General features: G+C 62.0%; 48 protein-coding genes (1 of these 48 cut by a window edge). 34 read left to right on the top strand and 14 right to left on the bottom strand.

The features are described from left to right. Both REH59_RS05655 and pdeM read left to right on the top strand, forming a co-directional pair. Positions 1-2,385, top strand: the 3' portion of a protein-coding gene (locus tag REH59_RS05655; protein ID WP_014860066.1) for a ligase-associated DNA damage response DEXH box helicase. It extends 66 nt beyond the left edge of the window; the window shows 2,385 of its 2,451 coding nt (coding positions 67-2,451); its start codon lies beyond the left edge, outside the window; it ends in the stop codon at positions 2,383-2,385. After that, entirely contained in the window at positions 2,382-3,032 is a 651-nt protein-coding gene (gene pdeM / locus REH59_RS05650) for a ligase-associated DNA damage response endonuclease PdeM (protein ID WP_014860065.1), read from the top strand. Before REH59_RS05655 ends, pdeM begins: the two co-directional genes overlap by 4 nt. A gap of 6 nt (positions 3,033-3,038) precedes the next feature. Here the strand turns inward: pdeM and REH59_RS05645 are convergent, their stop codons facing one another. Continuing rightward, a complete protein-coding gene (locus REH59_RS05645; RefSeq protein WP_003254918.1) occupies positions 3,039-3,266 on the bottom strand; it encodes a hypothetical protein in 228 nt (75 codons plus the stop codon). Between the two features lie 94 nt (positions 3,267-3,360). After that, positions 3,361-3,927 (bottom strand): dCTP deaminase, encoded by a 567-nt coding sequence (gene dcd, locus REH59_RS05640; RefSeq protein WP_003254920.1) that lies wholly within the window; start codon positions 3,925-3,927, stop codon positions 3,361-3,363. A 327-nt stretch (positions 3,928-4,254) separates the two neighbouring features. Here dcd and REH59_RS05635 point away from each other — a divergent pair, with 327 nt between their 5' ends. Continuing rightward, entirely contained in the window at positions 4,255-4,464 is a 210-nt protein-coding gene (locus tag REH59_RS05635; RefSeq protein ID WP_003254922.1) for a cold-shock protein, read from the top strand. Between the two features lie 251 nt (positions 4,465-4,715). On the opposite strand, the gene apbC is transcribed toward REH59_RS05635, so the two are convergent. Then, entirely contained in the window at positions 4,716-5,810 is a 1,095-nt protein-coding gene (apbC, locus tag REH59_RS05630; protein WP_003254924.1) for an iron-sulfur cluster carrier protein ApbC, read from the bottom strand. 158 nt (positions 5,811-5,968) lie between these two features. On the opposite strand from apbC, the gene metG reads away from it, so the two are divergent. From metG to REH59_RS05595, 7 genes are all read left to right on the top strand, one after another. Next, positions 5,969-8,008, top strand: a complete 2,040-nt coding sequence (gene metG / locus REH59_RS05625; protein WP_014860064.1) for a methionine--tRNA ligase — start codon at positions 5,969-5,971, stop codon at positions 8,006-8,008. A 106-nt stretch (positions 8,009-8,114) separates the two neighbouring features. Next, positions 8,115-8,663: an Rnf-Nqr domain containing protein gene (locus REH59_RS05620; protein ID WP_003254927.1), complete on the top strand. Its 549-nt coding sequence runs from the start codon at positions 8,115-8,117 to the stop codon at positions 8,661-8,663. After that, the gene (locus REH59_RS05615) at positions 8,660-9,631 is read left to right on the top strand and encodes an RnfABCDGE type electron transport complex subunit D (RefSeq protein WP_128573643.1); all 972 of its coding nucleotides are present in this window, start codon (positions 8,660-8,662) and stop codon (positions 9,629-9,631) included. The genes REH59_RS05620 and REH59_RS05615 overlap by 4 nt, the downstream gene beginning before the upstream one ends. Next, complete coding sequence (locus tag REH59_RS05610) at positions 9,628-10,230, top strand: RnfABCDGE type electron transport complex subunit G (protein ID WP_004576225.1); 603 nt, start codon at positions 9,628-9,630, stop codon at positions 10,228-10,230. Before REH59_RS05615 ends, REH59_RS05610 begins: the two co-directional genes overlap by 4 nt. After that, on the top strand, positions 10,223-10,747 hold the full coding sequence (locus REH59_RS05605) for a hypothetical protein (RefSeq protein WP_014860062.1): 525 nt from the start codon (positions 10,223-10,225) through the stop codon (positions 10,745-10,747). Before REH59_RS05610 ends, REH59_RS05605 begins: the two co-directional genes overlap by 8 nt. Positions 10,748-10,751: 4 nt before the next feature. After that, positions 10,752-11,390, top strand: a complete 639-nt coding sequence (gene nth, locus REH59_RS05600; RefSeq protein ID WP_003254935.1) for an endonuclease III — start codon at positions 10,752-10,754, stop codon at positions 11,388-11,390. Between the two features lie 104 nt (positions 11,391-11,494). Next, positions 11,495-11,671: a PA3496 family putative envelope integrity protein gene (locus tag REH59_RS05595; RefSeq protein ID WP_003254937.1), complete on the top strand. Its 177-nt coding sequence runs from the start codon at positions 11,495-11,497 to the stop codon at positions 11,669-11,671. Positions 11,672-11,741: 70 nt separating this feature from the next. On the opposite strand, the gene REH59_RS05590 is transcribed toward REH59_RS05595, so the two are convergent. Continuing rightward, complete coding sequence (locus REH59_RS05590; RefSeq protein WP_003254939.1) at positions 11,742-12,365, bottom strand: response regulator transcription factor; 624 nt, start codon at positions 12,363-12,365, stop codon at positions 11,742-11,744. A 368-nt stretch (positions 12,366-12,733) separates the two neighbouring features. On the opposite strand from REH59_RS05590, the gene REH59_RS05585 reads away from it, so the two are divergent. Then, on the top strand, positions 12,734-13,216 hold the full coding sequence (locus tag REH59_RS05585) for a hypothetical protein (protein WP_014860061.1): 483 nt from the start codon (positions 12,734-12,736) through the stop codon (positions 13,214-13,216). A 67-nt stretch (positions 13,217-13,283) separates the two neighbouring features. Here the strand turns inward: REH59_RS05585 and REH59_RS05580 are convergent, their stop codons facing one another. Then, complete coding sequence (locus REH59_RS05580; protein ID WP_003254941.1) at positions 13,284-14,501, bottom strand: argininosuccinate synthase; 1,218 nt, start codon at positions 14,499-14,501, stop codon at positions 13,284-13,286. A gap of 733 nt (positions 14,502-15,234) precedes the next feature. Further along, positions 15,235-16,176, bottom strand: coding sequence for a flagellar protein MotY (locus REH59_RS05575; protein ID WP_014861509.1), 942 nt, complete (start codon positions 16,174-16,176; stop codon positions 15,235-15,237). A 130-nt stretch (positions 16,177-16,306) separates the two neighbouring features. Between REH59_RS05575 and pyrC the strand changes: the two genes are divergently transcribed. Beyond that, a complete protein-coding gene (pyrC, locus tag REH59_RS05570) occupies positions 16,307-17,353 on the top strand; it encodes a dihydroorotase (protein WP_003254943.1) in 1,047 nt (348 codons plus the stop codon). Between the two features lie 59 nt (positions 17,354-17,412). After that, the gene (gene rnt, locus REH59_RS05565; RefSeq protein WP_010952252.1) at positions 17,413-18,024 is read left to right on the top strand and encodes a ribonuclease T; all 612 of its coding nucleotides are present in this window, start codon (positions 17,413-17,415) and stop codon (positions 18,022-18,024) included. Between the two features lie 159 nt (positions 18,025-18,183). Here the strand turns inward: rnt and REH59_RS05560 are convergent, their stop codons facing one another. After that, entirely contained in the window at positions 18,184-18,786 is a 603-nt protein-coding gene (locus tag REH59_RS05560; RefSeq protein WP_003254945.1) for a peroxiredoxin, read from the bottom strand. A gap of 224 nt (positions 18,787-19,010) precedes the next feature. Here REH59_RS05560 and REH59_RS05555 point away from each other — a divergent pair, with 224 nt between their 5' ends. Further along, positions 19,011-19,229, top strand: coding sequence for a bacterioferritin-associated ferredoxin (locus tag REH59_RS05555; RefSeq protein WP_003254947.1), 219 nt, complete (start codon positions 19,011-19,013; stop codon positions 19,227-19,229). A 199-nt stretch (positions 19,230-19,428) separates the two neighbouring features. Next, positions 19,429-19,902 (top strand): bacterioferritin, encoded by a 474-nt coding sequence (bfr, locus tag REH59_RS05550; protein WP_003254948.1) that lies wholly within the window; start codon positions 19,429-19,431, stop codon positions 19,900-19,902. 57 nt (positions 19,903-19,959) lie between these two features. Here the strand turns inward: bfr and grxD are convergent, their stop codons facing one another. Then, on the bottom strand, positions 19,960-20,295 hold the full coding sequence (gene grxD / locus REH59_RS05545) for a Grx4 family monothiol glutaredoxin (RefSeq protein WP_003254949.1): 336 nt from the start codon (positions 20,293-20,295) through the stop codon (positions 19,960-19,962). Positions 20,296-20,386: 91 nt separating this feature from the next. Further along, positions 20,387-22,495: a molybdopterin-dependent oxidoreductase gene (locus REH59_RS05540; protein ID WP_014861390.1), complete on the bottom strand. Its 2,109-nt coding sequence runs from the start codon at positions 22,493-22,495 to the stop codon at positions 20,387-20,389. A gap of 374 nt (positions 22,496-22,869) precedes the next feature. Between REH59_RS05540 and argF the strand changes: the two genes are divergently transcribed. Together argF and REH59_RS05530 are read left to right on the top strand one after the other, a co-directional pair. Next, positions 22,870-23,790, top strand: coding sequence for an ornithine carbamoyltransferase (argF, locus tag REH59_RS05535; protein ID WP_012051394.1), 921 nt, complete (start codon positions 22,870-22,872; stop codon positions 23,788-23,790). After that, positions 23,787-24,896 carry an ABC transporter ATP-binding protein gene (locus REH59_RS05530; protein WP_003254955.1) on the top strand — a complete coding sequence of 370 codons (1,110 nt, stop codon included), beginning with the start codon at positions 23,787-23,789 and terminating at the stop codon, positions 24,894-24,896. The genes argF and REH59_RS05530 overlap by 4 nt, the downstream gene beginning before the upstream one ends. A 37-nt stretch (positions 24,897-24,933) precedes the next feature. On the opposite strand, the gene ybaK is transcribed toward REH59_RS05530, so the two are convergent. Beyond that, positions 24,934-25,404: a Cys-tRNA(Pro) deacylase gene (gene ybaK, locus REH59_RS05525; RefSeq protein WP_003254957.1), complete on the bottom strand. Its 471-nt coding sequence runs from the start codon at positions 25,402-25,404 to the stop codon at positions 24,934-24,936. A gap of 302 nt (positions 25,405-25,706) precedes the next feature. Between ybaK and REH59_RS05520 the strand changes: the two genes are divergently transcribed. From REH59_RS05520 to glpD, 4 genes are all read left to right on the top strand, one after another. After that, positions 25,707-26,558 carry an MIP/aquaporin family protein gene (locus tag REH59_RS05520; RefSeq protein ID WP_003254959.1) on the top strand — a complete coding sequence of 284 codons (852 nt, stop codon included), beginning with the start codon at positions 25,707-25,709 and terminating at the stop codon, positions 26,556-26,558. A 51-nt stretch (positions 26,559-26,609) separates the two neighbouring features. Then, positions 26,610-28,109, top strand: coding sequence for a glycerol kinase GlpK (glpK, locus tag REH59_RS05515; protein WP_014861389.1), 1,500 nt, complete (start codon positions 26,610-26,612; stop codon positions 28,107-28,109). 101 nt (positions 28,110-28,210) lie between these two features. Continuing rightward, positions 28,211-28,966 (top strand): DNA-binding transcriptional repressor GlpR, encoded by a 756-nt coding sequence (gene glpR / locus REH59_RS05510; RefSeq protein ID WP_003254962.1) that lies wholly within the window; start codon positions 28,211-28,213, stop codon positions 28,964-28,966. 294 nt (positions 28,967-29,260) lie between these two features. Further along, positions 29,261-30,799, top strand: a complete 1,539-nt coding sequence (gene glpD, locus REH59_RS05505) for a glycerol-3-phosphate dehydrogenase (protein WP_003254964.1) — start codon at positions 29,261-29,263, stop codon at positions 30,797-30,799. Positions 30,800-30,826: 27 nt separating this feature from the next. Here glpD and REH59_RS05500 read toward each other — a convergent pair whose 3' ends face one another. Then, positions 30,827-35,149, bottom strand: coding sequence for an NEL-type E3 ubiquitin ligase domain-containing protein (locus REH59_RS05500; RefSeq protein ID WP_320450405.1), 4,323 nt, complete (start codon positions 35,147-35,149; stop codon positions 30,827-30,829). Positions 35,150-35,481: 332 nt separating this feature from the next. Between REH59_RS05500 and REH59_RS05495 the strand changes: the two genes are divergently transcribed. The 7 genes from REH59_RS05495 (at position 35,482) to REH59_RS05465 (ending at position 42,351) form a co-directional block, all read left to right on the top strand. Further along, positions 35,482-36,399 carry a glutamate/aspartate ABC transporter substrate-binding protein gene (locus REH59_RS05495; protein ID WP_012051389.1) on the top strand — a complete coding sequence of 306 codons (918 nt, stop codon included), beginning with the start codon at positions 35,482-35,484 and terminating at the stop codon, positions 36,397-36,399. Positions 36,400-36,544: 145 nt separating this feature from the next. Further along, positions 36,545-37,291, top strand: coding sequence for an amino acid ABC transporter permease (locus REH59_RS05490; RefSeq protein WP_014861387.1), 747 nt, complete (start codon positions 36,545-36,547; stop codon positions 37,289-37,291). Continuing rightward, positions 37,292-37,963: an amino acid ABC transporter permease gene (locus tag REH59_RS05485; protein WP_012051387.1), complete on the top strand. Its 672-nt coding sequence runs from the start codon at positions 37,292-37,294 to the stop codon at positions 37,961-37,963. After that, entirely contained in the window at positions 37,960-38,694 is a 735-nt protein-coding gene (locus REH59_RS05480) for an amino acid ABC transporter ATP-binding protein (protein WP_014861386.1), read from the top strand. Before REH59_RS05485 ends, REH59_RS05480 begins: the two co-directional genes overlap by 4 nt. A 68-nt stretch (positions 38,695-38,762) precedes the next feature. Further along, positions 38,763-40,667: a sensor histidine kinase gene (locus tag REH59_RS05475; protein ID WP_014861385.1), complete on the top strand. Its 1,905-nt coding sequence runs from the start codon at positions 38,763-38,765 to the stop codon at positions 40,665-40,667. Between the two features lie 47 nt (positions 40,668-40,714). Beyond that, on the top strand, positions 40,715-41,992 hold the full coding sequence (locus REH59_RS05470; RefSeq protein ID WP_230678104.1) for a sigma-54-dependent transcriptional regulator: 1,278 nt from the start codon (positions 40,715-40,717) through the stop codon (positions 41,990-41,992). 23 nt (positions 41,993-42,015) lie between these two features. Beyond that, positions 42,016-42,351, top strand: a complete 336-nt coding sequence (locus tag REH59_RS05465) for a GlpM family protein (RefSeq protein WP_003254977.1) — start codon at positions 42,016-42,018, stop codon at positions 42,349-42,351. 21 nt (positions 42,352-42,372) lie between these two features. Here the strand turns inward: REH59_RS05465 and REH59_RS05460 are convergent, their stop codons facing one another. Then, positions 42,373-43,368: an alpha/beta fold hydrolase gene (locus REH59_RS05460; RefSeq protein ID WP_003254979.1), complete on the bottom strand. Its 996-nt coding sequence runs from the start codon at positions 43,366-43,368 to the stop codon at positions 42,373-42,375. Positions 43,369-43,563: 195 nt separating this feature from the next. Between REH59_RS05460 and metR the strand changes: the two genes are divergently transcribed. Further along, positions 43,564-44,481: a transcriptional regulator MetR gene (gene metR, locus REH59_RS05455; RefSeq protein WP_003254981.1), complete on the top strand. Its 918-nt coding sequence runs from the start codon at positions 43,564-43,566 to the stop codon at positions 44,479-44,481. On the opposite strand, the gene REH59_RS05450 is transcribed toward metR, so the two are convergent. Continuing rightward, positions 44,465-44,878, bottom strand: coding sequence for an NUDIX hydrolase (locus REH59_RS05450; RefSeq protein WP_003254983.1), 414 nt, complete (start codon positions 44,876-44,878; stop codon positions 44,465-44,467). The genes metR and REH59_RS05450 overlap by 17 nt on opposite strands. 136 nt (positions 44,879-45,014) lie before the next feature. Here REH59_RS05450 and REH59_RS05445 point away from each other — a divergent pair, with 136 nt between their 5' ends. Further along, positions 45,015-49,295 (top strand): DEAD/DEAH box helicase, encoded by a 4,281-nt coding sequence (locus tag REH59_RS05445; RefSeq protein WP_265536608.1) that lies wholly within the window; start codon positions 45,015-45,017, stop codon positions 49,293-49,295. Between the two features lie 283 nt (positions 49,296-49,578). Next, positions 49,579-51,198, top strand: a complete 1,620-nt coding sequence (locus REH59_RS05440) for an FMN-binding glutamate synthase family protein (protein ID WP_004575669.1) — start codon at positions 49,579-49,581, stop codon at positions 51,196-51,198. Positions 51,199-51,234: 36 nt separating this feature from the next. On the opposite strand, the gene REH59_RS05435 is transcribed toward REH59_RS05440, so the two are convergent. Beyond that, on the bottom strand, positions 51,235-52,653 hold the full coding sequence (locus REH59_RS05435) for an amino acid permease (RefSeq protein WP_003254987.1): 1,419 nt from the start codon (positions 52,651-52,653) through the stop codon (positions 51,235-51,237). Positions 52,654-53,041: 388 nt separating this feature from the next. Here REH59_RS05435 and REH59_RS05430 point away from each other — a divergent pair, with 388 nt between their 5' ends. The 3 genes from REH59_RS05430 to REH59_RS05420 all read left to right on the top strand — a co-directional run bounded on the left by REH59_RS05430 (position 53,042) and on the right by REH59_RS05420 (position 57,580). After that, the gene (locus tag REH59_RS05430; RefSeq protein ID WP_265536607.1) at positions 53,042-56,191 is read left to right on the top strand and encodes a transglycosylase domain-containing protein; all 3,150 of its coding nucleotides are present in this window, start codon (positions 53,042-53,044) and stop codon (positions 56,189-56,191) included. A gap of 89 nt (positions 56,192-56,280) precedes the next feature. Further along, positions 56,281-56,826, top strand: a complete 546-nt coding sequence (locus REH59_RS05425; protein WP_014859958.1) for a PadR family transcriptional regulator — start codon at positions 56,281-56,283, stop codon at positions 56,824-56,826. Then, the gene (locus REH59_RS05420) at positions 56,819-57,580 is read left to right on the top strand and encodes a siderophore-interacting protein (RefSeq protein WP_014859959.1); all 762 of its coding nucleotides are present in this window, start codon (positions 56,819-56,821) and stop codon (positions 57,578-57,580) included. Before REH59_RS05425 ends, REH59_RS05420 begins: the two co-directional genes overlap by 8 nt. Positions 57,581-57,671 lie beyond the last annotated feature (91 nt).

Raw genomic sequence — 57,671 nt, 5'->3', positions numbered from 1 at the left:
CAACGGCGCGTATGGGCTGCCGTCGAACGGGGCGAGTCCGGTTTGCTGCATGCCAGTACCGGTGCCGGCAAGACCTATGCGGTCTGGCTCGCTGCACTACGTGCGTTCAAGCCCAGGCCCCAAAGCCGCCAGTTGGCCCCCATACAGGTGGTGTGGGTGACGCCCATGCGTGCCCTGGCCGCCGACACCGCACGTGCGTTGCAAGCGCCGCTTGATGAGCTCCAGCTGCCTTGGAGCGTAGGGGTGCGCAGCGGCGACACCAACAGTGCCGAGCGCGCCCGACAGGCCCGGCGGCTACCCAGTGTGCTGATCACCACCCCCGAAAGCCTGACCCTGCTGCTGACCCGGGCACAGGCACATGAGGATTTCGCCACGCTGCAACTGGTGGTAGTGGATGAATGGCACGAGCTGCTTGGCAACAAGCGCGGGGTACAACTGCAGCTGGCCTTGGCGCGCCTGCGGCATTGGCACCCAGGCCTACCGACCTGGGGCTTGTCGGCAACGCTCGGCAATCTGCAACACGCACGGGATGTCTTGCTGCCCCAGGGCGGCCTGCTGGTGCAAGGCCGGCAAGACAAGGCGCTGCAAGTCGACACCCTGCTGCCAGCAGCGATCGAGCGCTTCCCTTGGGCTGGACACATGGGCCTGAAGATGCTCGACCAGGTCTGTCACGAGATCGATGCCAGTGCCAGTAGCCTGGTGTTCACCAACACCCGCGCCCAGGCAGAAATCTGGTATCAGGCCCTGCTTGAGGCCCGCCCGGACTGGGCCGGGCTGATCGCCCTGCACCACGCCTCGCTGGCCCGTGATACCCGCGACTGGGTCGAGCGCAGCCTCAAGCAAGGCAGCCTGAAGGCCGTGATCTGCACGTCCAGCCTGGACCTGGGCGTGGACTTTCTGCCCGTGGAGCGGGTGCTGCAAATCGGCTCGGCCAAGGGCATCGCCCGCCTGATGCAGCGGGCGGGTCGCTCAGGACACGCGCCTGGGCGGCGCTCCAAGGTCACCCTGGTGCCCACCCATAGCCTGGAACTGGTGGAAGCGGCGGCGGCCCGGCAGGCGCTGATAGCCGGCCACATCGAATCCCGCTTTTCACCGCGCCTGTGCATGGACGTGCTGGTACAGCATCTGGTCAGCATGGCCTTGGGCAGCGGCTTTCGCCCGGAGCAACTGCTCGCCGAAGTGCGCAGCACCTGGGCCTTTCGCCAGTTGCGCGACAGCCAATGGCAATGGGCGCTGGACTTCGTCTGCCACGGCGGCAGCTCACTGACCGCCTACCCGGACTACCAGCGCGTCGAGCGCCAGGCCGACGGTGTTTATCGGGTTACCAGCGAACGCTTGGCGCGGCGCCACCGCATGGGCATCGGCACTATCGTCAGCGATGCCAACCTGCAACTGAAATACTGGAGCAAGGGCGGCGGCGGGAAAACGCTGGGCAGTGTTGAAGAAGCGTTCATCGCCCGCCTGCGCCCCGGCGATACGCTGGTATTTGCCGGGCGGGTACTGGAGCTGGTGCGTGTGGAAAACATGACGGCCTATGTGCGTCGCAGCACGGCGCGAAAGGCTGCGGTAGCGCGCTGGAACGGCGGGCGCATGCCGCTCTCGAGCGAACTGGCCGAGGCGCTGGTCGAGCAACTCGATGCTGCCGCCCATGAACGCTTTGACGGGCCGGAAATGCGGGCAGTACGCCCGCTGCTTGCGCTTCAGGCGCAGTGGTCAGCCTTACCCACCACAGGCACGCTGCTGGCCGAAACCTTCAAGTCACGCCAGGGCTGGCACCTGTTCCTGTATCCCTTTGCCGGGCGCATGGCCAACCTGGGCTTGGCCAATCTGATTGCCTGGCGGGTTAGCCGCGCACAACCACTGTCGGTATCGATTGCCGTCAATGACTACGGATTCGAACTCCTCAGCCCTGCCCAGGTGGACTGGGCCAGGCACTTGCCACACGCGCTCGGCACCACGGACCTGCTGGAAGATGTGCTGGCCAGCCTGAATGCCGGGGAAATGGCACTGCGGCGTTTTCGTGAAATTGCCCAGATTGCCGGCCTGGTGTTTGGTGGTTATCCCGCCGCGCAGAAGAGCACGCGGCAAATCCAGGCCTCCAGCGGGCTGTTCTATGAGGTGTTTCGCAAGCACGACGCGGGGAATTTGCTGCTTGGCCAGGCGCGGGATGAAGTCTTGAGCGAAGAGCTGGAAATCGAACGGCTGCATCGGCAACTGCTAAAAATGAGTGAGTTGCAACTGGACCTGCGGGCGTTGGAGCGGCCAGGGCCACTGGCGTTTGCCTTGTTGGTGGAAGGCATGCGCGAGACATTGAGCACCGAGAAGCTGGCAGACCGCATTGCGCGGATGGTGGCGGAACTGGAACAAGCGGCGGACGCGGGATGAATTACCAACCCATCGAACACTGGGGGCAGGCGCTCTGGCTGCTTGCCGACAAAGCCATCTACTGGCCCGCCCGCCGCGCCTTGCTGGTGGCTGACGTGCACATCGGAAAGGCCGCCAGCTACCGCGCCCTGCATCAACCGGTGCCACGTGGAACGACTGAGGCGACACTCGCCAGGCTCGATCGCCTGCTGGCCGCACAGGACTGTGAACAACTGATCATCCTGGGCGACTTTCTGCATGCCCGCGCGGCCCGTGCACCGGCAACGCTGGCCAAAGTGGATGATTGGCGCAAGCGGCACAATGAACTGAAAATAGTGCTGATACGCGGCAATCATGACCGCAACGCCGGCGATCCACCCGCCTCGCTCGATATTCAGGTCGTGGACGAGCCTTGGGTTCTGGAGCCCTTTGCCCTGCAGCACGAGCCGCAGCCCCACCACACACACCCGGTACTGGCGGGCCACGTACACCCCGTCTTCGTCCTGCGCGGCAAGGCCCGTCAGCGCTTGCGCCTGCCTTGCTTCGTGATCGATGAGCAAGTCAGCCTGCTACCTGCATTCGGTGAGTTCACCGGAGGATGGGAAATCACCCCCGCCAGCGCCAGCCGGCTGTACCTGGTTGGCGCTGACCGCGTCTGGCCGCTTTAGCGACGCTCAGGCGACAGGGGCGGGAGGCGGCTCGTCCGGCAAGGTCGGTTCACCCGGCTCCATGGGAGGCGTCTCACCGGGTTCCGGCGGTTGCGGGGTATCGGGGTCAGGTTGATGGGGCACGCCCCCCGCTTGCATGGGCAGCGGGTGCGCCAGCAGTGACCAGGGCAACAACCCTACGTGATTGGGCTGCAGGCCTGCCAGCTTGGCACTGATTGCGGGATGGAGTTTCATTGGCTGCTCCTGACGAAAGCCGATGTACATCATGCACACCGGCGTTACTTCGTTGGAGTGCCAAAGGCGCGGGTAATTCCCCGCGCTTGTCGGCTCAGGTACGCGGCAGCGTGACGCCGCGCTGGCCCTGGTATTTGCCGCCACGGTCCTTGTACGACACTTCGCACTCTTCGTCGGACTGCAAGAACAGCATCTGCGCCACGCCTTCGTTGGCGTAGATCTTCGCCGGCAGCGTGGTGGTGTTGGAGAACTCCAACGTCACGTGGCCTTCCCACTCGGGCTCGAGCGGCGTGACGTTGACGATGATGCCACACCGGGCGTAGGTGCTCTTGCCCAGGCAAATGGTCAGCACGTCACGGGGAATGCGGAAATATTCGACAGTACGCGCCAGGGCGAAAGAGTTTGGCGGGATGATGCACACGTCGCTCTTGATATCGACGAAGCTGCCAGCATCGAAATTTTTCGGGTCGACGGTGGCCGAGTTGATGTTGGTGAACACCTTGAATTCGTCGGCGCAGCGTACGTCGTATCCGTAGCTGGAGACGCCGAAGGAGATCACGCGGTTGTCCTGCTCGCCGCGCACCTGGCGCTCGACGAACGGCTCGATCATGCCGTGTTCCTGCGCCATGCGGCGAATCCACTTGTCCGATTTGATGCTCATGGCGGGGTGTCCTGAAGAGTTGCGAGGTGAAAATCGTGACGCGCATATTACCGGTCCCGGCGCCCAGGTTAAAGTTCCATCCCACATCCCGCGCCGGGTGGGGGCTGCAGCCGCCGCCGATCCGAATTTGCCTAAAGCGTCTTCTGACCATTGGCAGGTTGCGGAAAGTGGGGTAAGGTGTTGCCACTGTGCTGCACGTGACACCGAGAATCTCTAGTTTGATGCACGATCCTGATCGGCCCATCGCTGAATTTTCTGCTCTCTTTGCGCTCAGTCCCGGGCAGGGTTTTTCCTGACCGTTATCAAATTGTCCAAGGAGACAGAAAAATGTCCAACCGTCAATCCGGTGTTGTTAAGTGGTTCAACGATGAGAAAGGCTACGGCTTCATCACCCCTCAGTCGGGCGATGACCTGTTCGTGCACTTCAAAGCCATCCAAGCTGACGGCTTCAAAACCCTGAAAGAAGGCCAGGCTGTTACTTTCGTCGCTACCCGCGGCCAGAAAGGCATGCAGGCTGAAGAAGTTCAGATCGCCTAAGTCGATCTAGCTTCCTAGCTTTCAAAAAAACCCGCCTTCTGGCGGGTTTTTTTATGCCTGTCTGAAGGCCATGCATTGCAAGTGTGTGGAGCCTTGTGTCGCGAAAGGGCCGCAAAGCGGCCCCAGCAATCTAAGCATTATGCCGAGATCCTGGGGCCGCTGCGCGGCCCTTTCGCGACGCCAGGCCGCTCCCACAGGGATCGCGCCAGCTTTTAGAAATTGAGCAAGACAGTTGCCCCACAGGGAATGCGTCAGTCTTCGCTGATGGTAATGCTGGGCATTGCCGGCGCCGCAGCTTCCTGCAGCACGATCCGCGCGCCCACCTGGCGGGCCAGTTCCTGGTAAACCATGGCAATCTGGCTTTCCGGCTCGGCGATCGCCGTCGGCTTGCCGCTGTCGGCCTGCTCACGTATCAGCATCGACAACGGCAGCGACGCCAGCAGATCGACGCCATACTGGCTGGCCAGCTTCTCGCCACCACCTTCACCGAACAGGTGTTCGGCATGGCCGCAATTCGAGCAGATATGCACGGCCATGTTCTCGACCACACCCAGCACCGGAATGTTGACCTTGCGGAACATTTCCACGCCCTTCTTGGCATCCAGCAGCGCCAGGTCCTGTGGCGTGGTGACGATCACCGAGCCGACCACCGGCACCTTTTGTGCCAGGGTCAGCTGGATGTCACCGGTACCCGGCGGCATATCGATCACCAGGTAATCCAGGTCATCCCAGGCGGTCTGGGTGACCAGTTGCAGCAGCGCGCCAGACACCATCGGGCCACGCCATACCATCGGCGTGTTGTCGTCGGTGAGGAAGGCCATGGACATGACTTCCACGCCATGGGCCTTGATCGGCACGAACCACTTCTGCTCACGAATCTGTGGACGGGTACCCTCGGCGATGCCGAACATCACCCCCTGACTGGGGCCGTAGATATCGGCATCGAGAATACCTACCCGTGCGCCTTCGCGTGCGAGGGCCAAGGCCAGGTTGGCAGCGGTGGTCGACTTGCCCACACCGCCCTTGCCCGAGGCCACGGCGATGATGTTCTTGACGTTGGCCATGGCTGGTACCTGGGCCTGGGCCTTGTGCGCAGCCACCACGCAATCGATCGAAACCTGGGCGCCAGTGACCCCCTCGAGGCTGCCAATGGCGGTCTGCAGCACCTGGGCCCAGCCGTTCTTGAACAGCCCTGCGGCATAACCCAACTGCAACTGCACGCTGACCTGCCCGCCCTGGATATCGATGGCGCGCACGCAGCCGGCGCTGACCGGGTCCTGGTTCAGGTAGGGGTCGGTGTACTGGCGAAGCACGCCTTCAACGGCGGCACGGGTGACGGCACTCATGGAGACTCCCATTGGCAAACTGAATGTAAAACAGCCGCCTATCCTAACCCGTCAATCGTCAGCAGATGCGCTTGCGGGGTGAAATATCTTCGCCAGCCCTTTATAGTGGCCGATCACCCTCATTTTTACCCCGTAGCCAGATAAGTAGCCGAGCCACCATGTCCGAGCCACGCCAGATTCTCGTCACCAGCGCCCTGCCCTATGCCAATGGATCGATCCATCTCGGCCATATGCTGGAGTACATCCAGACGGACATGTGGGTGCGCTTCCAGAAGCTGCGCGGCAACCAGTGCATCTATGTCTGCGCCGACGACGCCCACGGTTCGGCCATCATGCTGCGCGCCGAAAAGGAAGGCATCACCCCGGAACAGCTGATCGCCAACGTCCAGGCCGAGCACAGCAGCGATTTCGCCGACTTCCTGGTGGACTTCGACAACTTCCACTCCACCCACAGCGAAGAGAACCGCGAGCTGTCGAGCCTGATCTACTCGCGCCTGCGTGAAGCCGGGCACATCGCCACCCGTTCGGTGACCCAGTACTTCGACCCGGAAAAAGGCATGTTCCTTGCCGACCGCTTCATCAAGGGCACCTGCCCGAAGTGCGCGGCCGAAGACCAGTACGGCGACAACTGCGAAAAATGCGGCGCCACCTACGCACCCACCGAGCTGAAGAACCCCAAGTCAGCGATCTCCGGTGCCACCCCGGTACTGCGTGATTCCCAGCATTTCTTCTTCAAGCTGCCAGACTTCCAGGCCATGCTGCAGCAGTGGACCCGAAGCGGCACCCTGCAGGACGCGGTAGCCAACAAGCTGGCGGAATGGCTGGACTCCGGCCTGCAGGAGTGGGATATCTCCCGCGACGCGCCGTACTTCGGCTTCGAGATCCCGGGTGAGCCTGGCAAATACTTCTACGTATGGCTGGATGCACCAATCGGCTACATGGCCAGCTTCAAGAATCTCTGCGCACGCCGCCCGGAGCTGGACTTCGACGCCTTCTGGAACGAAGGCTCCAAGGCCGAGCTGTACCACTTCATCGGCAAGGACATCGTCAACTTCCACGCCCTGTTCTGGCCAGCCATGCTCGAAGGCGCCGGCTTCCGCAAGCCGACCGCGGTCAACGTGCACGGCTACCTGACGGTCAACGGCGCCAAGATGTCCAAGTCGCGCGGTACCTTCATCAAGGCCCGCACCTACCTGGATCACCTGCAGCCGGAGTACCTGCGTTACTACTATGCGGCCAAGCTGGGCCGTGGCGTCGACGACCTGGACCTGAACCTGGAAGACTTCGTGCAGAAGGTCAACTCCGACCTGGTCGGTAAGGTCGTCAACATTGCCAGCCGCTGCGCCGGCTTCATCCACAAGGGCAACGAAGGCGTGATGGTAAGCGGTGATGCCGCGCCTGAGCTGACCGAAGCCTTCCTGGCTGCCGCACCTTCCATCGCCGAAGCCTATGAGGCCCGTGATTTTGGCCGCGCCATGCGCGAAATCATGGCACTGGCCGACCGCGCCAACGCCTGGATCGCCGACAAGGCACCGTGGTCACTGGCCAAGCAGGAAGGCAAACAGGATGAAGTCCAGGCCATTTGCGCCCAAGGCATCAACCTGTTCCGCCAGCTGGTGATCTTCCTCAAACCGGTACTGCCGGTGCTGGCCGCTGACGCCGAGGCTTTCCTCAACGTGGCCCCGCTGACCTGGAACGACCACCTGACACGCCTGGAAAACCACACACTTAACCCGTTCAAGGCCCTGATGAGCCGTATCGAGCCGGCCAAGGTCGAAGCCATGGTCGCTGCCAGCAAGGAAGACCTGCTGGCAGCCGAAGCCAAGGCCCCGGCGGGCAATGGCGAGCTGGCCAAGGACCCGCTGTCGGCAGAGATCGAGTTCGATACCTTCGCTGCCGTCGACCTGCGTGTGGCGCTGATCGTCAAGGCTGAAGCCGTGGCGGGTGCCGACAAGTTGCTGCAGCTGACCCTGGACATTGGTGACGAGCGCCGCAACGTGTTCTCCGGCATCAAGTCGGCCTACCCAGACCCGTCCAAGCTGGAAGGCCGCCTGACCATGATGGTAGCCAACCTCAAACCCCGGAAGATGCGCTTTGGCGTGTCCGAAGGCATGGTCATGGCTGCCGGCCCTGGCGGTGAAGAAATCTACCTGCTGAGCCCGGACAGCGGCGCCAAGCCAGGCCAGCGCATCAAGTAACCGCCCTGCGGGCCATTGTGGGAGCGGCCTGCCCGCCCCCACAATTACGCAGGCCCCTTCATGCCAAACCCGGACAATCGGCCCGATTCCCGGCTATCGTCATCTCATGAATGACTACATCCTGGTCCTGATCAGCGCCGCACTGATCAATCACCTGTGCCTGCTCCGACAGCCACTCTCCGGGCTGCAACTGCAGGTGCACGGCCTGGCCTGCGCCCTGTGCATCGCCCTGGGCGTAATCGGCGCGCAGTTGCTGGTGCACGCGGTACTTGCCCCGTTACACATCCACGATCTTGCCCTGTTTCTGCTATTGCCCTGGCTGGCTTTGCTCGCCTGGGGCCTGCCCTGGCTATTGGCCAAGTGGCGCCCGGCCTGGCCTGTAGTGGGGTTGCCAGCGTTGCTGTTGAGCAATGCAGCAGTGCTTGGGCTGGCCCTGCAACAGACAAGCGACGACGGCACCTGGCCAACCATGCTGCTCCAAGGCTTGCTGACCGGGGGCGGCTTCTGGCTGGCGCTGATGGTGTTCGCCGACCTGCGCCAGCGCAGCGCCCACGCCGATATCCCCAACGCGCTGCGCGGCCTGCCCATCGAATTGATCGGCGCCGGGGTAATGGCCATGGCGTTTTCCGGTTTCAACGGAATGTTTGGCCAATGAGCAGTCCCGATCCGCGCCTACGCACCAGCATGCGCCTGGTCTTGCTCGCCTGCACGCCTGGACTGCTGGCGCTGTTTTGGCTGCATGGCTGGGGCATGATGCTGAACCTGTTGCTGTGCGCCAGCGCCGCGCTGCTGTGCGAGGCATTGCTGCTGGCACTGCGCAGCCAATCACTGAGCCAGACGCTAAACGACGGCAGCGCACTGGTGACCGCCGTGCTGCTGGCGGCCGCCCTGCCTACCTTGGCGCCATGGTGGCTGCCGGTCATCGCGGCAAGTGTCGCGATCGGTATCGGCAAGCAGGCCTACGGTGGGGTCGGGCGAAATCTGTTCAATCCGGCCATGGTGGGTTATGCCTTCGTGCTGCTCAGCTTCCCGTTGCAGATGAACCATTGGCCTGGGCAGGCCCCAGGCCTGCTCGACAGCGTGCAGCAGGTGTTCGCTGGGGGCGAACAGATCGATGCCTGGGCCCGTCCGACATTGCTCGACGGCTTGCGCCACAACCGCAGCCTGACCATCGACGAGCTGTTCGCCAGCCATCCAGGCTTTGGCAACATTGGCGGGGCAGGCAGCGAATGGGTCAACCTGGCATTCCTGCTTGGCGGCCTGTTCTTGATGCAACGCAAGGTGATCAGTTGGCATGCGCCGGCAGGTTTGCTGGCAGGGCTAGTGGTATTCAGCCTGTTGGGCTGGAACGGTTCGGGGTCGGACTCCAATGGCTCGCCTTTGCTGCACCTGTTTTCCGGCTCGACCATGCTGGCAGCCTTCTTCATTGCGACCGAGCCAGTGTCGGGCCCCAGAGACGACTGGGCCAAGCTGTGCTTCGGCGTGGGGACAGGGGTGCTCATCTACCTGATTCGTACATGGGGCAGCTACCCGGATGGCACCGCGTTCGCCGTCCTGCTGATGAACCTTTTGGCACCGGCGCTCGATCGTATGGCTGTGCAGCGTCAGCAGGCAGCCCGATGAAGCGCGGGGTTCGGGATGTGGGCCTGCTGCTGCTGACTGGAGTATTGGCAGTGTCTGCCACCCTGGCCTGGCGGCAGTGGACCGGTCCGGCCATCGCCGGCGCTGAAAAGCAGCTGCAAAGCCGCCAGCGGCTGGCCGTGCTGCCCGACGGTAGCTATGACAACCAGCCGCTGGAAAGCCCGCTGCCAAGGCCCGCCGCACAGCGGCCCAACAGCCGTATCCTGGCGGCTTACCGTGCCACTTTGGCAGGTAAGCCAAGCGCCATTATCCTGATCACACAGACCCAGGGGTATGCCGGGCCGATCGTACTGAGCGTCGCCATCACCACGGACGGCCGGCTGATCGGCAGCCAGGTTGTCGAACAACAGGAAAGCCCCGGGCTGGGCGACCGCCTGGGAGATCCGCGATTGCACTGGCTGAGTCAGTTCAACAACCGCGATCAGGGCGATCACTGGGCACTGAAGCGGGACCAGGGTGACTTTGACCAATTGGCCGGCGCAACCGTGACCTCGCGAGCGGTGATCGCCGCATTGCAGGACACGCTGAGCTATTTCGACGAGCAGCGTAGTGTATTGCTGGAGGGCGCCGCGCATGAATAGGTTCTGCCTGCTGGCCATGAGCCTGGCGCCACTGCTGGGTGCCACCCGAACGCTGGCTGAAGGCGCGGCCATCGGCCTGTGCGCAGTAGTGATGGGGTGCCTGCACCAACTGTTGCTGGCGCCACTGCGTAAACACAAGGCCAGCTGGGCATATGTACTGGCTAGCCTGCTGCTGCTGGCAGCCTTGGCCAGTTGCCTGCAGTTGGCCATGCGGGCCTGGCTGCTACCGCTGGCCATTGCCCTGGGCCACTATCCCGCATTGTTGTGCCTGCAATGCCTGGCCAGTGACCACCTGCTGCCTGACCAACACCGCTGGCGCCTGCTCGCAACGCACCTCGGCGCTGTCTTTGCCAGTTGCCTGCTGCTGGGCGCCAGCCGCCAATGGCTGGCTGACCATGCCGAGCTGCACCTGGCCAGCCTAGCCCCCGGTGCGCTACTGCTGCTGGGACTGCTGTTGGCCTTGTACAATCGCCTGCTTCCGGGCCCTGCCCACCCACATCGTCAAGGAAAGCCCTGATTTCATGAATGCCGCCAAACGCCTGGAGATTTTTCGCAGGCTGCACGAAGACAACCCCGACCCCAAGACCGAACTGGCCTACACGACCCCGTTTGAACTGCTGGTCGCCGTGACACTGTCCGCGCAATCCACCGACGTCGGCGTCAACAAGGCCACTGCCCGCCTGTTCCCCGTCGCCAACACCCCCGAGGCCATCTATGCCCTGGGCGTTGAAGGCCTCAGCGAATACATCAAGACCATCGGGCTTTACAACAGCAAGGCCAAGAATGTCATAGAAGCGTGCCGGCTGCTGATCGAGCGCCACGACAGCCAGGTACCGCAAACCCGCGAAGCGTTGGAGGCGCTACCCGGCGTCGGCCGCAAAACCGCCAATGTGGTGCTTAACACGGCGTTTCGCCAACCGGCCATGGCCGTGGATACTCATATTTTCCGGGTGAGTAACCGCACGGGCATCGCGCCAGGCAAAACGGTGCTGGAAGTGGAAAAGAAACTGGTCAAGTTTGTACCCAAGGACTACCTGCTCGACGCCCACCACTGGCTGATCCTGCACGGGCGCTACGTATGCCAGGCGCGCAAGCCAAGGTGCGGCAGCTGCAGGATCGAAGATTTGTGCGAGTACAAGCACAAAACCTCCGACGATTGAGCCGATAGCCAAAAACCACTCACGTCGATTGAAAAAATCTTTTTTACCAGCGTCTGCTTTCTGGTTATAAGGACGGCCAATGGCCCCTTGGCTTGGAGCGACTCATGAGTACCGATAAAGACGACCTGTCGATCGATGATGATTTTGTTGCCGCAGACGATGACGCGGAGCCACAGGTTGAAACAGCAAAAACCAACCTGAGCAAACGCCGCACCATCGACAACATGCTGGAAGAACGGCGCCTGCAAAAGCAGTTGGCCGATTTCGATTACGACCTGTAGTGCGGGTCCCGTAGTCAAGGACCGATAGCCTTGGCAAAGCCTCCTGGCTGGAGGCTTCAAGGCTTGGCGATCAGTTCAGACCTTGCCGTTGCGCCAGCTCGATCAGGTCAACCAATGACCGTGCATTGAGCTTGAGCAGCAGCCGTGACTTGTAGGTACTGACCGTCTTGTTACTGAGGTACATGCTGTCGGCAATCTCCTTGTTCGAACGCCCTCGCGCCAGTTGTTGCAGCACCGTCATTTCTCGCGCAGACAGGCGATTCACCATATCCGTCTCGCTGCCCGCCCCCCTGCCACGTGACGCATGCAAGGCCTGGTTGGGGAAGTAGCTGTAACCCGACAACACAGCCTTGATAGCGCTGAGCAGTTCGGTAAGCTCCTGCTGCTTGCACACGTAACCCGCCGCCCCTGCCTGCATGCAGCGCATCGAAAAGTTGCCGGGGGCCTGCGACGTCAGCACCAGTACCTTGCTACCCGGGCTGAATGTCGCCATGCGGGCGATCACCTCCAGGCCATCCAGCTTCGGGATACCGATATCCAGCACCACAATATCCGGCAGGTGTTGCCGCGTCAGCTGCAGCGCAGCTACCCCATTGTCAGTCTCCGCCACAACGTCATACCCATGCCGCTCCATCAGCATGCGTACGGCCAGGCGTATGACCGGATGATCATCCACGATAAGCACTTTATTCATGCGATATCCATACATTGTTGTTGCTTTGGCACGCCACGATAACCGACAGGACGCTTGCTGGCGCGGCGATTTACCAGCGAAAGCGATGGACAGAAAAAGCCTACAGAACTTACAGAAACTTCCTACACATAATGACTAGGGTTGTAACAAACAAATTACTTATTACCGAAAGAAACGGTACCACCCACAGACATAAACGTACCAGTTGAATACTGATCTTGAGCAGAGGAAAACTTCCGATTCAAACACGTTGAAAAAGCCATACAACGAGGTTCTCTGACGATCATTCCTCCCCCGGGAAACAATCCAGCCTTTAGTTGAGTACAGCAGTAAGGTAAAGATGGACAAAACCGCTGGAGACGGCCCATATGACCCAAGCACAACCTGTCGCCCCGCTGACGATCATTGCCATCTTCGCGGGGATCATCGAAGCCTCCGCCCTTGCCACACTGCCATTTCTCGGCGAGTCCAGCCAAAAGCTCTACACCTGGTTCCTGGTAGGCTTTCCATTCTTTCTGACGGCACTGTTCTTTCTGACGCTCAACTTCAATTACAAGTCGTTCTACAACCCGCTACCCGACAGCACAGCACAGCCCAACACGCCAGCACTGAACAGTGTGGCCACACCCGCGATTTCCAATGATGCCCGTGAGGCGGTACAGGGCGAGCCTGTCACGTTCATGTTCTCCGGCCCCGACGCCTATCGCATGATGGAGCAGCAACTCTTGCACGCACTTGCCCAACCGCCCGAGCCAACGCGAGTCTGGCGCTTTTGCAATCTGGACAGACGTCAATGTGCGCAGCTTTCGATCAGCGCACTTGAGGGCGATGATGTGAGCCATCGAAGTTGAACGACCCACCTTTGCGCGGGCATAAAAAAACCCCGGACTGAGCCGGGGTTTTCGCACACGCCAGCAATCAGAGCAGCGAACGGCCCTTGTTGGCGGCAATGCGCATACGCAGTGCATTGAGCTTGATGAAGCCAGCAGCATCTGCCTGGTTGTAGGCACCACCATCTTCTTCAAAGGTGGCGATGTTGGCATCGAACAGCGAATCGTCCGACTTGCGGCCAACCACGGTCACATTGCCCTTGTACAGTTTCAGGCGCACTACACCATTCACGTTGACCTGCGAAGCATCGATCATCTGCTGCAGCATCAGACGCTCCGGGCTCCACCAGTAGCCGGTGTAGATCAGGCTGGCATACTTTGGCATCAGCTCATCTTTCAGGTGAGCGACTTCGCGGTCCAGGGTGATCGACTCGATGGCACGGTGTGCCTTGAGCATGATGGTACCGCCAGGCGTTTCGTAGCAACCGCGCGACTTCATGCCGACGTAACGGTTTTCGACGATGTCCAGACGGCCGATGCCGTTGGCACCACCGATACGGTTCAGGTCTGCCAGGACGGTGGCCGGGGATTTCTCGACGCCGTCGATGGCAACGATGTCACCATTGCGGTAGGTCAGCTCGATGTAGGTAGCCTGGTCCGGGGCGTTCTCAGGCGAGACACTCCAGCGCCACATGTCTTCTTCGTGCTCGGTCCAGGTATCTTCCAGGACACCGCCTTCGTAGGAGATGTGCAGCAGGTTGGCGTCCATCGAGTACGGCGACTTCTTCTTGCCGTGGCGCTCGATCGGGATGCCGTGCTTCTCGGCGTAGTCCATCAGCTTTTCGCGGGACAGCAGGTCCCACTCACGCCATGGGGCGATGACCTTGACGCCTGGCTTCAGGGCATAGGCACCCAGCTCGAAGCGCACCTGGTCGTTACCCTTGCCGGTGGCGCCATGGGAAATGGCGTCAGCGCCGGTTTCGTTGGCGATTTCGATCAGACGCTTGGCGATCAGCGGACGGGCGATGGAAGTACCCAGCAGGTACTCGCCTTCGTAGACGGTGTTGGCGCGGAACATCGGGAACACGAAATCACGCACGAATTCTTCGCGCAGGTCGTCGATGTAGATCTCTTTAACGCCCATTGCCTGGGCCTTGGCACGGGCCGGTTCGACCTCTTCGCCCTGCCCCAGGTCAGCGGTGAAGGTCACCACTTCGCAGTTGTAGGTATCCTGCAGCCACTTGAGAATCACCGAAGTATCAAGGCCGCCGGAATACGCCAGTACGACCTTTTTTACGTCCGCCATGCCATCACTCCACGGGGTTGTACGGAAAGGGACCGATTCTACCGGCGTTGCGGATAAATTTACAGTGGGGCGACAGCTTCTGACGACAAAGCGACAGGAACTTTCGTAGGGGCGACGGGAGGTCGGTTGCGGGATGTGGCATGAGGACCATGGAGGGGCGTCGAGCCGCAGCGTGCATGCCTTGAGGAGTTCAGCGCCTGTGAGATCGAGCGCCGCCAGGTGTCCGCCTCGACACATTCTGCGCCTGTGAGACCGAGCGCCGCCAGGTGTCCGCCTCGACACATTCTGCGCCTGCGAGACCGAGCGCCGCCAGGTGTCCGCCTCGACACATTCTGCGCCTGCGAGACCGAGCGCCGCCAGGTGTCCGCCTCGACACATTCTGCGCCTGTGAGATCGAGCGCCGCCCGCGCGGCGCTTCGCGGGTAAACCCGCTCCTACGTTTGTTTCGGGCCAATTATGCCTGTGGGATTCGCGCGCGAACGCCTTGGTGCCTATCTCGATATCGCGTCGTACCAACAAGGCGGTCGCGCACGCCAGGCACAGGATGGACTGGCCCGAAACAAACGTAGGAGCGGGTTTACCCGCGAAGCGCCGCGCGGGCGGCGCTCGATCTCACAGGCGCTGAATGTGTCGAGGCGGACACCTGGCGGCGCTCGATCTCACAGGCGCTGAAAATGTTGTGACGAACCCCTGGCGGCCTTGATGCGAGCCCATGACATGCACCGACCAGATCTCAGGGCGCCTTCGCCCCCGGGACGCCCGAGGCAGGTGCAACAACCGGCGCCACTTGCTCAACCGGCTTTTCCACCGGTTTCTCAACCACCGCCACCCGATCCAGCTCGATATTCACCCGCCGATTACGCGCCCGATTCGACGCACTGTTGTTCTTCGCGAGCGGATAACGTTCGCCATGGAAGCGCACAGTGATCTGCTCCTCCGGCACACCGTTAGCCTTGAAGTAATCGGCAACGGCCAATGCGCGGCGGCGTGACAGGTCGCGGTTGGCCAGGCGGTTGCCACTGTTGTCGGAATGCCCATTGAGCTCGACATGATTCACCGTCGGGTCGGCTTTCATGTAATCGAGGATCACGTCCAGCCGCGCCTTGGCTGCTGCATCCAGCTCGATACCGCCCCCGGGGAAACCCACCTGGGTCTGGCGCACCTGGTCGTAGTTCATCGGCAACAGCTTGCCAGCACAGACCTGATAGTCATTGTAGGCTTTGGCGAAGCTGACCGGCAGCACACGCACCTCCATCGGCCTGCCCGCCTCACCGGTGTAGTTGCGCACGACGGTGCTACGCCCGTCGAGCAAGCCGTTGATCAGGCGGCTGGCCTGCCCTTGGGAGGAGCTGAACAGCACGCCACTGCGGGCCATACGCACATTGCCCAGGTTGATATCGCCACGCCCAGGTTGCCACGGCGCTGCCGCAGCCAGCAGGCTGGCGGTGCCGGCACCCAGTGCGTTGCTGTCCGACCGCAGCTGGAACACCGGCTGCTCGCCTGCCCGACGCACGAACGTACCGCTGCCGAAACCTTCGATCGGCTGGCTCAGACGGCACTCGAACTGGTCACCCTCGACCTTCCAGGCAATGTTCTCCATGCGCGTCTGGAAAGTCAGTGCGCCGGCCGGCAGGCTGGCGAACAGGGTCAACAGGGCTAGGTAACGCTGGCGCACGGGCGGCTCCACAAATTCTGACGGCTTACCTGCAGGCTATCGGACGCTGTCCGGAAAACTTGATAGCCGTGCTCGCCCCGGGGTTTTCCGGTAGGATTGGGGCTTGAGTTCGACCCGCCTGGAATCCCCAATGTCCGATCGCCTGACCCTCCTGCGCCCCGACGACTGGCACATCCATCTGCGCGATGGTGCCGTCCTGCCCCACACCGTTGGCGACGTGGCGCGTACCTTCGCCCGTGCCATCATCATGCCCAACCTCGTGCCGCCGGTGCGCAATGCCACCGAGGCCGGCGCCTACCGTGAGCGCATTCTGGCTGCCCGCCCGGCCGGCAGCCGCTTCGAGCCGCTGATGGTGCTGTACCTCACCGACAACATCAGCCCCGAGGACATCCGCGCGGCCAAGGCCAGCGGTTTCGTGTACGCCGCCAAGTTGTACCCGGCCGGCGCCACCACCAACTCCGATTCCGGCGTGACCAGCATCGACAACATCTTCCCGGCCATAGAGGCAATGGCGGAAGTGGGCATGCCGCTGCTGGTGCATGGCGAAGTGACCCGCAGCGAGATCGACGTGTTCGACCGCGAGAAGCGCTTCATCGACGAGCACATGCGCCGTGTGGTCGAGCGCTTCCCGACGCTGAAAGTGGTGTTCGAACACATCACCACCAGCGATGCCGCGCAGTTCGTCACCGAGGCCCCGGCCAACGTGGGTGCGACCATCACCGCCCAGCACCTGCTGTACAACCGCAACCACATGCTGGTCGGCGGCATTCGCCCGCACTTCTACTGCCTGCCGATCCTCAAGCGCAACACCCACCAGGTGGCCTTGCTGGACGCAGCCACCAGCGGCAATCCGAAGTTCTTCCTCGGCACCGACTCGGCACCTCATGCCCGTCACGCCAAGGAAGCAGCCTGCGGTTGCGCGGGTTGCTACACCGCCTATGCGGCCATCGAGATGTACGCCGAAGCGTTCGAGCAGCGTAACGCGCTGGACAAGCTGGAAGGCTTCGCCAGCCTGCACGGCCCGGCCTTCTATGGCCTGCCGGCGAACACCGACACCATTACCCTGGTCCGCGAAGAATGGACCGCTCCGGAAAGCCTGCCATTTGGCGAGCAAACCGTAGTCCCGCTGCGCGCTGGCGAAAAACTGCGCTGGCGCCTGCTGGAGAAAAACGCGTGAGCGAAGACCTTTACGAAGACGACCTGGACACCCAAGGCAGCAGCGGTCCTCGCCACCCGATGGCCGAGCGCTTCCGCGGCTATCTGCCGGTCGTGGTGGATGTTGAAACCGGTGGTTTCAACAGCGCTACCGATGCATTGCTGGAAATTGCCGCCGTCACCATCGGCATGGACGAGAAAGGCTTCCTGTTCCCCGAACACACCTACTTCCACCGCGTGGAGCCGTTCGAGGGCGCCAACATCGAGCCGGCCGCACTTGAGTTCACCGGGATCAAGCTGGACCACCCGCTGCGCATGGCGGTCAGCGAGGAAAGCGCGATGACCGACATCTTCCGTGGCGTGCGCAAGGCACTCAAGGCCAACGGCTGCAAGCGGGCAATTCTGGTCGGCCACAACAGCAGCTTCGACCTGGGTTTCCTCAATGCAGCAGTGGCGCGCAATGACCTGAAGCGCAACCCGTTCCACCCGTTCTCCAGCTTCGACACCGCCACCCTGGCGGGCCTGGCGTATGGCCAGACCGTGCTGGCACGAGCCTGCCAGAGCGCTGACATCGATTTCGACGGGCGTGAGGCGCACTCGGCACGTTATGACACCGAGAAAACGGCTGAGCTGTTCTGCGGCATCGTCAACCGCTGGAAAGAAATGGGCGGCTGGCGCGATTTCAACGATTGATCTGCCAAAGGCATTCGCGGGCACGCCCGCTCCCACAGGTTCACCTTTGCCTTCAGGCATGCAGAGAATCGGTGGGAGCGGGCGCGCCCGCGAAGAGGCCGGCACAGGAAGGCATAAAAAAACCGGCCACGAAGGCCGGTTTTTTTATGCACGCAGCAATTACAGCTTGCCAGCGTTCTCGCTCAGGTAGGCAGCAACGCCTTCAGGCGAAGCGTTCATGCCCTTGTCGCCTTTTTTCCAGTTGGCAGGGCACACTTCGCCGTGCTCTTCGTGGAACTGCAGAGCGTCGACCAGACGCAGCAGCTCGTCCATGTTACGGCCCAGTGGCAGGTCGTTGACGATCTGCGAACGGACAACACCGTTGGTATCGATCAGGAAGGCACCACGGAAGGCCACGCCGCCTTCGGACTCGACGTCGTAGGCTTTGCAGATTTCGTGGGTCATGTCGGCAGCCAGGGTGTACTTCACCTGACCGATGCCGCCGTTGTTGACCGGGGTGTTACGCCAGGCGTTGTGGGTGAAGTGCGAGTCGATCGACACGCCGATCACTTCCACGTTGCGCGCCTGGAAGTCAGGGATGCGGTTGTCCAGGGCGATCAGCTCGGACGGGCAGACGAAGGTGAAGTCCAGCGGGTAGAAGAACACCAGGCCGTACTTGCCCTTGATGGCCGAGGCCAGGTTGAAGCTATCGACGATCTCGCCATTGCCCAGCACGGCCGGAACGGTGAAATCGGGGGCTTTCTTACCAACGAGTACGCTCATTGTAATCTCCTGATGAGGGTGAAAAACCGTTTGCCGGGCCAGACGGGCTTGCCCGACATCCAACAAAGGCCGACCATCATACACGGCTTCTCATGACAGGCCGACTCCGTCGACAAAGCGACCACCGGTCGCTCAAGCACAGCACCCTCAGAAAGATCTTTGACAAGCATTCTCATTAACATTAAGCTCCAACCCATCGACCCAACCAGCGATGGTCAGCCCTTATGTATGTGTGTCTTTGTGTCGGCGTTACCGACGGACAGATCCGCGATGCGATCTATGAAGGATGCTGCAGTTACAAGGAAGTGCGAGCCGCCACCAATGTCGCCAGCCAGTGTGGGAAATGCGCCTGCGTGGCCAAGCAGGTGGTCCGCGAGACCCTGACCGAGCTTCAGGTCAGCCAGGCGGCCTTGCCCTACCCCGTCGAATTTACCGCTGCCTGAACGCAGAATTTCAAGAACCGGACCTGGTGTCCGGTTTTTTTATGCCCGCAATTCAACAAGTTAGCGTTGCAACGCGGTTCACAAACATTCTTATTCCTATTAATTTTCACTTAGTATTCAAGAACTTAGGTTTGACACACCTAAGTATCGGGCTCAAACTTCAGTGGATTGACACACTTCTACAGGGCAGGAACCCGACATGAAAGGCGACGTAAGCGTCATCCAGCATCTCAACAAGATCCTCGGAAACGAGCTGGTCGCGATCAACCAGTACTTCCTGCACGCACGCATGTACGAAGATTGGGGGCTGAACAAACTCGGCAAGCACGAGTACAAAGAATCCATCGATGAAATGAAGCACGCTGACAAACTGATCAAGCGTATTTTGTTCCTCGAAGGTATTCCTAACGTTCAGGACCTGGGCAAACTGCTGATCGGCGAGCACACCAAGGAAATGCTCGAGTGTGACCTGAAGATTGAACAGCAAGGCCTGGTCGACCTGAAGGCCGCCATCGCCCATTGTGAAACCGCTGGCGACTTCGGCTCGCGTGACGTGCTCGAAGATATCCTCGAGTCCGAGGAAGAACACATCGACTGGCTGGAAACCCAACTGGGGCTGATCGACAAGATCGGTATCGAGAACTACCTGCAGTCGCAGATGGGCGAAGAGTAGCTATTCGCCCCATAAAAAAACCCGCTGATCGCGGGTTTTTTTATGCTTGCCGGAAGATCAGGCTTCAGAAGCCTTGGCCTTGGCAGCCGCTTCCTTGATCAGGGTTTGCAGCTCACCCTTCTCGAACATTTCCAGCATGATGTCGCTGCCGCCAACCAGCTCACCGGCTACCCACAGTTGCGGGAAGGTCGGCCAGTTGGCGTATTTTGGCAGGTTGGCGCGAATTTCCGGGTTCTGCAGGATGTCGACGTAGGCGAACTTTTCGCCACAACCCATCACGGCCTGCGATGCACGCGCAGAGAAGCCGCACTGCGGGGCATTCGGCGAGCCTTTCATGTAAAGCAGAATGGTGTTGTTGGCAATCTGCTCTTTGATCGTTTCGATGATATCCATGTAGCACCTCGGCTGAACTATCCGACACAGTCGTCGGCACGGTGTCGCATTGTATCGGAAAGCCGAGCGCCGTGCTCGGCCTTGCCGTTCCTCAAGCGGCCTCGACCTGCACGGGTACGCCATTGAGCGCAGCGTTTCCGGAAACCTGGTCCCGAAAGCGCTCATCGGTCAGGTCATTGGCACTCACGCCGGGTTGCGCCTGGGCGATCTGCAGGTGCACGCCCTGACGACCATGACCATAACCATGGGGCAAGCTGACCACACCGGGCATCATGTCCTCGCAGGCCTGCACCTCGACCTCCAGTGAGCCAGTACGCGAACGGATGCGCACGCGCTGGCCATCCTGCAGTTGCCGCTGCTGCAAATCTTGCGGGTGCATCAACAACTGATGCCGTGGCTTGCCTTTCACCAGGCGATGGAAGTTGTGCATCCACGAGTTGTTGCTGCGCACATGGCGGCGCCCGATCAGCAGCAGCTCGCCCGGCACTGGGGGCGTCATTTGCGCCAGGCGGTGCAAGTCGTCCAGCAAGACCTGAGGGGCTGCTTCGACAGCCTTGCTGACGGTCGTCAAGCGCCCAGCGAGGTTGCTGCGTAAAGGCCCCAGGTCAAGCCCGTGCGGGTGATCGTCCAGTGTTGCCAGGGAGAGCTGCCAAGGCGTTGCTTCACCATAGCGCCCTTTGCGCAGGGCTTGATCAATCATCTGCGCAGGCGACCAGGTCGGCTTCAACGCCAACTCGGCACGCTTGGCAAACGCCTGGGCCAGGCCGACGAAGATCTCCCAGTCATGCAGTGCCCCCTCCGGCTTGGCCAGGATCGCCCGGTTGAAGCGCGTGACATTGCGCACTGCCAGCAAGTTGAAGGTGCTGTCGTAATGGTCGTTCTCCAGCGCTGAGGTGGAGGGCAGGATCAAGTCGGCATGGCGGGTGGTTTCGTTGATGTAGAGATCGATACTGAGCATGAACTCCAGACCCTCCAGCGCCGTATCCAGCTGGCGGCCGTTAGGCGTGGACAACACAGGGTTACCGGCAACGGTCACCAGGGCGCGCACCTGCCCTTCGCCCGGTGTTTGCATTTCCTCGGCCAGGGCAGCCACCGGCAGCTCGCCGCCGTACTCGGGCAAACCCGACACACGGCTCTGCCAGGCGTTGAAATGGCCGCCCGAGGTGGTTGCCACCAGGTCGACGGCAGGCTCCGTGCACAACGCGCCGCCTGTGCGGTCGAGGTTGCCGGTCACCAGGTTCACAAGTTGCACCAGCCAGTGGCAAAGGGTACCGAATGCTTGGGTCGAGACGCCCATGCGGCCGTAGCACACGGCCTGCCCGGCAGCAGCGAAGTCGCGTGCCAGCTGGCGAATATCCGCTGCAGCAATACCACAGTGAGCGCTCACGGCCTCGGCACTGAACGGCGCAATGGCCTCGCGCACCTGCTGCAGGCCGTTGACCGGCAAGTGCGAGCCCCGTGCCAGGCCTTCTTCGAACAATGTGTTGAGCAAGCCGCACAACAGGGCTGCATCACCACCGGGGCGTATGAACAAATGGCTGTCAGCCATTGCCGCCGTTTCGCTACGCCGCGGGTCAACCACCACCAGGCGCCCACCACGCGCCCGCAGGGCCTTCAGGCGCTTCTCCACATCCGGAACAGTCATGATGCTGCCATTGGAGGCCAGCGGGTTGCCGCCAAGAATCAGCATGAACCCCGTGTGGTCGATGTCCGGAATCGGCAGCAGCAGCCCATGCCCATACATCAAGTGGCTGACCAGGTGTTGGGGCAACTGGTCCACTGAAGTGGCTGAGAAACGGTTACGGGTCTTGAGCAGGCCCAGGAAGTAGTTGCTGTGGGTCATCAAGCCGTAATTGTGCACGCTCGGGTTGCCTTGGTAGACCGCCACGGCATTGCGCCCATGGGCTTGCTGGACCGCCCACAATTTTTCGGCTGCCAGTGCGAAAGCCTCATCCCAGCCAATGGCCTGCCAATGCTCGCCGACCCGCTTGTGGGGCTGGCGCAGGCGATCCGGGTCGTTCTGAATGTCCTGCAACGCCACGGCCTTGGGGCAGACATGGCCACGGCTGAACGGGTCCATGGGGTCGCCCTTGATCGAGCTGATCAGGGCCCGCCCGTCTTCCTCATGGCTGACTTCGATGTTGAGCCCGCAGATCGCTTCGCACAGGTGACAGGCACGGTGATGCAGGGTCTTGGTCATGGCCGCCTCTGCCTTGTTGTTGTCGAACAGTGACTATGCGCCCGCCCCCGCCCTGCGGCCAGTGCGCTTCGCCGCGTGAATCCACCGACATCAGGCGCACGATTTACGACAGCCATTTGCCAAATTGCCAGCAAGCCGTGTACAACCGTCTGTAGCAAATAAAGAACAGCACGGGCCAACGGGTAAAGACACCCTTTGCAATACCCTTTGCGATCACCCCCGCTTTTCCCCCCTTGGCTTCAGGCGACATTTACTTATAGTATTGCGCCTTTCCCTATTTCGTCCGCCCCGTGCGGCTTACGCCGCAGGTCACCCCCGTTGTCAAAAAAACCATACGGTCGACCTGCATACCGTTGCAGATAAGGTAGTCACTCATGAGCGCTAGGCACTTTCTCTCCCTGCTGGACTTCACCACCGACGAATTGCTCGGGGTGATCCGCCGCGGCATCGAGCTGAAGGACCTGCGCAAGCGAGGCGTGCTGTTCGAACCGCTGAAGAACCGTGTGCTGGGCATGATCTTCGAAAAGTCCTCGACCCGTACCCGTGTGTCGTTCGAGGCCGGCATGATCCAGCTCGGCGGCCAGGCCATCTTCCTGTCGCCCCGCGACACCCAGCTGGGCCGCGGCGAGCCGATTGGTGACAGCGCCATCGTGCTGTCGAGCATGGTTGATGTGGTGATGATCCGTACCCACGCCCACAGCACCCTGACCGAGTTCGCCGCCAAGTCGCGTGTGCCCGTGATCAACGGCCTGTCCGACGAATCGCACCCGTGCCAACTGCTGGCCGACATGCAGACCTTCGTTGAACACCGCGGCTCGATTCAGGGCAAGACCGTGACCTGGATCGGCGATGGCTTCAACATGTGCAACTCCTATATCGAAGCCGCCAGGCAGTTCGATTTCCAGCTGCGCATCGCCTGCCCCGAAGGCTATGAGCCGGATCAACGCTTCATGGCACTGGGCGGTGACCGCGTGCAGATCATCCGGGATGCCAAGGAAGCTGTGCGTGATGCACACCTGGTGGTCACCGATGTCTGGACTTCCATGGGTCAGGAGGAGGAAACTGCACGGCGCCTGGCGCATTTCGCGCCTTACCAGGTCACCCGCGAACTGCTCGACCTGGCTGCACCCGATGTCCTCTTCATGCACTGCCTGCCCGCCCACCGTGGCGAGGAAATCAGCCAGGACCTGCTCGACGACCCACGTTCGGTCGCCTGGGACGAGGCTGAAAACCGCCTGCATGCACAGAAGGCGCTTCTCGAATTCCTTGTAGAACCGGCTTACCACCACGCATGAGTCAACCCCTACTGCTCAACCTGCGCAACCTCGCCTGCGGCTATGGCGACCAGCGCATCGTCCAGAACCTCAACCTGCACCTGAACGCAGGCGACATCGGTTGCCTGCTGGGTTCATCCGGTTGTGGCAAGACCACCACCCTGCGCGCCATCGCCGGTTTCGAGCCGGTGCACGAAGGTGAAATCCACCTGGCCGGTGAGGTCATTTCCCGGGCTGGCTTCACCCTGGCTCCGGAAAAGCGCCGCATCGGCATGGTATTTCAGGACTACGCGCTGTTCCCGCACCTGACCGTGGCGCAGAACATTGCCTTTGGTATCGCCAAACACCCACGCCAGGCCGCCGTCATCGAAGAGATGCTGGAGCTGGTCAAACTCGGCGGGCTGGGCGGGCGTTACCCGCATGAGCTGTCTGGCGGCCAGCAGCAACGTGTCGCCCTGGCCCGGGCGCTGGCGCCCGAGCCGCAACTGTTGCTGCTTGACGAGCCATTCTCCAACCTCGACGTGGAGCTGCGCCGGCGCCTGAGCCATGAGGTTCGCGATATTCTCAAAAGCCGCGGCACCAGCGCCATTCTGGTCACCCATGACCAGGAAGAAGCCTTTGCCGTCAGCGACCAGGTTGGCGTCTTCAAGGAAGGCCGCCTGGAACAGTGGGATACGCCCTATAACCTTTACCACGAACCGCAGACGCCATTCGTGGCGAGTTTCATCGGCCAGGGATACTTCATCCGTGGGCAAATGAGCAGCCACGAGGCAGTCAATACCGAAGTGGGTGAGCTGCGCGGTAACCGCGCCTACATCATGGCGCCGGGCAGTTCGGTGGATGTACTGCTGCGCCCGGATGATATCGTGCATGCACCTGGCAGCGCGCTCCTGGCAAACATCGTGGGCAAGAGTTTCCTTGGGGCATCCACGCTCTACCGCCTGCAGTTACCCACCGGCAGCCAGCTCGAAGCGATCTTCCCTAGCCATAACGACCACGAGGTCGGTGAGAATGTGGAGATTGCAGTGAAGGCCGATCACCTGGTGCTATTCCCGGTACCGGGTAGCGTTGCAGCACAGTTGCCACGCCAGGAGAATGGCGTGCGTCGATACAGTTCGGCGACGTGACTTCAGCGCCAGGGGGCCGCTTGGCGGCCCCCTGTTCTCAGCCTCGACCAATCCCGGCAAACGTGCCCTGCGTATACTCCGCCAGCACCGCCGCTGCCAACTCCACTTCCAGGCCACGCCTGCCGGCGCTGACATGGATAGTTGCAAAATTCTGCGCCGAGTCATCAATAAAGGTCCGCAGGCGCTTCTTCTGCCCCAGCGGGCTGATGCCGCCCACCAGGTAACCGGTCGCCCGCTGCGCCGCCGCCGGGTCGGCCATCTCGCACTTCTTCACGCCGGCAGCATGGGCCAGGGCCTTGAGGTCCAGGGTACCCACCACAGGCACAACCGCTACCAGCAATTCCCCTTTCTCGCTGCTTGCCAGCAACGTCTTGAACACCTGTTGCGGGTCGAGCCCGAGCTTTTCTGCCGCCTCCAGGCCATACGACGCCGACTTCGGGTCATGTTCATAACTGTGCACACGATGCTCGGCACGGTGCTTCTTCAACAAGTCTAGGGCGGGGGTCATGCAAGGGCTCCAGTCAGGGACGACTCGGCGGCTACTTTAGGACAATTCCCACATCCCAGCCACCGCACCGCAATCGCGCGCGTCTAGTACAGGGATCAGCAGCTGATTCTAGCGACCATATCGTGACTGACCGTTCACTTTCGACCTTTGACATCAGCGTTTCTTGTCTATATTTTTTCGTTTCTGAATAAACGATGCCCTTTTAAGGTGCATTTCCTACATCACCCGGGGTCAATGGGGATAGACACCGGGTTTTGCTGTCGAGCGCCACGCGCCTCACAACAAAAAAAACGAGGTCATACATGACGACTGCTCTGCGCCAACCCACACTGTCCAGCCAATGCCTGGCCGAGTTTCTCGGCACCGCCCTGCTTATCTTCTTCGGCACCGGCTGCGTTGCCGCGCTCAAGGTTGCCGGCGCCAGCTTCGGGCTTTGGGAAATCAGTATCATCTGGGGTGTGGGCGTCAGCATGGCCATCTACCTCACCGCCGGTATTTCCGGTGCGCACCTGAACCCAGCCGTGAGTATCGCCCTCACACTGTTCGCAGGGTTCGACAAGCGCAAGCTGCCCTTCTACATGCTGGCCCAGGTATGCGGCGCATTCTGTGGCGCAGCACTGGTCTACACGCTGTACAGCAACCTGTTCTTCGATTTCGAACAAGCCCACGCCATGCTGCGCGGTAGCGAAGGCAGCCTGGAGCTGGCCTCGGTGTTCTCCACCTACCCGCACCCGTCGCTGTCCACCAGCCAGGCGTTTCTGGTCGAAGTGGTGATCACTGCCATTCTGATGGCCGTGATCATGGCCCTGACCGACGACAACAACGGCCTGCCGCGCGGCGCCATGGCCCCGCTGCTGATCGGCCTGCTGATTGCAGTGATTGGCAGCGCCATGGGCCCATTGACTGGCTTTGCGATGAACCCGGCCCGCGATTTCGGGCCAAAACTCATGACCTTCCTGGCCGGTTGGGGCGAAATCGCCTTCACTGGCGGGCGGGATATTCCCTATTTCCTGGTTCCGGTATTTGCACCGATCCTTGGCGCCTGCTTGGGTGCAGCGAGCTATCGCGGCCTGATTGCACGCAACCTGCCAATGGCGCCTGCCGCGACCCCTGAGACAAATGACATTCGCCAGGGCGATACTCAAGCCAATTGATGCCGCCATCACGCACAGCCCTGACCCCCTATTCTTGCAAGGCCTACGACCATGACAGACACCCAGGATAAGAACTACATCATCGCCCTGGACCAGGGTACCACCAGCTCACGGGCGATCATTTTCGACGGTGACGCCAATGTTGTAGGTACCTCCCAACGCGAGTTCGCACAGCATTACCCGCAGGCGGGCTGGGTCGAGCATGACCCGATGGAGATTTTCGCCACACAAAGCGCCACCATGGTCGAGGCCCTTGCCCAGGCGGGTATCAGCCACGCCCAGGTCGCTGCGCTGGGCATCACCAACCAACGCGAAACCACGGTGGTGTGGGACAAGGAAACCGGACGCCCGGTGTACAACGCCATTGTCTGGCAGTGCCGCCGCAGCACCGAGATTTGTGCCCAGCTCAAGCGCGACGGCCACGAAGGCTACATTCGTGAAACCACCGGCCTGGTCACCGACCCGTATTTCTCCGGCACCAAGCTGAAGTGGATCCTCGACAATGTCGACGGCGCCCGTGAACGCGCCGAGCGTGGCGAACTGCTGTTCGGCACCATCGACACCTGGCTGATCTGGAAGTTTACGGGTGGCAAGGTTCACGTCACCGACTACACCAACGCCTCGCGCACGCTGATGTTCAACATCCACAGCCTGCAGTGGGACGACAAGCTGCTGCAGATCCTGGGCATCCCGCGGCAAATGCTGCCTGAGGTGCGCCCATCTTCGGAAGTGTACGGCCACACCAAGAGCGGCATTGCCATTGCTGGTATCGCCGGCGACCAGCAGTCGGCACTGTTCGGCCAGATGTGCGTTGAGCCGGGCCAAGCCAAGAATACCTACGGCACCGGCTGCTTCCTGTTGATGAACACGGGCGACCAAGCGGTGAAGTCGTCCCACGGCCTGCTCACTACCATTGCCTGCGGCCCGCGTGGTGAGGTGGCCTATGCACTGGAAGGCGCGGTATTCAATGGTGGCTCTACCGTGCAATGGCTGCGTGACGAACTGAAGATCGTCAACGACGCCCTGGATACCGAGTATTTCGCCAGCAAGGTCAAGGACAGCAACGGCGTGTACCTGGTGCCCGCCTTTACCGGCCTGGGTGCCCCGTACTGGGACCCGTATGCCCGTGGTGCGTTGTTCGGCCTGACACGTGGTGTCAAGGTGGACCACATTATTCGCGCCGCACTGGAGTCCATCGCCTACCAGACCCGCGATGTCCTCGACGCCATGCAGCAAGACTGTGGCCAGCGCTTGTCCGAGCTGCGCGTGGACGGTGGTGCAGTGGCCAACAACTTCCTCATGCAGTTCCAGGCCGACATCCTCGGCACCTGCGTCGAGCGGCCGCAGATGCGCGAAACCACGGCGCTGGGCGCCGCCTATCTGGCAGGCCTGGCCTGTGGCTTCTGGAGTGGCCTGGACGAGCTGCGCGACAAGGCGATCATCGAGCGTGAGTTCAGCCCGCAGTTGGACGAAACGCAGAAAGAAAAGCTGTATGCCGGCTGGAAGAAGGCGGTCGAGCGTACCCGTGACTGGGAAGATCACGAGGCATGATAGCTGTTGGGGCCGCCATGCGGCCCCAATCGTCCACTGGCCGTCATCCCCTTCCTACGGCATCATTGCAGAATTTGTCCGGCAGCCCCAAAGGACCGCCCATGAATCTGCCCCCTCGCCAACAACAAATCCTCGAACTGGTACGCGAACGCGGCTATGTCAGTATCGAGGAAATGGCGCAGCTGTTCGTTGTCACTCCCCAGACCATCCGACGCGACATCAACCAGCTTGCCGAGCTCAACCTGTTGCGTCGTTATCACGGCGGCGCGGCTTACGATTCGAGCATCGAGAACACCGCCTACGCCATGCGTGCCGACCAGATGCGCGACGAAAAGCAGCGCATTGCCGACGCCGTAGCCCGGCAGATTCCCGACCATGCGTCGCTGTTCATCAACATCGGCACCACCACCGAATCGATCGCACGGGCGCTGCTCAACCACAACCACCTGAAAGTCATCACCAACAACTTGCACGTGGCGGCGATCCTGGCCGCCAAGGACGATTTCGAAGTGCTGGTCGCGGGTGGCACGGTACGCCGTGATGGTGGTGTAGTCGGCCAGGCCAGTGTCGATTTCATTAACCAGTTCAAGGTCGACTTCGCCCTGGTGGGCATCAGCGGTATCGACGAGGATGGCAGCCTGCTCGATTTCGACTATCAGGAAGTGCGGGTGTCGCAAGCCATCATCGCCAATGCGCGGCAAGTGATCCTCGCGGCCGATTCCAGCAAGTTCGGGCGCAATGCCATGGTGCGTCTGGGCTCGATCGACCTGGTCGACTGCCTGGTGACCGACCAGACACCAACCCCCACCCTTACCCAATTGTTGAACCAGAACAAGATCAGGCTTGAGGTGGTTTGAGGGCTGGTGGGTGCATGCCGCCAGATGTGTGGCGGCCGTGAGATCAAGTGCGGCCCGCGCGGCGCATCGCGAGCGTGGCTCGCGCCTGCATCGGTTTCGGGCCAGTTATGCCTGAGACAGCCCCCCCCATAGCCAAAGCCACCCCCTAAATTTTCGGAAATGTTCACTTCGTTGTCATTTGATCAGTTTTTTCTATAGAGACTGACTGGCGACCGGCTTTCTGTTGCGCTAATATTTTCGCAAACGAACATCAATGTTCATATTCGATGTGAACAGCCCCAGGAGGCCTTGCCCGTGTCCCAGCCAGTTTCGTCCCAGCCCCCAACAGCCGACTGCTATGACCTTGTCGTGATCGGCGGTGGCATCAATGGCGTGGGCATCGCTGCCGACGCCGCTGGTCGCGGCTTGAAGGTCTTCCTTTGCGAAAAAGACGACCTGGCCCAACACACGTCGTCAGCCAGCAGCAAACTGATTCACGGTGGCCTGCGCTACCTGGAGCACTACGAGTTTCGCCTCGTACGCGAGGCCTTGGCTGAACGCGAAGTGCTGCTGGCCAAGGCCCCGCACATCGTCAAACCTATGCGCTTCGTGCTTCCGCACCGCCCGCACCTGCGCCCTGCATGGATGATCCGCGCCGGCCTGTTCCTCTACGACCACCTGGGCAAGCGCAAGCGCCTGGGCGCCTCGCGTAGCCTGCGCTTCGGCCCGGGCTACCCGCTGAAGCCGGCAATCACCCGCGGCTTCGAATACGCCGACTGCGCTGTCGATGACGCCCGCCTGGTAGTACTCAACGCCATGGCGGCCCGTGAGCTGGGCGCACACATCCACACCCGCACCCGCTGCTTGCGCGCCGAACGTGTAGAGGGCTTGTGGCAGGTAGAACTGCAGCACGCCGACGGTAGCCTCCAGACGATCCATACCCGCGCGCTGGTCAACGCCGCCGGCCCGTGGGTGGCCAGCTTCATCAAGGACGACCTCAAGCTCGATGCGCCTTACGGCATCCGCCTGATCCAGGGCAGCCACATTATCGTGCCGCGCCTGTATGAAGGTGAACATGCCTACATTCTGCAGAATGAAGACCAGCGCATCGTCTTCTGCATCCCGTACCTGGACCGCTTTACCCTGATCGGCACCACTGACCGGGAATACAGCGGCGACCCGGCCGCGGTCGCCATTACCGAGCAGGAAACACATTACCTGTTGAAGGTCGTCAATGAGCACTTCAACCACCAACTGAGCCAAGCCGACATCCTGCATACCTACTCCGGCGTTCGGCCGTTGTGCAACGATGAGTCGGACAACCCTTCGGCAGTGACCCGGGACTACACACTCGCCCTTTCGGCAGAAGCTGGCCAGGCACCGCTGCTGTCAGTGTTCGGTGGCAAGCTCACCACCTACCGCAAGCTGGCCGAATCGGCCATGGCTGAACTCAAGCCCTTCTTCACCCAGATGCGCGGCCCCTGGACCGCCAGTGCGCCACTGCCGGGCGCAGAGGGCATGACAACGGTACAGGCGCTGATCGATGCCGTACTGGCACGGTGCGGCTGGTTGCCTGTAGACCTGGCCAAACGCTGGGTGCTCACCTATGGCAGCCGTGTGTGGCGACTGCTCGATGGCGTTCACGGCCCCGAAGACCTCGGGCAGGCTATCGGGGCCGGGCTGTTCACCCGCGAGGTGGACTACCTGCTGGAAGAGGAATGGGCAGAGCAAACCGCTGACATTATCTGGCGTCGCACCAAGCTGGGCCTGTCGCTGACTGCACAGGAGCAGATGGCCCTGGAGGCGTATCTGCAGCAAGCCCGCAAGGTGCGCGCGAATAGCCGCGCAGCCTGATACCGACGGTGAAGCCCTCTTGATCCGTCAAGGGGGCGTATTCGCCCAACGCTCGTAGGCTTCACGCGCCAACCGCGCCAGCAATGCCCGCTCGCTGCGATCGAAATCAGCCTTCAGTGCTTCACAGCGTTGCAGAAACTCGTTTTCGCTGATCACTTGCTCATCTACCTGAGCCTGCAGGGCCTCCATCCGCTGGTGCAGTGGCTGTACCAGGTCTTCAAATCGCTGCGCATGAAACTCGCGCGCGTATTGCTCCCAGAAAGGCCGCTGTGCCAACGAGGCAATCAGGGCATCCGTCGACTCATTTTGCAGAACCGCGTCCTGGACCCGCAGCAGGTCGCTGGTGGTAACGTTTGCAAAACTTGGGTAGTGCATTTCGTCGAGCTCGATCGGCAAGCCCAACGGACGCGCAAGCCGCTGTCGGTAAAAAAGCCTTGTCTCGATTTCATCGATATGTGGGGCGTGCTCGGCATGCATGCGTTGCACGTGCAACGTCGCGTGGCGGTCGACCTCGTCCAGGCGAAACAAACCACGCGCCAGGCTCAGCAAACGAGCTTCCATCCGGCTGCCATGAGCATCTTCGACGGCGCGCAGCACCAGAACCCCAATTTCCATCTGCTCCAGCAACAGCAGCAGGCGGTCCTCACAACTGCGCCGGCCAGATGCCTCGAGAAACAATTGATGACGCAACTGCTCGTGCTGCTCACACGTTTCCAGAATCCGCCAGATTCGGCTGCGGTAATGCCCAGGGTGCTGTTCAAAGTCCTCGCCGTGGACGAAGTCTGCCAGAAAGCGGAACATTCCATCTGAATGCGGTTCCTCAAGCAGCGCTGTCCATATGGCCTGCTGGCGATCACGTTCAGCGTCGGCTGTGCTGTTGGCCCAGGTATTGAACAGGTCACTGTCAATGGCGCGATGGCGTGCGGACGCTGACCCCCACTGCCCTGGGGTTACACCTCGTGCCTCATCAAGCAGTAATGCGTCAGCTTCGCCAAGTGGATTATCGTGCAAGGACAACTGGTGCACCTGCAGGCGCAGCTGCTGCAACTCTCGGCGCAGCGTGCGAATGTTGTTGTTACGCACGTCCACATGGGCACGAAATGAAATCTGCTCAGGCAACGCCTCCAGGCCGGCAGAGCGCAAGTTGACTTCACGCAAATTGCCCAGGCGCGTCAGTACCGGCGCCCTTCCCAACGGGTTGTGGCTGAGGTCCAGGTACCGCAGCGCACTCATCCCGGCAAGACGCAATTCACCGGCCTCATCCATTATCACGCTGTTGCGACGCAGGTTTAGCTGCCGCAGGCGGGGCAAATGTTCAATGCCGTGAGGGATCGCAGTCAGGCGATTGCCGGACAGGTCGAGTTCAATCAGGTTGGGAAAACGGCGAAGAAAGTCCGCATTGATTTCACCAAGGCCCAGGTCACTGAGGATCAGCCGTCGCACATGATCAAAGCTCACCCCCTCCGGTAATTCGGGCAGACTCCCGATACGCTCTCCGCTGATGATCAGCGCGTAGTCCCCGGCCTCGTCGGTTATCTTGCGCCGCCAGCTTCGCCGTACGGCAGTAGCGACCCGACGGCGGCGTAGCGCGTCCAGTGGGTTACTGGCATCCCTGCGCCACTGGCGCAGGCTCTGACGCAGGCGCGCCAACTGCCCCGTGAGCTGGCTGTAGTGCTCCCACAACCCTACTCGCCGCTCCATGAGGTCAAGCAGATAGGCTTGTAGCTCCCCGTCTGTCATCGTCGGAAACACTTGGTGAATACCACGCCCTATGGCACGCCGACTGCTCTCGCCTCGCCCACTCAAGGCATACCCGATACGCCCATCTCCAAAACGGGTCGGGGGTCGCAGGCCAACACCCAGACGTGGCATGCCACAGAGCTCAGCCGCTTGGGTGCGATCCCCGGCAGCGGCCTCGATCAGCAACGAGCCCAGGGCGCCTGGACTGACAGCGGCATCGCCGAGATCGGCTGTCTGCGTCTCGTCCAGCGCAGCCAACAGTGCCGCCAGGTAGGGGCCGGATGTACCTTGACCGGCGTAGCGATAGCCGTCGCCGCGGCGCACGATACACCGTACATCCTGCGCAGACTCTGCGCCGATACCGGCCAGATACCGGCCACTCGGGCTACCTTCGCGCAGTTCGATGCGCAGGGTGTCCGGCCATTTCAGCTGACGCTCGAGCAAGCCCAAAGCCAGGCGTTCGGTGTCCGGATTGACGCAACGCGGCAGGCGCAAACCGGCACAGGCCCTGTCCAGACGGCTTTCGCGCAGCGACCATCGTGCACGCTCGGCCACTGCCAAAGGGATCCGCTGCGCGGTGCTGAGTGTATCGAGCTGCGCACCACTGCATTGCTGAAGCAGCTCACGAGTACAGCGAGCCGACAGGCCGGGGAAAGTGCGCCGCAATATCCGCTCGATGCCATTGGGCTGCACTTGCCGATCAGCAACGTACTGCGCCAGTCGCGGCGCGCTGAAGTCCGGGTGTAATTCATGTGCCTGATAAAGCTCCAGGGCATCGAGCAACCGTGCAGGTGCGCCCATGTGCTCAACGTGTAAACGGCGAATCTGCGCTTCACTCAGCCCTGTCACCTGGAGCAGGTAGTCGCATGTCGGTTCCGGTAGCTCTGCCAGGGGCGTACTCAGGCGGCGCACCAGGTTGGCCCGCCCTTCCCAGTACTGTGGAGTTTCGAGTTCATGGCGCCAGCCACCGGCGCCATTCTGCTCTATCGCCGGCCGGTAGGCCCTGGGACGACCAGGGTGCAGGATCCTGGAGCGACCATCCTGCGGATCCTCCATCACCCGATAACGCCCCTCATCGAGGTGCCATAACCATTCCTGTGCGCCAGCACCACGCAATGGTTGGGCATCGTAACCGGGCAGATCCGTGGCCATGAGCCTGACCTTGCCTGCGGAGGTGCACACCGGTGCCAAGTCATCCACGAAGGCCAGACGCTCAAGGGCACGCACGGCCACTTGGCTGCCGGCTGCGATCATCCCGCCGAGCACGACATTCTCGGCAACGTTGAACAGGTGGTTCAACGCCCCTTCGCGATCACCCATGCGCCAATCTTCATACCCTTCATACACTTCGTCAGCAATCTGAACCGCATTTGCCACCAGCAGCACTTCGCCAAGCACAGGCACGAAGGCCCCCGCCACATTCAGCAAGTTCATACCCAGCTCTTTGTAGCCCTGCATGCGCGCTTCGCGGTCTTCGTCATCTTCGACATCGGTGGGCACGGCGAGCACCTTGGCGTCATCCCTGATCTTGGCAAGGTGTTGCCGGCGCAGGTGTACGAACGGTGCGTCAGTGATCGGTGCAGAACGGGCGTCGAGTTCCACCCCGGCTGCCGATGCCTGCGCAACCCGTTCGTTCAATACCCGATAGAAATTGATGCGCTCACGCTCGGTAATGAAGCGCGCGAAAAAGCGCCGATAGGCCGGCGCACGGAAGCGCTTACCGAGGTACTTGTCGAGTGCATCCCAGCTGGCATGACGGGAGACGGGCTGATGAGGGTCATCGGGTACCCAGAGCACCACCGACTCCACTGCGCCCTCAGCTGACGGATGCACTTCCAGTGTCAGCACGCCTTGAACCGGGCGGCCCAGCAGGTACAACTGTCGGGGAACCACAGTGCCAACCAGCGCAGGCACCACCGGCTTTTCGGCAATAAGCGGCAACAGAAAAAAATACGTGCGCTCGTCAATGTCCTGTTTCAACGCAGCGACCCGCATCGCCACCTCGAAATGGGCCTTGAAACTCGCTTCGAACAGCCCGTGCAAGCGGGAAACGGCCTGGCCCGGCTCATCCTCCGGGCCATCTTCAGGCTGTAGATGGTGGGTGAGCAACGCCTGGTACTTGCCCCCTGCGTCAACCTCGCGACATGCGGAGGCAAACGCGTGGAAGCTCATCGGCAGGCGGTTACCGTTGCCATCGACCAGTTCACCTTTGAGCGTGAGCCCGGGGCGTGTCTCCCTGCGATGATAGTTATGCAGCGCCGCCTCCAGCAATGACCGCCTGGAACGACGAACATAGGTGGGCCGCAGCAGCACAGGCGAAGCGCTGGGCAGCAACAGCCGCTGCGAGACCCTTACCCTCCAGCCCGTCACGTCCGGGTTGCTGAAGCCGCTCTTGCGCAGTTTCGTTTTGAGCAACGCTGCTGCGTAGGCCTGCAAAGAAGGGATGGCCTGGAGGATCGGGCCAAGCCGCGCATTGCAGTTCGCCTGCCGCCGCAGGGCGTTTCGTAACGCATCGAGCCTTTCCGGTTGCGCGTGGTCGACTAGCCATCCAGGCAAGTTTTGGGCAATCAGGCTATCGATGGAATCGTTCGGGGGCCGGTGCGGTGACATCTGTGGAGCTCTCCAGGCAAAGAGCAGAGCACACTACGTCTGCGCCCTTGCCGCGCACTGCATAGTTACCACACGCGATATCTGGATGTGCGGCAACCCATGCGTTCGGATAACCGAACGAGCAAACGCTATTTATTCGGCCTGGCGAACCCCGGAGGGATGTCGAGACTGTCAAGCGCGAGCAATACAAGCGGTTTAAGGTCGACAGCAAGGCTTGGCACGAGTCATGCTCTACACTTGGTAGCCGAATGCACCCGCTTCTTGCTGTATTCGTTGAACGAAGAGTCCGCCAACGGCTCCATAAAAAAAACAAACACGTCGAGGAAAATTTGATGCGTATCGTTCGTCAATTGCTGGGCGCAGCCATCGCGGCTGCAGTCATCGCTTCGCCGGCCATGGCCGAGGAGCTCACCGGCACCCTGAAGAAGATCAAGGAATCGGGCACCATCACACTGGGGCACCGCGACTCCTCCATTCCATTTTCCTACCTGGCCGGCAAACCCGAGCCCGTCGGTTACTCGCATGACATCCAGCTGGCCGTCGTCGACGCGCTGAAAAAGCAACTGGGCACGGACATCAAGGTCCGTTACAACCTGGTCACCTCGCAAACCCGTATTCCGCTGGTGCAGAACGGCACCGTCGACCTGGAGTGCGGCTCCACCACCAACAACGTCGAGCGCCAGCAGCAAGTCGGCTTCTCGGTCGGCATCTTCGAAGTCGGTACCCGCCTGTTGACCAAGGTCAAGGACGGTCAGCCGGCATACAAAGACTTCCCGGACCTGGCCGGCAAGAACGTGGTGACCACCGCCGGTACCACCTCCGAGCGCATCCTCAAGGCGATGAACGCCGACAAGCAGATGAAGATGAACGTGATTTCCGCCAAGGACCACGGTGAAGCCTTCAACATGCTCGAAAGCGGCCGCGCTGTGGCCTTCATGATGGACGACGCCCTGCTCGCCGGTGAAATGGCCAAGGCGCGCAAGCCAGCGGACTGGGTCATCACCGGTACGCCACAGTCGTACGAAATCTACGGCTGCATGGTGCGCAAGGAAGACGCTGCGTTCAAGAAAGCGGTCGACGACGCCATCGTGGCCTACTTCAAGTCGGGCGAAGTCAACAAAAGCTACGACAAGTGGTTCCAGCAGCCGATTCCACCAAAGGGCCTGAACCTCCAGTTCCCGATGAGCGACGAGCTGAAAAAACTGATCGCCGAGCCGACCGACAAGGCTGCGGACGAGAAGAAGTCCTGATCCTCAGTAAATAGTGGCCTGGTGCTCACGAGCACGAATCAATTCTGCAGGCCACTCATTAGTGTCTAACCTTTCATCCGAGGGCGCCTTGCGCCCCCGGATGCTCGAAGGTGCCCGTGAAACAACCGTCTGAGGGGAAATCCCGATGAATTACAACTGGGACTGGGGCGTGTTCTTCAAGTCCACCGGCGTGGGCAGCGAAACCTATCTGGACTGGTACATCACCGGCCTGGGCTGGACCATCGCCATCGCCATCACCGCCTGGATCATCGCGCTGCTGCTGGGGTCAGTCCTCGGTGTCATGCGCACCGTACCGAACCGCCTGGTATCGGGTATCGCCACCGCCTACGTGGAACTGTTCCGCAACGTGCCCCTGCTGGTGCAACTGTTCATCTGGTACTTCCTGGTGCCGGACCTGTTGCCAGAAGGCTTGCAGGAATGGTTCAAGCAGGACCTCAACCCGACCACTTCAGCGCTGATCAGTGTGGTCGTCTGCCTGGGCCTGTTCACCGCCGCGCGCGTCTGTGAGCAAGTGCGTACCGGTATCCAGGCGCTGCCCAAAGGCCAGGAAGCTGCCGCCCGCGCCATGGGCTTCAGCCTTCCGCAGATCTACAACAATGTGCTGCTGCCGCAGGCCTACCGGATCATCATTCCGCCGCTCACCTCCGAGTTCCTCAACGTGTTCAAGAACTCCTCGGTGGCGTCGCTGATCGGCCTGATGGAGCTGCTGGCGCAGACCAAACAGACCGCAGAGTTTTCCGCCAACCTGTTCGAGGCGTTCACTTTGGCCACGCTGATCTACTTCACCCTGAACATGGGCCTGATGCTGCTCATGCGCATGGTCGAGAAGAAAGTCGCCGTGCCTGGCCTGATTTCCGTGGGGGGCAAGTAAATGGAAATGGATTTCAGCGAAATCATCCCTGCCCTGCCTGCCCTCTGGGAGGGCATGGTCATGACCCTCAAACTGATGGTCATGGGTGTCATCGGCGGTATCGTGCTGGGCACCATCCTGGCCCTGATGCGCCTGTCGTCAAGCAAACTGCTGTCGAACCTGGCCGGTGCCTACGTCAACTACTTCCGCTCGATCCCGCTGCTGCTGGTGATCACCTGGTTCTACCTGGCGGTGCCGTTCGTGCTCCGCTGGATCACCGGCGAAGATACCCCGGTGGGTGCCTTCACCTCCTGCGTGGTCGCCTTCATGATGTTCGAGGCCGCGTATTTCTGCGAAATCGTCCGCGCCGGTGTGCAGTCGATCTCCAAGGGCCAGATGGGCGCCGCACAAGCGCTGGGCATGAACTACGCGCAGACCATGCGCCTGATCATCCTGCCCCAGGCCTTCCGCAAGATGACCCCGCTGCTGCTGCAGCAGAGCATCATCCTGTTCCAGGACACCTCGCTGGTATACACCGTGGGCCTGGTCGACTTCCTCAACTCGGCACGCTCCAACGGCGACATCATCGGGCGCTCCCATGAGTTCCTGATCTTCGCCGGCGTCGTCTACTTCCTCATCAGCTTCTCCGCTTCGTGGCTGGTCAAGCGCCTGCAAAAAAGGATCACCGTATGATTTCCATCAAGAACGTCAACAAGTGGTACGGCGACTTCCAGGTACTGACCGACTGCAGCACCGAGGTCAAGAAAGGTGAGGTGGTGGTGGTCTGTGGCCCGTCGGGCTCGGGCAAGTCCACCCTGATCAAGTGCGTCAACGCGCTGGAGCCGTTCCAAAAGGGCGACATCGTGGTCGATGGCACTTCGATTGCCGACCCGAAGACCAACCTGCCCAAGCTGCGCTCGCGCGTGGGCATGGTGTTCCAGCACTTCGAGCTGTTCCCGCACCTGACCATCACCGAGAACCTGACCATTGCCCAGCGCAAGGTGCTGGGCCGCAGCGAGGCGGAAGCCACCAAGAAGGGCCTGGCGCTGCTCGAGCGTGTAGGCCTCAGTGCCCATGCCAAGAAACACCCCGGCCAGCTCTCCGGTGGCCAGCAGCAGCGCGTGGCCATCGCCCGCGCCCTGGCGATGGACCCGATCGTCATGCTGTTCGACGAACCCACCTCGGCACTGGACCCGGAAATGGTCAGCGAGGTACTGGACGTGATGGTTCGACTGGCCCAAGAAGGCATGACCATGATGTGCGTAACCCACGAGATGGGCTTTGCCCGCAAAGTCGCCAACCGGGTCATTTTCATGGACAAGGGCAGTATCATCGAAGACTGCACCAAGGAAGCGTTCTTCGGTGACCAGAGCGCCCGCGACCAGCGCACCCAGCACTTCCTCAGCAAGATCCTGCAGCACTGACCCGGCCACAGCTTCCGCTGCCACGGACCCACCAGGCAGCGGAAGCTGGTCGTAACAAGGCCACTGTGATGAAATGCGATCCCTCGCTACTTCGCCCTGCCAAGCCTGCCGTGAATTCCCGCCTGATCCGTCAATTGCTGTTACCACCACTGATCATCCTGCTGATGGTCGGCCTGGGAATGGCTGGCTACCTGATCAGCGAGAGCAATGGTATCCGCACCCTCAGCGAAAACGGCGAACGCCAGCTGGAGCTGCACGCACGCACGGTCGAAAGCGAAATCAGCAAGTACACCTACTTGCCGAGCCTGCTGGAGCTGGAAGACAGCGTCTCGCACCTGCTCACCGACCCGGACGGCGCCTCACGCCAGACGGTCAACGAATACCTTGAAGGCCTGAACCGTCGCAGTCGCAGTCGGGCCATCTTCGTCCTCGACACCAATGGCCGGGTACAGGCCACCAGCAACTGGCGCGATGCCGACTCGTTCCTGGGTGAAGACCTGTCGTTCCGCGCCTACTTCCAGACTGCCGTGCGCGGCGAGCCAGGACGGTTCTACGGCATCGGCAGTACCACTGGCGAGGCTGGCTATTACCTGGCCCATGGACTGGAGGAGCACGGCAAGATCATAGGCGTTGCGGTGATCAAGGTGCGCCTGGACACCCTCGAGGAGCGCTGGCAGCGTGCCCGCCTGGAGGCGTTCGTCAGCGACGAGAATGGCATCATCATTCTCTCCAGCGACCCGGCCCGGCGTCTTAAGTCGGTGCGCCCGCTGACCCCGCAAATCAAGGAGCGCCTGGCGCGAAGCCTGCAGTACTACTGGTGGCCGCTGAACGAATTGCAGCCTCTGGCCCGGGAAACCCTGGCCGATGGTGTGGAAAAGCTGACCTTCCCGGCCAACACCGAAACCGCTCATGGCAAACCGCACGAAGTGGCCTACCTGGCGCAAACCAGGCGCCTGGTCGACACGCCCTGGCATTTCACCCTGCTGACCCCACTGCAGGACCTGCGTCGCGAATCCATGGTGCAGGGCATTCTGGTGGGCGTGGCCTTTGCCTTGCTGGCGATCCTCGGCATTGCCTGGAACGAGCGGCGCAAAGTGATCGCCACACGCCTGGCGGCCCGCGAAGCCCTTGAAGAGGCCAACAGCCAGCTGGAGCGGCGGATTGCCGAACGCACCGCCGACCTGCGCGCCAGCAACGAACGCCTCAAGGGCCAGATTCGCGAGCGCCGGCATGCCGAACAGACCTTGCGCCACGCCCAGGATGAGCTGGTGCAAGCAGGTAAGCTGGCCGCCATCGGGCAAATGTCTACCAGCATTGCCCACGAGCTGAACCAACCCTTGGCTGCGCTGCGCACCTTGTCTGGCAATACGGTGCGCTTCCTTGAGCGCGGGGCGCTGGAAACCGCCAGCACCAACCTGCGCACCATGAATGACCTGATCGACCGCATGGGCCGCATCACCGCCAGCCTGCGCTCGTTCGCCCGGCGCGGCGATGACAGCGGCCAGGCTTCACTGGCCAAGGCGGTAGAGGCCACCCTGCAGGTGCTGGCCAACCGCGTCAGTGCCTGTCACTTGCAATTGCACCACCAGTTCGAGGACCAGCAACTGGCCATCGACCAGACCCGCCTGGAGCAGATTCTGGTCAACCTGATCGGCAACGCCCTTGACGCGATGGCCGCGCAACCGCAGCCTGAGCTGTGGCTGGAAGGCGAGTTGCAGGGCGACAAGTACCGTTTGCAGGTGCGCGACAACGGCCACGGCATTGACGCCGAAGCGCGCAAGCACCTGTTCGAACCCTTCTTTACCACCAAACCGGGCGAGCATGGCCTGGGCCTGGGCCTGACCTTGTCGGCTTCCCTTGCCGCCGCCGCCAAGGGAAGCCTCAACGTCGAGCATCCCGCCACCGGCGGCACAGCCTTCGTCCTGGCCTTGCCCCTGGTTTCCCCCCCTAGCGAATCGGCAGAGCATCCATGAACCAAGCGCCTCTTACCGTCCTGATCGTCGAAGACGACCCGCATGTGCTGCTCGGCTGCCAGCAGGCGCTGGCCCTGGAGGATATCGCCTGCGAGGGCGTGGGCAGCGCCGAACAGGCGCTGGAGCGCATTGGCGACGATTTCGCCGGCATTGTCGTCAGCGATATCCGCTTGCCGGGTATTGATGGCCTGGAGCTGCTCAATCGCCTCAAGGCCCGTGACCGCAGCCTGCCGGTGGTGCTGATCACTGGCCATGGCGATATCGACATGGCCGTCGGCGCCATGCGTAACGGCGCCTACGACTTCATGGAAAAACCGTTCTCCCCCGAGCGCCTGGTCGATGTGGTACGCCGCGCGCTGGAACAGCGCGGGCTGTCACGCGAAGTGGTGGCCCTGCGCCGCCAACTGGCCGAGCAGAGCAGTCTGGAGGGACGCATCATTGGTCGCTCACCGGCCATGGAGCACTTACGCGAACTGATCGCCAACGTCGCCGACACCTCAGCCAACGTGCTGATCGAAGGTGAGACCGGCACCGGCAAAGAGCTGGTCGCGCGCTGCCTGCACGACTTCAGCCGTCGCCAGAGCCACCCGTTCGTGGCACTGAACTGTGGCGGCCTGCCGGAAAACCTGTTTGAAAGCGAGATATTCGGCCACGAGGCCAACGCCTTCACCGGAGCCGGCAAACGCCGCATCGGCAAAATCGAACACGCCAATGGCGGCACGCTGTTCCTCGATGAAGTGGAGAGCATGCCGATCAACCTGCAGATCAAGCTGCTGCGCGTGCTGCAGGAGCGCACCCTGGAGCGATTGGGCTCGAACCAGAGCATCCCGGTGGATTGCCGGGTGATCGCCGCGACGAAGGCCGACCTCGATGCCTTGGGCCAGAGCGGCCAGTTCCGCAGCGACCTGTATTACCGGCTGAACGTGGTCACCCTGGAGCTGCCGCCGCTGCGTGAGCGCCGTGAAGACATCCTGCAGTTGTTCGAACATTTCCTGCAGCAGTCGGCCCTGCGCTTCGACCGCGAAACACCGACACTGGACAGCCAGACCCTGTCGCGCCTGATGGCCCATGACTGGCCGGGTAACGTGCGCGAGTTGCGCAACGTGGCCGAACGCTATGCCCTCGGCCTGCCAGCCTTCAAGAAAGGCCCCAGCGGAGGTGCCAACCAAGGCCTGCTTTTTGCCGAGGCGGTGGAAGCATTCGAACGCAACCTGCTCACTGATGCCCTGCAACGCACGGGCGGCAACCTGAGCCAGGCCAGCCAGGAGCTGGGCATGGCCAAGACCACGCTGTTCGACAAAGTGAAAAAATACGGCCTCGCCTGACTGAACCCAAACTGGAAAACAACGTGGACCTGGTATTCAAAGCGGCCCTGGGCGCAGGCGTGGTGCTGTTGCTGGCGGTGCTGTCGAAAACGCGCAACTACTACATCGCGGGGCTGGTGCCGCTGTTCCCCACCTTTGCCCTGATTGCCCACTACATCGTCGGCAAGGGGCGCAGCATTGCCGACCTCAAGACCACCATCCTGTTTGGCATGTGGTCGATCATTCCGTATTTCGTGTACCTGGCAACCCTGTATGTACTGGTCGACCGCTTGCGCCTCGAGGCATCGATGGCGCTGGCCACGCTGGCCTGGCTGATCGCCGCGACTGTGCTGGTGACTGTGTGGGTGCGGATGCACTGATCGAAAGCAGCCAGCGCAGATTCAGAGCCCTGCGATGTGCGTGACCGCTTGCCTGTGCGCCTGCAAATAAGGCAACACCGCCCCCAGTAACGGCGCCTTGAACGGCTCCTGAAAACGGTGCGCCAACCCCGGGATCAAGCGTAACTGGCTGCCCTGGATATGCGCCGCCAGGTGCACGCCATGCATCACCGGCAATAACGGATCAGCCGTGCCGTGTACCACCAGGGTCGGCACTCGCAACTGGTTGAGCAACTCGACGCGGCTCGGCTCGGCCAGTATCGCCATGATCTGGCGCTTGGCCCCGTCAGGGTTGAACGCCCGGTCGTAGGCCTGCGCCGCCTGCTGCAGCAGCACTTCGCGGTCGTCTCGTACCTCAGGGCTGCCCAAGGCCGCCAGCAGGTCGGCCTGCTGCTCGATAGCCACTTCACGGTTCGGCGCGCTGCGCCGGGCCAGCAACTGCACCAACGCCGGGGCCGGCGCCGGCAGCCCCGCCGCCCCTGAACTGGACATGACCAGCGTCAGGCTGCGCACACGCTCGGGCGCCATCGCCGCCAGGTGCTGGGCAATCATGCCGCCCATGCTCACCCCCAGTACATGAAACTGGCGCACGCCCAACGCGTCCATCAGGCGCAAGCCGTCATCGGCCATATCAGTCAGCGTGTAGGGCGCCGACACGGGCAGGCCCAGCTTGTAACGCAACAGTTCGAGCGTCAGGTTGGCGTGCGGTGGTACCTGGTTCCAGCGGGACAGGCCGACATCGCGGTTGTCATAGCGGATCACCCGAAAACCTTGGCGGCACAATGCCTCGACCACATCATCTGGCCAATGAATCAGCTGCCCGCCCAAGCCCATGACCAGCAGCAAGGCCGGGTCGCGTGGCGCACCGACGCTCTGGTACACCAGGCTGACGGCACCGAGTTCGGCACGCTGCACCGGCACCTGGGCGTCACAGCGCTGTTCGGCGAAACTCGCCGGAACGCTGAACAGGAAGAAAAGAAAAAGCCAAAAAGCCCGCATGAAAGAAACACCAGAATGCAGATCCCCAGTAGAGCGCGAGTCTGATGAATTCTGTTCGGGCGCGCTGCCACAGTTCGGTGACAGTTTCATGACTCCCGCCAGGCGGTGCGACGATCGCCCAGTCGACAGATGCCGCATCATGAGAGAAACTCAATTCATTCCCTGTTTCTTCAATTCCACACCCCGGAGTCATCTGTGCTGGAGATCCGTCACCTGAAAACCCTTCATGCCCTGCGCGAAGCCGACAGCCTGGTGGAGGCCGCCGAACGCCTGCACCTGACCCAGTCGGCGTTGTCGCACCAGTTCAAGGAGCTGGAAGAGCGCCTGGGCCTCCCGATTTTCGTGCGCAAGACCAAGCCAATCCGCTTCACCAGCGCCGGGCTGCGTCTGCTGCAACTGGCTGATGCCACCCTGCCGTTGCTGCGCAGTGCCGAACGTGACATCGCACGCCTGGCCGGAGGCACTGCCGGACGCCTGCACATGGCTATCGAATGCCACAGCTGCTTCCAGTGGCTGATGCCGACCATCGACCAGTTCCGTGATGCCTGGCCGGAAGTGGAACTGGACCTGGCCTCGGGCTTTGCCTTCGCCCCGCTACCGGCCCTGGCCCGCGGCGACCTTGACCTGGTGGTGACCTCCGACCCGGTGGACCTGGCAGGCATCACTTACGTGCCGCTGTTCACCTACGAGGCGATGCTGGCAGTGGCCAACCAGCACCCGCTGGCCAGCAAGCCTTACATCGTGCCGCAAGACTTGCTCGACCAGACGCTGATCACCTACCCGGTGGAGCGCGATCGCCTGGACATCTTCACGCGCTTCCTGGAGCCGGCCGATATCGAGCCAGCCGCCGTGCGTACCTCGGAGCTGACGGTGATGATGATGCAACTGGTGGCCAGCGGCCGTGGCGTATGCGGCATGCCGCATTGGGCGCTGCACGAGTACAGCTCGCGCGGCTATGTGAAGGGCAAACGCCTCGGCGAGAAAGGCCTGTTTGCCACGCTTTATGCCGCCGTACGCACCGACATGCTCGATGCCCCGTACATGCGCGACTTTTTGCTGACGGCCAAGGACACCTCGTTCGCTACCCTCGACGGCGTCAGCGCGGTGCGTTGAGCGCCTGGCGATACAGCGGCAGGATCAAGTCGCGGGTCAGGGGAGCCAGTGGCATGACGGGCGCCTGATCTGCAGCCAGCCAGACCACCTCCTCGATCTCTGCGGCCGGCACCACGGCAGCGGCGCTGTCGACACGGAACAGTTCAGCTTGCACTTCGAAGCCTGGTTCGTTGGCGGCGGGGGCACTGAACTGGCCCAGGTGCATGGCCTGAGCCGGGTCGATGCGCAGGCCCAGTTCCTCCTGCAACTCGCGCACCAGCGCCTGTACCGGCGTTTCACCGGCATCGATCTTGCCGCCTGGCTGCATGAAAGCCTCGGTGCCACGCTTGCGCACCAGCAGCGTGCGGCCCTGAGGGTCGATCAGCAGGGCGGCGGCGATGCGGATGATGTTGGGCATGAAGTGGGCTCGCTGAATAAAATGACCCGCGAGGATCCCATGGGGTCATTGGCCTGACAAGGCCGGTCATTCCTGTGTCGGCCTGGCAGACGAGCGGCCCCTTGCCAACCTGTTGCACACCCTCCATAAACAACACATGAACCTGCCCGCCAAACACCACCCGGTGCTCGAGCTGTTCCACCCTGCCGTCAGCACCTGGTTCCGCCGCCGCTTCGCCACGGTCACCGATGCCCAGGCACAGGCCTGGCCGTTGATCCACGCCGGGCAATCCATGCTGCTGGCCGCGCCGACCGGCTCAGGCAAGACCCTGAGCGCTTTTCTGGCCGTGCTAGATGAGCTGCTGCGTGAAGGCATGAAGCACCAGGGCGAACTGCCCGCACAGACACTGGTGATCTACGTTTCACCTCTGAAGGCCCTGTCCAATGACATTCGTCTGAACCTGCAGGCCCCGCTCGAAGGCATCAGCCAAGCCATTGCAGAGCAAGGCCTGAACGCCCCACGCATCACCACGGCGGTACGCACCGGCGATACTCCGCAGAAGGAACGCGCCGCCATGCGCAAGCTGGCCCCGCACATTCTGGTGACGACCCCCGAATCGCTTTACGTGCTGATGGGCTCGGCTTCTGGCCGTGAAGGCCTGGCCCATGTGCACACGGTAATCGTCGACGAAATCCATGCCTTGGCCGGTAACAAGCGTGGCGCCCATCTGGCCCTGACCTTGGAGCGCCTGCAAGCCTTGTGCAAAAAGCCACTGCGGCGGATCGGCCTGTCCGCTACCCAACGCCCGGTTGAACGGGTGGCACAGTTTCTGGTGGGTAGCGGGCGCCCCTGCGCCATTGTCGATATCGGCCATGCCCGCAAGCGTGACCTGGCCATCGAAGTGCCGCCGGTACCGTTGGGGGCGGTGATGGCCACTGATGTCTGGGGCCTGGTGTATGACCGCTTGGCCACCCTTGCCCGTGAACACCGCACCACGCTGGTATTCGTCAATACCCGGCGCCTGGCCGAACGTATCACACGCCACCTCAGCGACCGGCTGGGCAAGGAGGCGGTTGCCGCACACCATGGCAGCCTGTCCAAAGCGCTGCGCCTGGATGCAGAGCAGCGGCTCAAGAGCGGCCAGCTCCAGGTGCTGGTCGCGACCGCATCGCTGGAGCTTGGCATTGATATCGGCGATATCGACCTGGTCTGCCAGATCGCCTCGCCGGGCTCGATTGCCGGCTTCCTGCAACGGGTTGGCCGCGCTGGACACCAGGTCGATGGTGTGCCGAAGGGGCGCCTGTTCCCCACCTCACGCGATGACCTGATCGAATGCGTTGCCTTGCTTGACTGCGTTCGACAGGGCGAACTGGACGCACTGCACATCCCCCGGGCACCGCTGGATGTGCTGGCCCAGCAGATCGTCGCAGAAGCCAGCAACCAGGCCTGGCACGAACAGGATCTGCTGGATTGCCTGCGCCAGGCCACACCTTACGCCGAGCTTGACCAGCACCACTACCAGGCCCTGCTGCGCATGCTCGCCGAGGGCTACAACGGCCGCCAGGGTGTGCGCAGTGCCTACTTGCACCGTGACGCAGTGAGCGGCACGCTGCGTGGCCGACGTGGCAGCCAACTGACCGCGCTGACCAGCGGCGGCACCATCCCCGACAACGCCGACTACGCCGTGTTGCTGGAACCGCAGGCGCTGAACATCGGCAGCGTCAATGAAGACTTTGCCGTGGAAAGCATTGCGGGCGATATTTTCCAGCTGGGCAACGCCTCCTATCGCATTCTGCGCGTCGAGCCGGGCCGGGTGCGGGTAGAGGATGCTCATGGCCTGCCACCGACCATTCCGTTCTGGCTGGGTGAAGCGCCGGGGCGCAGTGACGAGCTGTCTGCCGCCGTGGCCCGGCTGCAGGCGCGAATCGACCAGCAACTGGCGCTGGCAGGCGGCGACACGGTGGAGGTACTGGCCTGGTTGCAGGCGACCTTCGAACTGGACGAAGCTTGTGCGGGCCAGTTGCTCGACTACCTGGCCCGCACCCGTGAAGTGCTTGGCGCCCTGCCCTCGCAGGATACGCTGGTGATGGAACGTTTTTTCGATGAGTCCGGCGGGACCCAACTGATCATTCATTCACCCTACGGTAGCCGCATCAACCGCGCCTGGGGCCTGGCCCTGCGCAAGCGCTTCTGCCGCACCTTCAACTTCGAACTGCAGGCTGCCGCCAGCGAGGACGCCATCGTGCTGTCACTGTCGACCAGCCACAGTTTCGAGCTGGACGAAGTGTGGCGTTACCTGAACAGCCGCAGCGCCGAGCCGATTCTCATCCAGGCCCTGCTCGATGCACCGCTGTTTGGCGTGCGCTGGCGCTGGAATGCAGGCGTGGCCATGGCACTGCCGCGCTTTGTGGGCGGACGCAAGGTGGCGCCACAAATCCAGCGCATGAAGAGTGAGGACCTGGTTGCCGCCGTGTTCCCCGACCAGATCGCCTGCCTGGAGAACATCGTCGGCGAGCGGCAGATTCCCGACCATCCGCTGGTCGAGCAAACCCTTGACGATTGCCTGCACGAGGCAATGGACAGCGAAGGCTGGCTGGCCCTGCTGCGGCGCATGGAAAGCGGTGCAGTGCGCTTGCTGTGCAGGGATTTGCCCGCCCCCTCGCCGCTGGCTTCAGCAATTCTCAATGCCCGGCCTTATGCCTTTCTGGACGATGCGCCACTGGAAGAACGACGTACCCAGGCGGTACTCAACCGGCGCTGGAACGACGTGCACAGTAGCGACGACCTGGGCGCGCTGGACGCTGATGCCATTGCTGCCGTCGTGGCTGAGGCCTGGCCACAGCCGGCCAATCCCGACGAAATGCACGAAGCATTGATGGGCCTGGGTGCCATCGGTCAGGTCGAGGTAGATGCCAACCCCTGCTGGGATGTGCTGCTAAGGCAGCTGGCCAAGGCCGGGCGTGCCTTGCGCCTGCCCGATGACAAGCTCTGGTTGGCCCGCGAACGCCTGAACCTGCTGCTGGCACTGTACCCCACAGCGCACAGGGAGCCAGCGCTCGAACGGCTCGCTGGCTTCGACCAGCCCATCGAGCCCGACAACGCACTGAGCGAACTGCTGCGCGCCCGCCTGAGCGGCCATGGCCCACAGACCCTGGCGCAAATCGCTGCGCCATTGGGCAAACCGGTAACCGATATCGAACAGGCGCTGGCCCGCCTGGAAGCCGAAGGCTATGTGCTGCGCGGGCATTTCAGCCCAGGTGCAACTGACTTGCAATGGTGCGAACGCCACTTGCTGGCGCGCATCCACCGCTACACGGTCAAACGCCTGCGCCGCGAGATCGAACCGGTCAGCCTGCAAGACTTCATGCGCTTTCTGTTCGATTGGCAGCACCTGGCGCCTGACGAGCGCCTGCGTGGTCCGCAGGCGGTGGCCGAAGTGCTGGGCCAGTTACAAGGGTTCCCCAGCGCCGCAGCGGCCTGGGAGGCGGAACTGCTGCCGGCGCGTATCAAAGACTACAGTCCGCACTGGCTCGACGAAGCCTGCCGAAGCGGCCAGTTTGCCTGGAGCCGGCTGGCGGCAACAGTGGCGAGCAGCACGTTGACCAGTACCCCACTGGTGTTGCTGCCGCGGGACCAGTTGAACACGTGGCGCAGCCTGGCGCCCGCACCTGCTGTCGACGCCCTTGGCCTACGTGCGCAACGTGTGCACGAAGCGCTGAAAACCCAGGGTGCGCTGTTCTTCGATGAACTGGCACATGAGGCACACCTGCTGCCCAGTGAACTGGAAACTGCACTGCAGGAGCTGGTGGGCTCGGGCCTGGCCGGGGCGGACAGTTTCACTGGCTTGCGCAGCCTGATCACGCCTGCAACCAAGCGCAGCTCACGTAACAGCCGCCGAGGCCACCCGCCGCTTTCCAGCAGCATGGCGCATGCCGGACGTTGGGCCCTGCTGCGCCGCAGCGATGCGCCACCGGACCACGACCAGCGCCTGGAGCACATTGCCCACACGCTGCTGCGCCGCTATGGCGTGATCTGCTGGCGGCTGTTGGCGCGCGAGAGTGATGTACTGCCGCCCTGGCGTGAGCTGCTGCGCTGCTATCACCGATTGGAAGCGCGTGGCGAGATCCGGGGCGGGCGCTTCATTGCCGGGCTGGCCGGTGAACAGTTCGCCTTGCCTGAGGCGGTAGTGTTGCTGCGGCAAGTGAGACGACGTGAACCGGACGGAACGCTGCAGGTGGTGAGCGCCGGTGACCCGCTGAACCTGATCGGCTCGTTGCTGCCCGGGGCGAAAGTGCCGGCAGTGATTGGCAACCGGCTTCTGTATCGCGACGGGATACCGGTGGCGGTGCGGATGGCCGGGCGTTACGCGTATCTGGTCGAGGCGTCCGCACAGGAGCAGGAAAGCTGGCGGCAAAAACTGCTGCGCGACACCCTGTAGGAGCGGGTTTACCCGCGAATACGGTAGCGGCGGCAACGCTGACCGGCGGGTAGAAATTGACCAGCAGGCCCGGCCCCTTCGCGGGTAAACCCGCGCCTACGACGGCCTGCGCCCAATCATCAATGTGTGTCCACCACCGATCTGCGTTTCTACCAGGCAATTTGGCTCGGGTCGAGAATGATTTTCGCTACCCCGATTTTATTTTGCAGTGCCCGGCAACTTGGCTATGGTCGGGGTTTGCCCCCAGGCCCTGAGCCTGACCGCGCCATCGCAAGGACCCTGTATGAGCCTGTCACTTCTCAGTCGTTATGCCTTCTTCGCCGCCTGTGTGCTGTTCACCCTGGCGAGCCTCCCCTTCAGCCACCACGAATGGTTGTGGCCGTTCACCCTGACCACAGGCATTCTCAGCCTGATCGGCCTGTTCGACCTGCTGCAGCAGCGCCACGCCGTCCGCCGCAACTACCCGGTTCTTGGCAACATCCGCTATCTGGTCGAGGCCATTCGCCCGGAAATCCGCCAATACCTGCTGGAGTCCGACAGCGATGCCCTGCCCTTCTCTCGCGCCCAGCGCTCGCTGGTGTATGCCCGGGCGAAGAACGAAGCCTCGGACAAACCTTTCGGCACCCTGATCGACGTATATGAATCCGGTTTCGAGTTCATCGGCCACTCCATGCGCCCGGCACCGCTGGCCGACCCGGCCAGCTTCCGCGTCATCGTCGGTGGGCCGCAGTGCAGCCAGCCGTATTCAGCGTCGATCTTCAACATTTCGGCCATGAGTTTCGGCTCACTCAGCGCCAATGCCATCCGTGCGCTCAACCAGGGCGCCAAACTGGGCAATTTCCACCATGACACCGGCGAGGGCAGCATCAGTCCCTACCATCGCGAGCACGGTGGTGACCTGGTGTGGGAACTGGGCAGCGGCTACTTCGGGTGCCGCACGCCAGATGGGCGCTTCGATCCCGAACGTTTCGCCGCCCAGGCGCGCAGCCCTCAGGTGCGCATGATCGAGATCAAGATGAGCCAGGGTGCCAAGCCTGGCCATGGCGGCATACTGCCCAAACACAAGGTCACCCAGGAAATTGCCGAAACCCGTGGCGTGCTGATGGGCGAGGATTGCATCTCACCGTCGCGCCACAGCGCCTTCTCGACACCGATCGAAATGATGCAGTTCATCGCCCAGTTGCGTGAGCTGTCCGGTGGCAAGCCAGTGGGGTTCAAGTTCTGCCTGGGCCACCCGTGGGAATTCATGGGCATCGCCAAGGCCATGCTGGAAACCGGCATCCTGCCCGACTTCATCGTCGTCGATGGCAAGGAAGGCGGCACCGGCGCAGCACCCGTGGAGTTCACCGACCATATCGGCGTGCCACTGCGTGAAGGCCTGCTGTTCGTGCACAACACCCTGGTCGGCCTGAACCTGCGCGACAAGATCAAGCTGGGCGCCAGCGGCAAGATTGTCAGCGCCTTCGACATCGCCAGCGTGCTGGCCATTGGCGCCGACTGGGCCAACTCGGCACGCGGCTTCATGTTCGCCATCGGCTGCATCCAGTCGCAAAGCTGCCACACCAACAAGTGCCCGACCGGTGTGGCCACGCAAGATCCGCTACGCCAGCGTGCGCTGGTGGTGCCCGACAAAGCCCAGCGGGTGCTGAACTTCCACCACAACACGTTGCGTGCCTTGGCAGAAATGCTGGCGGCGGCCGGCCTGGAGCATCCGGCACAACTGGAGGCCAAGCACCTGGTGCGGCGCATTTCAGCCACCGAGATCAAGCTGTTCTCGCAGATGCATGTGTTTTTGAAGCCAGGTGAGCTGCTGACCGGCGAGGTGAACGGGCAGTTCTATTCGCGGATGTGGCAACTGGCCCGGGCGGACAGTTTCGAGCCGCACAGCGAAGTGGCGGCCTGAGAGAACGCTGGGGCCGCAAAGCGGCCCCACGTCAGGTCAGGAGGCGGTACTCGTCACACCTTGTGCGTCTTTCGGCGCCAGGCGGAACGTGTAATACAGCACCGTCAGCAGCACCAGGAACGCCGGGCCGATGTACAGGGCCACACGCGTATCCTCGAAGTACGCCATCAGCCCGACCACCAGCACCAGGAAGGCCAGTGCCAGATACGAGCTCAGCGGCCACAGCCACATGCGGTACTTCAGTGCCTTGCGCTCGGCCGTGGTAAGACCGGCACGGAACTTCAGCTGCGCCAGCAAGATCATCACCCAGGTCCAGATCGCACCGAAGGTGGCGATCGAGGTCACCCAGACGAAGACCTTTTCTGGCACCAGGTAGTTGGCCAGCACGCCCAGCAGCAACGCGCCGATCGACAGCAGCAGCGCATTGCGTGGCACGCCGTTCTTCGAGGTGCGGGCAAAGGCCGCCGGCGCCTGGCCGTTCTGCGCCAGGCTATAAAGCATGCGCCCGGTGCTGAAGATGCCGCCGTTGCACGACGAAAGCGCCGCCGTGATGACCACGAAATTGATGATGCCGGCAGCGGTCTTGATGCCGAGGCGCTCGAAGGTCATGACGAACGGGCTGCCCTGGCTGCCGATTTCGTTCCACGGGTAAATCGACAGGATCACGAACAACGCGCCGACGTAGAACAGCAGGATGCGCCAGAACACCGAGCCGATGGCCTGGGGAATGGTCTTTTGCGGGTTGCGTGCTTCACCGGCGGTGAGACCGATCATTTCCACGCCCAGATAGGCGAACATCACCATCTGCAGCGACATCAGCACGCCGGTCACGCCATTGGGCATGAAGCCGCCGTTGCTCCACAGGTTGGAGATCCCCACTGCCACACCGTCATTGCCAAAGCCGAAGGCAATGATGCCGATGCCGCCAAGCACCATGGCGATGATGGTGACGATCTTGATCAGCGCGAACCAGAACTCGAACTCACCAAAAGCCTTCACCGCCACCAGGTTGACCGCGCCCATGCTGCCCAGCGCCGCCAGGGCCCAGATCCAGCGCGGAACGTCGGGGAACCAGATGCCCATGTAGATGGCCACTGCCGTGATTTCGGCAACACAGGTCACCAGCCACAGGAACCAGTAGTTCCAGCCGGTCAGGAAGCCTGCCAATGGGCCGAGGTAATCCTGGGCATAACGGCTGAACGAGCCGGCGACGGGGTTGTGCACGGCCATTTCACCAAGGGCGCGCATGATCACCAGGATGGCCAGGCCGCCGATGATGTAGGACAACATGATGGCCGGACCGGCCATTTCGATCGCCTTGGCCGAACCGAGGAAAAGACCGACACCGATACAGGCGCCCAGCGCCATCAGGCGGATGTGCCGTTCGCCCAGTTCACGCTTGAGCGGGCCGCCTTCTGTGGCCTGGCCGTGGGCAGAGTGGTTGCCGACTGGCATAGCAATACAACCTCATTTTGTTATTGGATTTGACCTTCGTGCCGCCGCGACCAAGCCGATAGGCGTGGCATTGGCTTGCCAGGCTGGTCTTGTGGACCGGCCCGTGTGCCGGAGTAGAGCGCCCGGCAAGGCGAAGGGGGCGAGCAGTATAGGAAGACCGTTGTAGGAGTTTTCACTGTATATATGCAGAAATTTGGCTAGAACTCTGGGGCCGCTACCCGCCCCAAAAATCGCCGGGGCACCATAGCAACATCGGCCGTTGAAGGAACCCACACCAAAGCCGCATAGCCCCTCACCACTTTCCTTCTTCTACAAATTTTTCACCCTATCCACTCAACGTCTAAGCTTCAGACAAGCAAGACGAAAATACTTGGCCGGATAGAAGACTATGGGCGCACTGTGGCAATCGGAACCAAGCAGAACGGAAGCACCCGAGATACCTCCGGCCGAGACGCCACAACCCAAGTCCCCCCGTCAGCGTCGGCTATGGTGGCGGCTGATCATCCTCATCCTGCTGGTGGCACTGGTAGCCATAGGTGTTGCCGCGTATGACGAATTCCGTACCTCCGAACTGCAATCGCGCGAGTTCAGCAAACTGGCCGGTACACTGACCTATTCGCTGCAAGCCGGTCCCAGCGATGCCATCATCTACCCCGGTGACGGGCCGTTCGACAAACGCCTGGGCTATAGCGCCCTGGGTGAATTCCTGCCACGCCTGCTCAAGCGCGACTACCTCATCAGTGAACAGGTGAAGTTCTCACCCGCATTGATGAACTACGTCGATCATGGGCTGTTCGCGCCCTATATCGAGAAAATCCAGGCCGGCCTGTCGATCACCGACTGCCGCGGCGACACGCTGTACCAGTACAACTACCCCCAGCACCTGTACCCGGACTTTGCAGCGATCCCTCCCGTGATGGTCAACAGCTTGCTGTTCATCGAAAACCGCGACCTGCTGGATACCCAGGACCCACGTAACAACCCGGCAGTGGACTGGCCACGCTTTGCCAAGGCCGCCTACAGCCAGGTCGCCAAGTACCTGGCCCTGCCCGGCCAGTCTGCCGGCGGCAGCACCCTGGCCACGCAGCTGGAGAAATATCGCCACTCACCCGACGGCCTGACGGTGTCGGGCGCGGAGAAAATCCGGCAGATGATTTCTGCCAGCGTGCGTGCCTACCAGGGCGGTCCCGACACCACCGAGGCACGCCAGCGCATCGTGCGTGACTACCTCAACAGCGTACCGCTGTCGGCTGTACCTGGGCATGGTGAGGTACATGGCATGGCCGAGGGCCTGCGGGTGTGGTACGGCGCCGACTTCGACCAGGTCAACCAGGCCCTGAACGCCACCGCCACCGACCCCGAGAGCATGGCCGCACGCGGCCTGGCCCTGCGCCAGGTGCTGTCGCTGATGATTGCCCAGCGCCGCCCCTCGCATTACTTGTCCAAAGGCCGGGTCGAGCTGGCCGAACTCACCGATTCGCACATTCGCCTGCTTGCCGCCAACAAGGTCATCGATCAGCCGCTGGCCGATGCCGCGCTGGCCAGCAAGGCGGTGTACCGCGACTGGGTCGCGCAGCCGACCATCGTACCGATCATTACCAACAAGGGCATCAGCCTGGCGCGCAACCGCCTGTCGGCCATGCTCAATCGCCCGCTGTACGACCTCGACCGCCTCGACCTGTCAGCCACCAGTACCTTGCAGGCCGACCTGCAGTTGCAGATCAGCCAGTACCTGAAAAACCTTGCCGACCCGGCGTTTGCCGCACAGATCGGCCTGATCGGCGAGCGGCTGCTCACTGCCAAGACCACCGACCAGGTGAGCTACAGCTTCACCTTGTTCGAACGCACCGCCGATGGCTCGCGGGTCCGGGTGCAGACCGACAGCACCAACCAGCCCTTCGACATCAACGAAGGCAGCAAGCTGGAGCTGGGCTCAACCGCCAAGCTGCGGGTACTGACCACCTACCTTGAAATTATCGCCGAGCTGCACGACAAGTACGCCGGCAAACCTGCCGCCGAGCTGAAGAAGGTCGAAGTGGCCGAACTCGACCGCATCACGCAATGGTCGCTGGAATGGCTGGCGCAGAACAGCAAGAACCAGAGCCTTGACGCCATGCTCGACGCCGCGCTCGAGCGCAAGTACTCGGCCAACACCGGTGAAGCGTTTTTCACCGGTGGCGGGATGCATGTGTTCAACAACTTCCGCAAGGAAGACAACAACCGCAACCCGACACTCAAGGATGCACTGCGCGAGTCGATCAACCTGCCGTTCATCCGCCTGATGCGCGACCTGGTGCGCTACGTGACTTACCAGCAGCCGTACAACCGCGTGCCGCTGCTCAAGGACGATGCCGACCCGCGCCGCCAGGAATACCTTGCGCGCTTTGCCGACAAGGAAGGCACCAACTACCTGATGCGCTTCTGGAAGAAGTACCAGCGTAAAACCTCGCAACAACGCCTGGACACCTTCCTCGACAGCATGCGCGTGACCCCACAGCGGTTGGCGGCGGTACACCGCTACCTGTTCCCCGAGGCAGGCCAGGAAACCTTCAACGCGTTCGTGCGTGCCCACCTCAAGGGCGACAAGGCCGTGCTGGGCAAACTGACCGATGGCCGTCTGTCCGAGATGTACGCAGCTTACGGCCCCGGCAAGTACGACCTGCCCGACCAGGGTTACATCGCCAAGGTCCACCCACTGGACCTTTGGCTGCTTGGCTACCTGCTGAAGAACCCAAGCTCGACACTGACCGAGATGATCAACGCCAGTCGTTTCGAACGCCAGGAGGTATACGGCTGGCTGTTCAAGAGCCGCCACCAGGGCGCCCGTGACAGCCGCATCCGCACCATGGTCGAAATCGAAGCCTTCCTCGATATCCACCAACGCTGGAAACGCGTGGGCTATCCATTCGACCACCTGGTGCCCTCATTGGCCACCGCCATCGGCAGCTCCGGCGACCGCCCCGCTGCCCTCTCCGAACTGGTCGGGATCATCCAGAACGACGGTGTTCGCCTGCCGACCCTGCGCATCGACACCCTGCATTTCGCAGCCAACACACCCTATGAGACCAAGTTGATCACAGACCCTGACCGGGGCGTGCGAATTCTGCCAGTCGAAGTGGCGCGTGCACTCAAAGGCGCCATGTCGCAAGTGGTCGATGCAGGTACCGCGCGGCGTATTTCCGGCAGTTTCAAGCTGCAGGACGGCACCCCACTGGTGATGGGCGGCAAGACCGGTACCGGCGACAACCGAATCGAGAGCTTTGGCGCCGGCGGCCGGCTGATCGGCTCGCGCTCGCTAAACCGCACCGCCACCTTCGTGTTCTTCCTCGGCGACAACCATTTCGGCACGCTGACCGCCTTCGTGCCGGGTCGCACGGCAGAAGCGTTCAAATTTACTTCGGCGCTGCCAGTGCAGGTGCTCAAGGGCATGGCACCGATCCTCATGCCATACCTGCAGCCTGGCAATCCGAATGAGTGCAAGCCGCCACAGGTTGCCCTGCACACACCGCCACCGGCAGGGAACGCATCGACGCAGTAGATGATAATCATCAGCATTTAAGGGCTTGTCTTTAGATATATCTTGAGTAATATCTTAAGATATATCGCAAACGACGGAGCCCTATCCTTATGCGCGAACATCCCCCTCATGATCCCTTCGAGCGGCGCCCCGCCCGTGGCGAGCGCGGCCCGCGTGTCTTCGCCCCGGGTGACCTCAAGCTGCTGATGCTGGACTTGCTGGCCGAGCAGCCCGGCCACGGTTACGACCTGATCCGCCAGATCGAAAATCTGTTCGACGGCAGCTACAGCCCAAGCCCTGGGGTGATCTACCCCACGCTGAACTTCCTCGAAGAGGCCGAACTGATCAGCGGCCAGGTACAAGGCAGCAAACGCCTCTACGCCATCACCGATGCAGGCCGCAGCGCCTTGGTGGATCAGGCAGTAGCCCTGGATGGCGTGCGCATGCGCATCGAGGTCAGCAAACGCGCCCTGCGCGGCCACGACCGCCCGCCAGAGATTCATGAAGCGGTCGGCAACCTGCGCCATGCACTGCACATGCACAGCGGCCGCTGGACAGAGGAAGAAATCGAACGGGTCCGTGACCTGCTCAACCATACCGCCAAGGCCATCGCCTCCGGGCCCACCGAACCTTTCAGGGAGACGCCCCATGAGTGACACCATTCACCGCGTAAACCACGAGATCCGCCAGCGCCGTCTGCAGGTGCTGCGGGTCACCGAGCTGACCCCGCGCATGCGCCGCATCACCCTGGGGGGTGCCGAGCTGCAAGGCTTTACCAGCATGGGCAGCGACGACCATATCAAGCTGCTGTTCGCCGAAACGCCGGAGCAACAACAGGCCATCGAGGCCCGTAACCTGGGCAAGGACGGTGGCGCGCGGCCCACCATGCGCGAGTACACACCACGGCGCATCGACCTGGTGGCACATGAGCTGGACATCGACTTCGTGCTGCACGGCGACGGCCCTGCCTCTACCTGGGCCGCGCAAGCCGCGCCCGGGCAAACCCTGGACATCGCAGGGCCGCGGGCCTCGCTGGTGGTGCCGGATATTTTCGACAGCTACCTGCTGATCGGAGATGAAACTGCCATCCCGGCCATTGGCCGTCGGCTGGAGGAGTTGCCGGCGGGCCGCCAGGTGCTGGCAGTGATCCAGATCGAAGACGAGCACGAGCGCCAGCCGCTGCCAAGCAAGGCGCAGGTGGAAGTGATCTGGGTACGTCGCCAAGGGGAAGACTTGTTGGAGCTGGTGCGGAACCTGAGCTTGCCGCAAGGCCGGCTGTATGCCTGGGTGGCGCTGGAAAAAGCCCTGACTCGCCAGGCCAAGGCGTTGTTGCTGGAGAAAGGGGTAAAGGAAGATGCGCTAAAGGCTGCAGCCTACTGGCGGGCCAACGGGACTGCCGACGACGAGTGATCGTGCTTGTCTGATCTGCCGTCTTCGCGGGCAAGCCCGCTCCTACATCGATCGGGGATGAACACAACTCGGCGGTTGGGCACAAATCGGT

The sequence above is a fragment of the Pseudomonas sp. BO3-4 genome (assembly GCF_034044115.1).
Lineage (GTDB): Bacteria > Pseudomonadota > Gammaproteobacteria > Pseudomonadales > Pseudomonadaceae > Aquipseudomonas > Aquipseudomonas alloputida.
The sequence above is the reverse complement of the archived record's forward strand: the minus strand, read 5'-3'. Positions and strand labels throughout refer to the sequence as shown.

Bases quoted from the DNA above. Each gene is read 5' to 3' on its own strand.
- REH59_RS05485 (WP_012051387.1), top strand. From the start codon at position 37,292: ATGGAAATGGATTTCAGCGAAATCATCCCTGCCCTGCCTGCCCTCTGG.
- REH59_RS05605 (WP_014860062.1), top strand. From the start codon at position 10,223: ATGAATAGGTTCTGCCTGCTGGCCATGAGCCTGGCGCCACTGCTGGGT.
- pyrC (WP_003254943.1), top strand. From the start codon at position 16,307: ATGTCCGATCGCCTGACCCTCCTGCGCCCCGACGACTGGCACATCCAT.
- REH59_RS05490 (WP_014861387.1), top strand. From the start codon at position 36,545: ATGAATTACAACTGGGACTGGGGCGTGTTCTTCAAGTCCACCGGCGTG.
- argF (WP_012051394.1), top strand. From the start codon at position 22,870: ATGAGCGCTAGGCACTTTCTCTCCCTGCTGGACTTCACCACCGACGAA.
- REH59_RS05610 (WP_004576225.1), top strand. From the start codon at position 9,628: ATGAAGCGCGGGGTTCGGGATGTGGGCCTGCTGCTGCTGACTGGAGTA.
- glpK (WP_014861389.1), top strand. From the start codon at position 26,610: ATGACAGACACCCAGGATAAGAACTACATCATCGCCCTGGACCAGGGT.
- pdeM (WP_014860065.1), top strand. From the start codon at position 2,382: ATGAATTACCAACCCATCGAACACTGGGGGCAGGCGCTCTGGCTGCTT.
- REH59_RS05420 (WP_014859959.1), top strand. From the start codon at position 56,819: ATGAGTGACACCATTCACCGCGTAAACCACGAGATCCGCCAGCGCCGT.
- REH59_RS05620 (WP_003254927.1), top strand. From the start codon at position 8,115: ATGAATGACTACATCCTGGTCCTGATCAGCGCCGCACTGATCAATCAC.
- REH59_RS05445 (WP_265536608.1), top strand. From the start codon at position 45,015: ATGAACCTGCCCGCCAAACACCACCCGGTGCTCGAGCTGTTCCACCCT.
- REH59_RS05435 (WP_003254987.1), bottom strand. From the start codon at position 52,653: ATGCCAGTCGGCAACCACTCTGCCCACGGCCAGGCCACAGAAGGCGGC.
- ybaK (WP_003254957.1), bottom strand. From the start codon at position 25,404: ATGACCCCCGCCCTAGACTTGTTGAAGAAGCACCGTGCCGAGCATCGT.
- REH59_RS05495 (WP_012051389.1), top strand. From the start codon at position 35,482: ATGCGTATCGTTCGTCAATTGCTGGGCGCAGCCATCGCGGCTGCAGTC.
- REH59_RS05635 (WP_003254922.1), top strand. From the start codon at position 4,255: ATGTCCAACCGTCAATCCGGTGTTGTTAAGTGGTTCAACGATGAGAAA.
- REH59_RS05520 (WP_003254959.1), top strand. From the start codon at position 25,707: ATGACGACTGCTCTGCGCCAACCCACACTGTCCAGCCAATGCCTGGCC.
- REH59_RS05425 (WP_014859958.1), top strand. From the start codon at position 56,281: ATGCGCGAACATCCCCCTCATGATCCCTTCGAGCGGCGCCCCGCCCGT.
- REH59_RS05615 (WP_128573643.1), top strand. From the start codon at position 8,660: ATGAGCAGTCCCGATCCGCGCCTACGCACCAGCATGCGCCTGGTCTTG.
- REH59_RS05480 (WP_014861386.1), top strand. From the start codon at position 37,960: ATGATTTCCATCAAGAACGTCAACAAGTGGTACGGCGACTTCCAGGTA.
- REH59_RS05475 (WP_014861385.1), top strand. From the start codon at position 38,763: ATGAAATGCGATCCCTCGCTACTTCGCCCTGCCAAGCCTGCCGTGAAT.
- grxD (WP_003254949.1), bottom strand. From the start codon at position 20,295: ATGGATATCATCGAAACGATCAAAGAGCAGATTGCCAACAACACCATT.
- REH59_RS05500 (WP_320450405.1), bottom strand. From the start codon at position 35,149: ATGTCACCGCACCGGCCCCCGAACGATTCCATCGATAGCCTGATTGCC.
- REH59_RS05560 (WP_003254945.1), bottom strand. From the start codon at position 18,786: ATGAGCGTACTCGTTGGTAAGAAAGCCCCCGATTTCACCGTTCCGGCC.
- REH59_RS05580 (WP_003254941.1), bottom strand. From the start codon at position 14,501: ATGGCGGACGTAAAAAAGGTCGTACTGGCGTATTCCGGCGGCCTTGAT.
- REH59_RS05460 (WP_003254979.1), bottom strand. From the start codon at position 43,368: ATGCGGGCTTTTTGGCTTTTTCTTTTCTTCCTGTTCAGCGTTCCGGCG.
- dcd (WP_003254920.1), bottom strand. From the start codon at position 3,927: ATGAGCATCAAATCGGACAAGTGGATTCGCCGCATGGCGCAGGAACAC.
- REH59_RS05530 (WP_003254955.1), top strand. From the start codon at position 23,787: ATGAGTCAACCCCTACTGCTCAACCTGCGCAACCTCGCCTGCGGCTAT.
- glpR (WP_003254962.1), top strand. From the start codon at position 28,211: ATGAATCTGCCCCCTCGCCAACAACAAATCCTCGAACTGGTACGCGAA.
- REH59_RS05595 (WP_003254937.1), top strand. From the start codon at position 11,495: ATGAGTACCGATAAAGACGACCTGTCGATCGATGATGATTTTGTTGCC.
- REH59_RS05645 (WP_003254918.1), bottom strand. From the start codon at position 3,266: ATGAAACTCCATCCCGCAATCAGTGCCAAGCTGGCAGGCCTGCAGCCC.
- metG (WP_014860064.1), top strand. From the start codon at position 5,969: ATGTCCGAGCCACGCCAGATTCTCGTCACCAGCGCCCTGCCCTATGCC.
- REH59_RS05555 (WP_003254947.1), top strand. From the start codon at position 19,011: ATGTATGTGTGTCTTTGTGTCGGCGTTACCGACGGACAGATCCGCGAT.
- apbC (WP_003254924.1), bottom strand. From the start codon at position 5,810: ATGAGTGCCGTCACCCGTGCCGCCGTTGAAGGCGTGCTTCGCCAGTAC.
- REH59_RS05540 (WP_014861390.1), bottom strand. From the start codon at position 22,495: ATGACCAAGACCCTGCATCACCGTGCCTGTCACCTGTGCGAAGCGATC.
- bfr (WP_003254948.1), top strand. From the start codon at position 19,429: ATGAAAGGCGACGTAAGCGTCATCCAGCATCTCAACAAGATCCTCGGA.
- REH59_RS05585 (WP_014860061.1), top strand. From the start codon at position 12,734: ATGACCCAAGCACAACCTGTCGCCCCGCTGACGATCATTGCCATCTTC.
- REH59_RS05430 (WP_265536607.1), top strand. From the start codon at position 53,042: ATGGGCGCACTGTGGCAATCGGAACCAAGCAGAACGGAAGCACCCGAG.
- REH59_RS05440 (WP_004575669.1), top strand. From the start codon at position 49,579: ATGAGCCTGTCACTTCTCAGTCGTTATGCCTTCTTCGCCGCCTGTGTG.
- REH59_RS05450 (WP_003254983.1), bottom strand. From the start codon at position 44,878: ATGCCCAACATCATCCGCATCGCCGCCGCCCTGCTGATCGACCCTCAG.
- rnt (WP_010952252.1), top strand. From the start codon at position 17,413: ATGGCCGAGCGCTTCCGCGGCTATCTGCCGGTCGTGGTGGATGTTGAA.
- nth (WP_003254935.1), top strand. From the start codon at position 10,752: ATGAATGCCGCCAAACGCCTGGAGATTTTTCGCAGGCTGCACGAAGAC.
- REH59_RS05590 (WP_003254939.1), bottom strand. From the start codon at position 12,365: ATGAATAAAGTGCTTATCGTGGATGATCATCCGGTCATACGCCTGGCC.